The sequence below is a fragment of the Pseudomonas sp. B21-031 genome (assembly GCF_024748985.1).
Taxonomy (GTDB): Bacteria; Pseudomonadota; Gammaproteobacteria; order Pseudomonadales; family Pseudomonadaceae; genus Aquipseudomonas; species Aquipseudomonas kermanshahensis.
On record NZ_CP087181.1, the window covers coordinates 4,921,282 to 4,977,404 of the forward strand.

At 62.1% G+C, this 56,123-nt stretch carries 55 protein-coding genes and 1 other RNA gene (2 of these 56 only partly in view); 16 read left to right on the plus strand and 40 right to left on the minus strand.

Annotated elements, in window-relative coordinates:
• The 5 genes from groL to LOY53_RS21955 form a co-directional block, all read right to left on the minus strand.
• Positions 1-1,391, minus strand: partial view of a chaperonin GroEL gene (groL, locus tag LOY53_RS21935; protein WP_085273632.1) — the 5' portion only. 253 nt of this gene lie to the left of the window's left edge; 1,391 of the gene's 1,644 nt are visible here — the first part of the coding sequence; its start codon is at positions 1,389-1,391; its stop codon lies off the left edge, out of view.
• 48 nt (positions 1,392-1,439) lie between these two features.
• The gene (locus tag LOY53_RS21940) at positions 1,440-1,733 is read right to left on the minus strand and encodes a co-chaperone GroES (RefSeq protein ID WP_012274036.1); all 294 of its coding nucleotides are present in this window, start codon (positions 1,731-1,733) and stop codon (positions 1,440-1,442) included.
• A 246-nt stretch (positions 1,734-1,979) separates the two neighbouring features.
• Entirely contained in the window at positions 1,980-2,444 is a 465-nt protein-coding gene (locus tag LOY53_RS21945) for an FxsA family protein (RefSeq protein ID WP_027594037.1), read from the minus strand.
• A 64-nt stretch (positions 2,445-2,508) separates the two neighbouring features.
• Entirely contained in the window at positions 2,509-3,240 is a 732-nt protein-coding gene (locus tag LOY53_RS21950; protein WP_252825744.1) for a HugZ family protein, read from the minus strand.
• A gap of 75 nt (positions 3,241-3,315) precedes the next feature.
• Positions 3,316-4,326: a DUF481 domain-containing protein gene (locus LOY53_RS21955; RefSeq protein WP_027594035.1), complete on the minus strand. Its 1,011-nt coding sequence runs from the start codon at positions 4,324-4,326 to the stop codon at positions 3,316-3,318.
• Positions 4,327-4,479: 153 nt separating this feature from the next.
• Here LOY53_RS21955 and LOY53_RS21960 point away from each other — a divergent pair, with 153 nt between their 5' ends.
• Positions 4,480-4,833, plus strand: a complete 354-nt coding sequence (locus tag LOY53_RS21960) for an MGMT family protein (RefSeq protein WP_099430360.1) — start codon at positions 4,480-4,482, stop codon at positions 4,831-4,833.
• Between the two features lie 43 nt (positions 4,834-4,876).
• A complete protein-coding gene (locus tag LOY53_RS21965; protein WP_099455229.1) occupies positions 4,877-6,424 on the plus strand; it encodes an AmpG family muropeptide MFS transporter in 1,548 nt (515 codons plus the stop codon).
• Between the two features lie 147 nt (positions 6,425-6,571).
• Here the strand turns inward: LOY53_RS21965 and LOY53_RS21970 are convergent, their stop codons facing one another.
• The 3 genes from LOY53_RS21970 to LOY53_RS21980 form a co-directional block, all read right to left on the minus strand.
• On the minus strand, positions 6,572-7,816 hold the full coding sequence (locus LOY53_RS21970) for an MFS transporter (RefSeq protein WP_027594032.1): 1,245 nt from the start codon (positions 7,814-7,816) through the stop codon (positions 6,572-6,574).
• Positions 7,817-8,033: 217 nt separating this feature from the next.
• Positions 8,034-8,876, minus strand: a complete 843-nt coding sequence (locus LOY53_RS21975) for a mechanosensitive ion channel family protein (RefSeq protein WP_027594031.1) — start codon at positions 8,874-8,876, stop codon at positions 8,034-8,036.
• 114 nt (positions 8,877-8,990) lie between these two features.
• Positions 8,991-9,476, minus strand: a complete 486-nt coding sequence (locus LOY53_RS21980) for a YajQ family cyclic di-GMP-binding protein (RefSeq protein WP_027594030.1) — start codon at positions 9,474-9,476, stop codon at positions 8,991-8,993.
• A gap of 100 nt (positions 9,477-9,576) precedes the next feature.
• Between LOY53_RS21980 and LOY53_RS21985 the strand changes: the two genes are divergently transcribed.
• Genes LOY53_RS21985 through LOY53_RS21995 form a run of 3 tightly spaced genes read left to right on the plus strand, consistent with a single transcriptional unit; the run spans position 9,577 to position 13,132 of the window.
• Positions 9,577-10,494 (plus strand): putative 2-dehydropantoate 2-reductase, encoded by a 918-nt coding sequence (locus LOY53_RS21985; RefSeq protein ID WP_252825745.1) that lies wholly within the window; start codon positions 9,577-9,579, stop codon positions 10,492-10,494.
• A gap of 39 nt (positions 10,495-10,533) precedes the next feature.
• Entirely contained in the window at positions 10,534-12,564 is a 2,031-nt protein-coding gene (locus tag LOY53_RS21990) for an ATP-binding protein (RefSeq protein ID WP_252827455.1), read from the plus strand.
• 1 nt (position 12,565) lies between these two features.
• Positions 12,566-13,132, plus strand: coding sequence for a cob(I)yrinic acid a,c-diamide adenosyltransferase (locus LOY53_RS21995; RefSeq protein ID WP_252825746.1), 567 nt, complete (start codon positions 12,566-12,568; stop codon positions 13,130-13,132).
• A gap of 39 nt (positions 13,133-13,171) precedes the next feature.
• Here LOY53_RS21995 and LOY53_RS22000 read toward each other — a convergent pair whose 3' ends face one another.
• The 4 genes from LOY53_RS22000 to secA form a co-directional block, all read right to left on the minus strand.
• Positions 13,172-14,116, minus strand: a complete 945-nt coding sequence (locus tag LOY53_RS22000; protein WP_238209515.1) for a Nudix family hydrolase — start codon at positions 14,114-14,116, stop codon at positions 13,172-13,174.
• The gene (locus LOY53_RS22005; protein ID WP_085273641.1) at positions 14,113-14,745 is read right to left on the minus strand and encodes a glutathione S-transferase family protein; all 633 of its coding nucleotides are present in this window, start codon (positions 14,743-14,745) and stop codon (positions 14,113-14,115) included. The genes LOY53_RS22000 and LOY53_RS22005 overlap by 4 nt, the downstream gene beginning before the upstream one ends.
• A gap of 135 nt (positions 14,746-14,880) precedes the next feature.
• Complete coding sequence (gene argJ / locus LOY53_RS22010) at positions 14,881-16,098, minus strand: bifunctional glutamate N-acetyltransferase/amino-acid acetyltransferase ArgJ (RefSeq protein WP_258703287.1); 1,218 nt, start codon at positions 16,096-16,098, stop codon at positions 14,881-14,883.
• Between the two features lie 193 nt (positions 16,099-16,291).
• Positions 16,292-19,027: a preprotein translocase subunit SecA gene (gene secA, locus LOY53_RS22015; RefSeq protein ID WP_258703288.1), complete on the minus strand. Its 2,736-nt coding sequence runs from the start codon at positions 19,025-19,027 to the stop codon at positions 16,292-16,294.
• A 308-nt stretch (positions 19,028-19,335) separates the two neighbouring features.
• Here secA and LOY53_RS22020 point away from each other — a divergent pair, with 308 nt between their 5' ends.
• Positions 19,336-19,791 (plus strand): DUF721 domain-containing protein, encoded by a 456-nt coding sequence (locus LOY53_RS22020; protein ID WP_027594022.1) that lies wholly within the window; start codon positions 19,336-19,338, stop codon positions 19,789-19,791.
• Between the two features lie 52 nt (positions 19,792-19,843).
• Here LOY53_RS22020 and lpxC read toward each other — a convergent pair whose 3' ends face one another.
• The 18 genes from lpxC to rsmI form a co-directional block, all read right to left on the minus strand.
• Positions 19,844-20,755: a UDP-3-O-acyl-N-acetylglucosamine deacetylase gene (gene lpxC, locus LOY53_RS22025; protein WP_027594021.1), complete on the minus strand. Its 912-nt coding sequence runs from the start codon at positions 20,753-20,755 to the stop codon at positions 19,844-19,846.
• Positions 20,756-20,867: 112 nt separating this feature from the next.
• Entirely contained in the window at positions 20,868-22,064 is a 1,197-nt protein-coding gene (gene ftsZ / locus LOY53_RS22030) for a cell division protein FtsZ (RefSeq protein ID WP_003251871.1), read from the minus strand.
• Positions 22,065-22,119: 55 nt separating this feature from the next.
• Positions 22,120-23,382: a cell division protein FtsA gene (gene ftsA, locus LOY53_RS22035; protein WP_027594020.1), complete on the minus strand. Its 1,263-nt coding sequence runs from the start codon at positions 23,380-23,382 to the stop codon at positions 22,120-22,122.
• A 14-nt stretch (positions 23,383-23,396) separates the two neighbouring features.
• The gene (locus LOY53_RS22040) at positions 23,397-24,266 is read right to left on the minus strand and encodes a cell division protein FtsQ/DivIB (protein ID WP_027594019.1); all 870 of its coding nucleotides are present in this window, start codon (positions 24,264-24,266) and stop codon (positions 23,397-23,399) included.
• A 5-nt stretch (positions 24,267-24,271) separates the two neighbouring features.
• Positions 24,272-25,228 carry a D-alanine--D-alanine ligase gene (locus LOY53_RS22045; protein ID WP_099455237.1) on the minus strand — a complete coding sequence of 319 codons (957 nt, stop codon included), beginning with the start codon at positions 25,226-25,228 and terminating at the stop codon, positions 24,272-24,274.
• On the minus strand, positions 25,225-26,673 hold the full coding sequence (gene murC / locus LOY53_RS22050; RefSeq protein ID WP_027594017.1) for a UDP-N-acetylmuramate--L-alanine ligase: 1,449 nt from the start codon (positions 26,671-26,673) through the stop codon (positions 25,225-25,227). The genes LOY53_RS22045 and murC overlap by 4 nt, the downstream gene beginning before the upstream one ends.
• Complete coding sequence (gene murG / locus LOY53_RS22055) at positions 26,666-27,745, minus strand: undecaprenyldiphospho-muramoylpentapeptide beta-N-acetylglucosaminyltransferase (protein WP_099430365.1); 1,080 nt, start codon at positions 27,743-27,745, stop codon at positions 26,666-26,668. Before murG ends, murC begins: the two co-directional genes overlap by 8 nt.
• A complete protein-coding gene (ftsW, locus tag LOY53_RS22060; RefSeq protein WP_099430366.1) occupies positions 27,735-28,949 on the minus strand; it encodes a putative lipid II flippase FtsW in 1,215 nt (404 codons plus the stop codon). Before ftsW ends, murG begins: the two co-directional genes overlap by 11 nt.
• Positions 28,946-30,292 carry a UDP-N-acetylmuramoyl-L-alanine--D-glutamate ligase gene (gene murD, locus LOY53_RS22065; protein ID WP_252825749.1) on the minus strand — a complete coding sequence of 449 codons (1,347 nt, stop codon included), beginning with the start codon at positions 30,290-30,292 and terminating at the stop codon, positions 28,946-28,948. The genes ftsW and murD overlap by 4 nt, the downstream gene beginning before the upstream one ends.
• A 6-nt stretch (positions 30,293-30,298) precedes the next feature.
• Positions 30,299-31,381 (minus strand): phospho-N-acetylmuramoyl-pentapeptide-transferase, encoded by a 1,083-nt coding sequence (gene mraY, locus LOY53_RS22070; RefSeq protein ID WP_027594013.1) that lies wholly within the window; start codon positions 31,379-31,381, stop codon positions 30,299-30,301.
• Positions 31,381-32,748, minus strand: coding sequence for a UDP-N-acetylmuramoyl-tripeptide--D-alanyl-D-alanine ligase (gene murF / locus LOY53_RS22075; protein ID WP_252825750.1), 1,368 nt, complete (start codon positions 32,746-32,748; stop codon positions 31,381-31,383). Before murF ends, mraY begins: the two co-directional genes overlap by 1 nt.
• Entirely contained in the window at positions 32,741-34,231 is a 1,491-nt protein-coding gene (locus tag LOY53_RS22080; RefSeq protein WP_172961379.1) for a UDP-N-acetylmuramoyl-L-alanyl-D-glutamate--2,6-diaminopimelate ligase, read from the minus strand. Before LOY53_RS22080 ends, murF begins: the two co-directional genes overlap by 8 nt.
• A complete protein-coding gene (locus LOY53_RS22085) occupies positions 34,228-35,964 on the minus strand; it encodes a penicillin-binding protein 2 (protein ID WP_177323892.1) in 1,737 nt (578 codons plus the stop codon). Before LOY53_RS22085 ends, LOY53_RS22080 begins: the two co-directional genes overlap by 4 nt.
• A complete protein-coding gene (gene ftsL, locus LOY53_RS22090; protein ID WP_099430370.1) occupies positions 35,964-36,257 on the minus strand; it encodes a cell division protein FtsL in 294 nt (97 codons plus the stop codon). The genes LOY53_RS22085 and ftsL overlap by 1 nt, the downstream gene beginning before the upstream one ends.
• Positions 36,254-37,201: a 16S rRNA (cytosine(1402)-N(4))-methyltransferase RsmH gene (gene rsmH, locus LOY53_RS22095; protein WP_027594008.1), complete on the minus strand. Its 948-nt coding sequence runs from the start codon at positions 37,199-37,201 to the stop codon at positions 36,254-36,256. The genes ftsL and rsmH overlap by 4 nt, the downstream gene beginning before the upstream one ends.
• Positions 37,198-37,653, minus strand: a complete 456-nt coding sequence (gene mraZ / locus LOY53_RS22100; protein WP_004575120.1) for a division/cell wall cluster transcriptional repressor MraZ — start codon at positions 37,651-37,653, stop codon at positions 37,198-37,200. The genes rsmH and mraZ overlap by 4 nt, the downstream gene beginning before the upstream one ends.
• A 308-nt stretch (positions 37,654-37,961) precedes the next feature.
• An RNA gene (rnpB, locus tag LOY53_RS22105) (RNase P RNA component class A) lies at positions 37,962-38,335 on the minus strand.
• A 67-nt stretch (positions 38,336-38,402) separates the two neighbouring features.
• A complete protein-coding gene (gene rsmI / locus LOY53_RS22110) occupies positions 38,403-39,278 on the minus strand; it encodes a 16S rRNA (cytidine(1402)-2'-O)-methyltransferase (RefSeq protein WP_258703289.1) in 876 nt (291 codons plus the stop codon).
• A gap of 187 nt (positions 39,279-39,465) precedes the next feature.
• Between rsmI and LOY53_RS22115 the strand changes: the two genes are divergently transcribed.
• The 5 genes from LOY53_RS22115 (at position 39,466) to LOY53_RS22135 (ending at position 43,270) form a co-directional block, all read left to right on the plus strand.
• Positions 39,466-41,283 (plus strand): penicillin-binding protein activator, encoded by a 1,818-nt coding sequence (locus LOY53_RS22115; protein WP_252825752.1) that lies wholly within the window; start codon positions 39,466-39,468, stop codon positions 41,281-41,283.
• Positions 41,283-41,654, plus strand: a complete 372-nt coding sequence (locus LOY53_RS22120) for a YraN family protein (protein ID WP_252825753.1) — start codon at positions 41,283-41,285, stop codon at positions 41,652-41,654. Before LOY53_RS22115 ends, LOY53_RS22120 begins: the two co-directional genes overlap by 1 nt.
• Positions 41,655-41,740: 86 nt before the next feature.
• Complete coding sequence (locus LOY53_RS22125) at positions 41,741-42,334, plus strand: phosphoheptose isomerase (protein ID WP_012274070.1); 594 nt, start codon at positions 41,741-41,743, stop codon at positions 42,332-42,334.
• Positions 42,331-42,909, plus strand: a complete 579-nt coding sequence (locus tag LOY53_RS22130) for a BON domain-containing protein (protein WP_252825755.1) — start codon at positions 42,331-42,333, stop codon at positions 42,907-42,909. Before LOY53_RS22125 ends, LOY53_RS22130 begins: the two co-directional genes overlap by 4 nt.
• Positions 42,910-43,051: 142 nt before the next feature.
• Positions 43,052-43,270 carry a YgdI/YgdR family lipoprotein gene (locus tag LOY53_RS22135; RefSeq protein WP_099430372.1) on the plus strand — a complete coding sequence of 73 codons (219 nt, stop codon included), beginning with the start codon at positions 43,052-43,054 and terminating at the stop codon, positions 43,268-43,270.
• A gap of 51 nt (positions 43,271-43,321) precedes the next feature.
• On the opposite strand, the gene LOY53_RS22140 is transcribed toward LOY53_RS22135, so the two are convergent.
• The 7 genes from LOY53_RS22140 to rplM all read right to left on the minus strand — a co-directional run bounded on the left by LOY53_RS22140 (position 43,322) and on the right by rplM (position 48,186).
• On the minus strand, positions 43,322-43,753 hold the full coding sequence (locus LOY53_RS22140) for a ClpXP protease specificity-enhancing factor (RefSeq protein ID WP_027594002.1): 432 nt from the start codon (positions 43,751-43,753) through the stop codon (positions 43,322-43,324).
• Positions 43,754-43,763: 10 nt separating this feature from the next.
• Positions 43,764-44,387 (minus strand): glutathione S-transferase N-terminal domain-containing protein, encoded by a 624-nt coding sequence (locus LOY53_RS22145; RefSeq protein ID WP_252825756.1) that lies wholly within the window; start codon positions 44,385-44,387, stop codon positions 43,764-43,766.
• Positions 44,388-44,504: 117 nt separating this feature from the next.
• Positions 44,505-45,284: a cytochrome c1 gene (locus tag LOY53_RS22150; RefSeq protein WP_027594000.1), complete on the minus strand. Its 780-nt coding sequence runs from the start codon at positions 45,282-45,284 to the stop codon at positions 44,505-44,507.
• Positions 45,284-46,495 carry a cytochrome bc complex cytochrome b subunit gene (locus LOY53_RS22155; protein ID WP_027593999.1) on the minus strand — a complete coding sequence of 404 codons (1,212 nt, stop codon included), beginning with the start codon at positions 46,493-46,495 and terminating at the stop codon, positions 45,284-45,286. The genes LOY53_RS22150 and LOY53_RS22155 overlap by 1 nt, the downstream gene beginning before the upstream one ends.
• Positions 46,495-47,088 (minus strand): ubiquinol-cytochrome c reductase iron-sulfur subunit, encoded by a 594-nt coding sequence (gene petA / locus LOY53_RS22160; RefSeq protein WP_027593998.1) that lies wholly within the window; start codon positions 47,086-47,088, stop codon positions 46,495-46,497. Before petA ends, LOY53_RS22155 begins: the two co-directional genes overlap by 1 nt.
• Before the next feature lie 262 nt (positions 47,089-47,350).
• The gene (gene rpsI / locus LOY53_RS22165; RefSeq protein WP_009404633.1) at positions 47,351-47,743 is read right to left on the minus strand and encodes a 30S ribosomal protein S9; all 393 of its coding nucleotides are present in this window, start codon (positions 47,741-47,743) and stop codon (positions 47,351-47,353) included.
• 14 nt (positions 47,744-47,757) lie between these two features.
• Positions 47,758-48,186, minus strand: coding sequence for a 50S ribosomal protein L13 (gene rplM, locus LOY53_RS22170; protein WP_008097538.1), 429 nt, complete (start codon positions 48,184-48,186; stop codon positions 47,758-47,760).
• A gap of 257 nt (positions 48,187-48,443) precedes the next feature.
• Between rplM and LOY53_RS22175 the strand changes: the two genes are divergently transcribed.
• Together LOY53_RS22175 and LOY53_RS22180 are read left to right on the plus strand one after the other, a co-directional pair.
• Positions 48,444-49,484: an NADP(H)-dependent aldo-keto reductase gene (locus LOY53_RS22175; protein ID WP_252825758.1), complete on the plus strand. Its 1,041-nt coding sequence runs from the start codon at positions 48,444-48,446 to the stop codon at positions 49,482-49,484.
• Between the two features lie 213 nt (positions 49,485-49,697).
• A complete protein-coding gene (locus LOY53_RS22180) occupies positions 49,698-50,618 on the plus strand; it encodes a GlxA family transcriptional regulator (RefSeq protein ID WP_172960431.1) in 921 nt (306 codons plus the stop codon).
• 179 nt (positions 50,619-50,797) lie between these two features.
• On the opposite strand, the gene zapE is transcribed toward LOY53_RS22180, so the two are convergent.
• The 3 genes from zapE to LOY53_RS22195 form a co-directional block, all read right to left on the minus strand.
• Positions 50,798-51,892: a cell division protein ZapE gene (gene zapE / locus LOY53_RS22185; protein WP_027593995.1), complete on the minus strand. Its 1,095-nt coding sequence runs from the start codon at positions 51,890-51,892 to the stop codon at positions 50,798-50,800.
• A 109-nt stretch (positions 51,893-52,001) separates the two neighbouring features.
• Complete coding sequence (locus LOY53_RS22190) at positions 52,002-53,351, minus strand: tryptophan--tRNA ligase (protein WP_252825762.1); 1,350 nt, start codon at positions 53,349-53,351, stop codon at positions 52,002-52,004.
• 25 nt (positions 53,352-53,376) lie between these two features.
• Complete coding sequence (locus LOY53_RS22195) at positions 53,377-54,012, minus strand: alpha/beta hydrolase (RefSeq protein WP_252825764.1); 636 nt, start codon at positions 54,010-54,012, stop codon at positions 53,377-53,379.
• A 135-nt stretch (positions 54,013-54,147) separates the two neighbouring features.
• On the opposite strand from LOY53_RS22195, the gene LOY53_RS22200 reads away from it, so the two are divergent.
• The 3 genes from LOY53_RS22200 to LOY53_RS22210 all read left to right on the plus strand — a co-directional run.
• On the plus strand, positions 54,148-54,585 hold the full coding sequence (locus LOY53_RS22200; RefSeq protein ID WP_027593992.1) for a YhcB family protein: 438 nt from the start codon (positions 54,148-54,150) through the stop codon (positions 54,583-54,585).
• A 169-nt stretch (positions 54,586-54,754) separates the two neighbouring features.
• Positions 54,755-55,381 (plus strand): hypothetical protein, encoded by a 627-nt coding sequence (locus LOY53_RS22205; RefSeq protein ID WP_252825765.1) that lies wholly within the window; start codon positions 54,755-54,757, stop codon positions 55,379-55,381.
• 273 nt (positions 55,382-55,654) lie between these two features.
• Positions 55,655-56,123: the 5' portion of a hypothetical protein gene (locus LOY53_RS22210; protein ID WP_252825767.1), read on the plus strand. It continues 230 nt past the right edge of the window; only the first 469 of its 699 coding nucleotides appear in the window; it begins with the start codon at positions 55,655-55,657; its stop codon lies off the right edge, out of view.

The following is a 56,123-nucleotide window of genomic DNA, read 5'->3' on the forward strand; positions in this document are numbered from 1 at the left end:
ACGCTTGGCTCGTCGCCGGCGTTGGCAGTGATCTGACGCAGCGGGGCTTCAACAGCGCGACGCAGCAGTGCGATACCGACGTTCTGGTCTTCGTTGTCGCCTTTCAGGTCAACGATTGCGCTCAGGGCGCGAACCAGGGCAACACCACCGCCAGGCACCACGCCTTCTTCAACGGCTGCACGGGTAGCGTGCAGGGCGTCTTCAACGCGGGCTTTCTTCTCTTTCATTTCGACTTCGGTGCCAGCACCGACCTTGATCACGGCAACACCGCCAGCCAGTTTGGCCAGACGCTCTTGCAGCTTCTCACGGTCGTAGTCCGAGGAAGTCTCTTCGATCTGGGCACGGATCTGCTTGACGCGTGCTTCGATGTCACCGTCGACGCCAGCGCCGTCGATGATGGTGGTGTTTTCCTTGGACAGGATGACGCGCTTGGCGTTACCCAGGTGCTCCAGGGTAGCGGTTTCCAGGGACAGGCCGATCTCTTCGGAGATAACGGTACCGCCGGTCAGGACCGCGATGTCCTGCAGCATGGCCTTGCGGCGGTCGCCGAAGCCAGGTGCCTTGACCGCAGCAACCTTGACGATGCCGCGCATGTTATTGACGACCAGGGTAGCCAGCGCTTCGCCTTCAACGTCTTCAGCAACGATCAGCAGTGGGCGGCCGGCCTTGGCAACGGCTTCCAGCACTGGCAGCAGCTCACGGATGTTGGAGATCTTCTTGTCGACCAGCAGCAGCAGCGCGCCTTCCAGCTCGGCAACCATGGTGTCCGGCTTGTTGACGAAGTACGGCGACAGGTAGCCACGGTCGAATTGCATGCCTTCTACGACAGACAGTTCGTTTTCCAGGCCCGAGCCTTCTTCAACGGTGATCACGCCTTCTTTACCGACTTTTTCCATGGCTTCGGCGATGATTTCACCGATGGAGTTGTCGGAGTTGGCGGAGATGGTGCCTACCTGAGCAATGGCCTTGGAGTCGGCGCATGGCTTGGACAGGTTTTTCAGCTCGGCGACGACAGCGGCGGTGGCCTTGTCGATACCGCGCTTCAGGTCCATCGGGTTCATGCCGGCAGCGACGGCTTTCAGGCCTTCGTTGACGATGGCTTGAGCCAGAACGGTAGCGGTGGTGGTGCCGTCACCGGCTGCATCGTTGGCCTTGGAAGCGACTTCCTTGACCAATTGGGCGCCCATGTTTTCGAAGGCGTCTTTCAGCTCGATTTCTTTGGCAACGGAAACGCCGTCCTTGGTGATGGTCGGTGCGCCGAAGCTCTTGGCCAGGACCACGTTGCGGCCTTTCGGGCCCAGGGTCGCTTTTACTGCGTCAGCCAGAACGTTGACACCAACCAGCATTTTTTTACGGGCGGAATCGCCGAATTTTACGTCTTTAGCAGCCATGATCGTTTAATCCTTGGAATTCTTTGGAATAACGGGAAATCGGGGAAATCAGCCTTCGATAACGGCGAGAATTTCGTTCTCGGCCATTACCAGCAGGTCTTCGCCGTCGACTTTCACGGTGTTGCTGCCCGAGTAAGGGCCGAAAACCACTTTGTCACCCACTTTCACGGCCAGCGCGCGTACTTCGCCATTTTCCAGGATGCGGCCGGTGCCAACGGCGACAACTTCGCCGCGGTTTGGTTTTTCAGCGGCCGAACCCGGCAGGACGATACCGCCAGCGGTTTTCGATTCTTCTTCGCTGCGACGGATGACTACGCGGTCATGCAGAGGACGAAGCTTCATTGTCGATCTCTCCCAAATTGTGGTTTTCATCGGCCGGTATCGACACCGGCGGGTTGATGCGGTCCGGCGTTGCCGGGGGTGGCCCGCGCGGGGCGAACCACCTGAGTTATGTCTGGTGTCGCCACCAGAAACCTTGCGGTGACCCATACATGAGGCCGCCATAGGCAATTACAAGGCTTGATACGGAAAATTTTTCATCGGCGCTGAACGGAAAAAGAACAGGGGCCGCGATGCGGCCCCTGAATGTCACTTGTCGCGGCGCTCGTACTCGCCCTCGATCACGTTGGGGCGGTGGCCGGCATCACGCGGCGGCTGCGCCTGGAATGGATCATCCTGAAACGCCCGCTGGCGCATGGCCTGCTCTTCGGCACGCTGGCGCATCTTGCGCGCAGCCAGGTGACGGGTGAACGGCAACAGGCAGATCAGGCCCAGCACGTCGCTGATAAAACCTGGCAGCAGCAGCAAGCCGCCACCCACCGCCAGCATCATCCCCTGGAACATGTCCTCAGCGGGCAGTTCGCCGCGCTGCAGGCTTTCACGGGCACGCAGTGCGGTGGCCAGCCCGGCCACGCGCATCACCAGCACACCCAGTGCCGAGCCGGCGATGATCAGCAGCAGCGCTGGGAAAAACCCGATGGCCGCACTGACCTTGACGAAGACGAACAGCTCCAGCACAGGAAACAGCAGAAGCAACAGTAGAAAAGCACGCATCAAAGATTCCTCGACGGAAGAGACCTTCCAATAAGACCTCAGATGGATGCGACCGCTCCCAATTTCAACCCTCGACTTCAGCAGCAACCGGCCACTGGTCGGCGCGTGCCAGTAAAACCAACGCTTCGCGAACTTGTGTCGGCGTATTGCAAAGGCTTGGGAACGGCAGCCAGTAAATGCCCTGACCAATACGCAGGTGCATGCCTTCGCTGTCGACACCGACCATGAGCGCAGGGGCTGTGCGTGGCAGGTCGGTCAGTTCGACGTAATGGGCGATGGCATTGGCGTGATCACTGTTCATGTGTTCGATCATGCTCGCCTCGGCCTTGCCCGCGAACGGGTTGGCCAGGGTCACGTGATCAAGCCAGTGAATGGCGCCAAAGCCGCCGATGTAGCGGTGGCGTACCGGCTGCAGCACCCAGAAGTCGAAATCGTGGGCCTTGTGGTAGTTGGCCGCGTCGGGGAAGTACCGGTAGTAGCGCTCGGCAGCGGCCTCGATGGCGGTTTCATCCACCAGCTTGTGCGCTTCGGCCATCACCGTCAGGCGGCCGACCGCCTGCACATCCTCGGCCTCACGCTCACCGACCAGCAGCGAGCATTTAGGGTCTTTTTGCAGGTTGTGGGTGTGCTGGGCGATGCGGCTGATGAGGATCAGCGGGTTGCCCTGTGCATCCAGGCAATACGGCACCACGGAACCAAACGGGAAGCCGGGCATGGACTTCGAGTGGGTCGAGAGCACGCCGCGGTATTCCTTGAGCAGCAGTTCCCGGGCGGGGCGGATGGCATTGTTACTCACGAAGGGCGCTCCTGGCGGCGGACTGGATGGGTGACAAGATAAGCATTATCACCCGCCGCTGCCACTGTAGGCGCGTTACCAGGTCACGCCAAAGCCTGCCGTGTAGCGGGTCTTGTCCAGGTCGCTGTCACGCGTGCCGCTGATGATGTCCTTCTCGGCCTTGAGGTTGAGCGAGGCCCATTCGGTGACTTTGTAGCGCAGGCCAACCTCGGCATCCAGCGAGTAGTCGGCCACGTTGCCCAGCGGCTTGGCGACTTCGCCATTGGTGAACAGCTGCACGTTCTTGCCGATCAGGTAGCGGGTGTAGTCCCACTTGACCGCCGCGGCATAGAAGTTGTCCTTGGCGCCGTCCTGGTACTCGAAATCGGTACGGTTGATCAGCGAGCCCAGCGAGAACGCACCCAGCTCGTCGTCCCAGAACTGGTAGCCCGGGCCTGTACCCACGGTACGCTGGCGAGCCAGGTCCTCGATGTGGTCGCGCTTGTATTCCATGCGCCCCTGCCAGAACCACTTCTCGGTAATGAAGCGGTCGAGGGCGTACTCGGCACTCCAGTTATCGGTGGTGGTGACGTCGTCCTTGCTCTCGCGGTTGTATTCGCCCTCGGCGTTGTGCCGCCAGCGGCCATGACGTGCTGTGGTCTTGAAGCCCACGTCATAGTCGTCGGTGTCGTTCTCGGCACGCTTGTAGTCCAGGGCAACATCGACGTTGCCTTTCCAGACCAGGTCTTCGACCACCGGCTTGGGCTTCATGATCTGTTCGATACTGGCCAGGTCGACGGTCTTGGGCGCCTCGCCGTTGGCCAGGGTAACCTTGCCGTCTTCTGCAGCCTTCAGCGATTTGGCCCGCTCACCGCTGTAAGCGTCTTGCTTGACCAGCAGTTCCTGGTCGCTTTCCAGGGTCTTGACGGCTTTCCAGTCCAGCGCGATAGACCCGCCATAGGGGGTCTCCAGCAGCAGCTTGCCACCGTCGAAGACTTTGATCTTGCCACTGAGACGGTCACCGTTTTTCATCCACACGGTGTCGGCAACCGCAGGCGCGGCGCACAGGGAAGCGGCTAGCAGGCACAACAAGGATCTAGAATACATAAGCGGACTACGGGTTCGATTAGACGAAAAAAGCCGGGCATTATCCAGATACCGACAACCAGAGCAAGGACAGACCGGGAGCCTGCCATTGAGTTCAACACTCATTTACCGCCACCATTGGTCCGGTTTCATCCTCAGGCCACGGGGGCACTGATGTCCGAGGCATACGCGCACGCATTGGAAACGCCAGAGGCCCGACGAACGGCCCTGTATTCGGTACTCGGGCAAGTGCCCGAAGGCAAGGTGGTCAGCTACGGCCAACTTGCCGAGCTGGCGGGCCTTGGCCGCGCGGCACGTTGGGTTGGGCGCACCCTCGGGCAGTTACCACCCGATACTCGCCTGCCCTGGCATCGGGTGCTGGGCGCTGGCGGGCGGCTGAGCCTGGCTTTAGGCACGCCCTCAGGCGACGAACAACGGGCACGGCTGCGCGCAGAAGGCGTAAATGTGACCAATAATCGTGTGGATATGACGCGCCATGGCTGGCGCCCGATGGAGCACAGCGGTTAGAGTGCGCGCTTTGTATTCGCAAACTTGAGGCAGATGTTGGCCCATGCCCCGTAAAACCTGGCGCGCTGCGCTCGCTGCCTATGCCAGCCCGTCAACCCTGGTACTTCTGCTGCTCGGCTTTGCCGCCGGCCTGCCCTACATGCTGGTGTTCTCGACCCTTTCGGTATGGTTACGCGAAGCTGGCGTGGCCCGCGAGACCATTGGTTACGCAAGCCTGATCGGCCTGGCCTATGCCTTCAAATGGGTCTGGTCGCCGCTGCTCGACCAATGGCGCCTGCCCTTGCTCGGCGGCCTGGGGCGTCGCCGTTCGTGGCTGTTGCTGTCGCAGGCGCTGGTGGTGATCGGACTGGTCGGCATGAGCCTGTGCGACCCACAGCAGCACCTGTCGTGGCTGATCGCCCTGGCGGTTCTGGTTGCCTTCGCCTCGGCCACCCAAGACATCGCTGTCGATGCCTATCGCCTGGAGATTGCCGATGACCAGCGCCAGGCCGCCCTGGCTGCCAGCTACATGGCGGGTTACCGGGTAGCAGCCCTGCTGGCCACCGCCGGTGCGCTGTTCTTCGCCGAATGGTTTGGCTCCACCGGTTTCAGCTACCTGCACAAGGCCTGGGCCGGCACCTACATCATGTTCGCCCTGTTGATGCTGCCAGCGCTGTTCACCACCCTGGTCATGCGTGAACCTCCAGTGCCGCTGCGTACCCAGCTGTCGGCGGCGCGTTACGGCCTGGTGCACCAGTTGGCGTCGGTGTTCGTGCTGATCGTGCTGCTGGTGTCGGTGCCTGCCAGCTTCACCCAGCTGTTCAATACCGACTGGGCCAGCGTGTTCTTCGGTGACGCGACGCCCCTTGACCTACTGCTCGAAGACCGCGCCTTCCTGCGCCTGATCCTGTACGCGATGCTGACCTGGGCGTGCCTGTCGACCATGGGCCGTCGTGGCCTTGCCCCGGTGCTTACCCCGGTCAACGACTTCATTGCCCGTTACCGCTGGCAAGCGCTGCTGCTACTTGGGCTGATTGCCACCTATCGCATGTCGGACACAGTGATGGGCGTGATGGCCAACGTGTTCTACATCGACATGGGCTTCACCAAGGACCAGATCGCCAGCGTCAGCAAGATCTTCGGCCTGATCATGACCTTGGTCGGCGCCGGCGTCGGCGGCCTGTTGATCGTGCGCTTCGGCATCATGCCGATCCTGTTCATCGGTGGCGCGGCCTCGGCGGCGACCAACATCCTGTTCCTGATGCTGGCCGACATGGGCCCGAACCTGGACATGCTGGTGGTCACCATCTCGCTGGACAACTTCAGCTCCGGCATGGCCACCTCGGCGTTCGTCGCCTACCTGTCGAGCCTGACCAACCTGAAGTTCTCGGCCACCCAGTACGCGCTGCTGAGCTCGATCATGCTGTTGCTGCCACGGCTGATTGGCGGCTATTCGGGGGTTATGGTGGAGAAGTTCGGTTACCACGACTTCTTCCTGATCACCGCCCTGCTGGGCGTGCCAACGTTGATTCTGATCGCCCTGCAGTGGCGTCAGGAGGCCGGGCGCGGCAAGCCCGTGCCCGAGGAGAACCCAGCGGCCGAACGGCCCTGAACCCCACTATTTAGATGTTTCACTGTAGGAGCAGCCTTGTGCTGCGAAGAGGCCGGTAACAGCAGCGAAGATTCACTGTTCTGTCACCGGCCTCTTCGCAGCACAAGGCTGCTCCTACAGGGATTGCGCATGGCCGGCGCCGGCAAGCTACTGAGCCACCGCCCCTTCCCCAGGGCGACCACCCACCACGAACCACAACGGCCAAAGCGCCAGCGCACCCGCCACACTGGCTGCCAAGGCAAAGTGCAGCAGGCTGGCACCTGCCCCGATCATCGCCAGCAGCGCCCCACCCAGGCCCAGCAAGGCGATGGTGATCATCCCCAGCATGGCCGAGACCAGCCCCTTGCTCTGCTCGCTGGAGAACAGCGTCATGCGGTACAGCACGGCGTTGGCCACACCCAACCCCAGCGCGTACAGCGACATGCCAGCGACCACGCTGGTCACCGTCGGCCAGTACCAAGTCGCCAGCACCATCAACGACAGGCCAGCCAGGTAGGGCCACAGTGCGCCACGCACCAGGGCTGGCAGCGGGTAACGGTCGGCAATGCGGTTGATGATCAAGTTGCCCATGATCAGCCCGCCGAACACCGGCAATTGCCACAAGGCATATTCCATCGTACTCAGCCCCTCGTCATGGATGAGCAGCACCGGCGACAGGCCAATCCAGCCAATCAAAGGCAAGCCGACCAGGCCAAGGGCTGCGCTGCCGGCGACAAACCGCCGGTTGGCCAGCAACTGGCCGTAGCCGGACAACAGTGGCAGCAGGTGAATTGGGGTGAACGGCAGCCGCGAACCATCGCGCCGCTCCACACCGAGTGTTTCCGGCATCAAGCGGTACAGCAGCACCCACGCCAGCACCGCCCCGATGGCGAAGGCCACGAACAGCCAACGCCAGTCCAGCCATTGCAGCAACAAGGTCCCCACCAGCGGGCCGAGCAGCGGCGACAGCAGGGCAATGTTGGCCAGCAGGGCCATCATGCGCACCGCGTCTGCTTCGCTGAACGCCTCGTTCAGGGCCGGGTAGCTGACCGTGACCACAAAGCCCAGGCCGATGCCCTGCAACAGGCGCAGCAGGTTGAACAGGCCGATGTCATGGACCCAGAAGGTCGCCAGGCACGCCACGCCGAAAAACACACACCCTCCCAACAGCAGCGGGCGACGGCCATAGCGGTCGGCCAGGGGGCCGATCAGCCACTGCAGGACCACGCCACCGAGCAGGTACAGGTTCAGGGCATGGGGGATGTACTCGGGGCTGGCGTTCAGGTCGCCGACCACCACGGGCATGGCCGGCATGACCGCGTCGCTGGCCAGGTAAGTGAGCAATTCGAACAAGGCCAGGGTGAGGCCAAACAGCAAGGCTCGAAGGGGGGTGATGTACAGCAGTGGTTTCATGGTGAGCTTCGGGTAGAGGCAGGTGGGGTCAGGCTATATGCCAGAAGTGGCGGGGTTTAGCTGTGAACAAGTGTAATGAGGTGGAAAAGCCGGGGCCGCTGCGCGCCCCATCGCCGGCAAGCCGGCTCCCACAAAGTTAGATGACAACCTGAACCTGTAGGAGCCGGCTTGCCGGCGATGGGGCGCGCAGCGGCCCCGGCTTATTTGAACAGCAGTGTTACTGGGTAGCCGTCTCCTGCACCACACGAATCACTCGCTGCGGAAACGGAATGTCGATGCCCTCGGCCTTCAACCGGTCACGGGCATGCTCGTTGAGCATGAACATCACATCCCAATAGTCGGACGTCTTGGTCCAGATACGCAGCGACACGGTGATCGAACTGTCGCCCAGCGTCGAAATCACCGCCTGCGGTGCCGGGTCGGCCAGCACACGCGGGTCCTGCGCCAGTTCCAGCAGCACGTTGCGCGCCTTTTGCAGGTCGGCCTCGTAATCCACGCCTACGTCGAACACCACTTTGCGGGTCGGCTGGCGGTTGGTGTTGGTGATGATGCCGTTGGACAGGCTGCCGTTAGGCATGATCACCGTCTTGTTGTCACCGGTGCGCAGCACGGTGTGGAAGATCTGGATGCTGTCCACGGTGCCGCTGACACCCTGCGCTTCGATCCAGTCTCCGATGCGAAATGGGCGGAACATCAAGATCAGCACACCGCCGGCAAAGTTCGCCAGGCTACCCTGCAGCGCCAGGCCAATGGCCAGGCCGGCAGCACCAATAGCGGCAACGAAGGAGGTGGTCTCGATGCCGATCATCGACGCCACGCTGACGAACAGCAGGATCTTCAGGATGATATTGGCCAGGGTGCTGATGAACCCCTGCAATGCCAGGTCGGCATTGCGCAGGCCGACCAGCTTGCCCAGGCGCGCGCTGACCTTGTTGATGACCCACCAGCCGATGGCCAGGGTCAGCAACGCCAGGCACACGCGGCTGCCGTACTCCATGATCAACGGGACCCAGGCTTGGGATTGGCGGACCAGCTGATCGACTTCAGCGTTCAAATCCATGTTCATCTCCTGATGCCGAACGGCATGTGCACGGTAAAACTGGCCGCGGGCATTTCCGCGGCCACGGCCCCCATGGACATCATTACGCCATCGAGGTTCCTGGTGACGCTTCGATCAATCGCGGAAGTTGTTGAACTGCAGCGGCATGTCGAATTCCTTGGCGCGCAGGGCAGCGATCGCTTCTTGCAGGTCGTCGCGCTTCTTGCCGGTGACACGCACCTGCTCACCCTGGATGGAAGCCTGGACCTTGAGCTTGGCATCCTTGATGTGGGCGACGATCTTCTTCGCCAGCTCTTTGTCGATGCCTTCGCGGAACTTGGCTTCCTGTTTCATTTCTTTGCCGGACGCATAGGCATCCTTGGTTTCCAAGCATTTGACATCGATCTTGCGCTTGACCAGCGCACCGCGCAGGATCTCGATCATTGCCTCGAGCTGGAATTCGGCCTCGGCGGTCAGCAGCACGGTCTGTTCCTTGTCCTTGAACTCGAAGCTGCCCTTGCCCTTGAGGTCAAAACGGCGATCGAGTTCCTTGACGGCGTTGTCTACAGCGTTCTGCACTTCGTGCTTGTCCAGTTCCGATACCACGTCGAACGAAGGCATGGGTATTCTCCAAAAATAAAAGCGCGCTCGGCCTGAAGATGGAGCACGCTGAGTTAGATGGTTAAAATGCGGGCTCATTATAACGGGTTGCGAAACGCATATGAGCAGCACCTGGCATATTCTCGGCGCGGGTAGCCTGGGCAGCCTGTGGGCTTGCCGCCTGGCGCGCGCCGGCAAGGCGGTACGTTTGATCCTGCGCGACGAGCAGCGGCTGCAGGCCTATCAACGTGTGGGCGGCCTGACCTTGCTCGAGCAGGACACCTCCAGGCATTACGCGATCCCCGCCGAAACGGCTGACGCCCATGGCCCTATTCACCGCCTGCTGGTGGCCTGCAAGGCGTATGACGCGGCGCCGGCCATCAAGCGCCTGGCACCGCGGCTGGCCGAAGGCGCAGAGCTGGTGCTGCTGCAGAACGGCCTGGGCAGCCAGGACGAGGTCGCCGACCAGGTGCCCCATGCCCGTTGCATCTTCGCCTCCAGCACCGAAGGGGCGTTCCGCGAGGGCGATTGGCAGGTGCGCTTCGCCGGCCATGGCTTCAACTGGCTGGGTGACCCACTCAAACCCGGGATCCCGGCGTGGTTCGATGACCTGCACGACGCCGGCATCCCGGCCGAATGGACCGTGGATATCCTCACCCGGCTGTGGCGCAAGCTGGCGCTCAATTGCGCCATCAACCCGCTGACCGTACTGCATGAGTGTCGCAATGGCGGCCTGCTGGAGCACCTGGCCGAAGTGACCGCCCTGTGCGACGAGCTGGCTGAGCTGCTGCGCCGCTGTGGCCAACCCCAGGCTGCCGAGGACCTGGACGAAGAAGTGCAACGGGTGATCCTCGCCACTGCCGCCAACTACTCTTCCATGTACCAGGACGTGCGCGCGGGCCGACGTACCGAGGTCCATTACCTGCTCGGCCATGTGTGTCGCGCTGCCGAGCGGCATGGCGTGGCGTTGCCGGAACTGGAACGCCTGCACCAGCGACTGGTCGATAACCTGCAGGCACGCGGCTTGCCCAGCGCCTGACGCTGGCCCTTTCAACCGGATACGGACACTGCCTTGCCCATGACCCTGCGCCAACGCCTGGAAAACCTCCCGGTCGGGCAAAAGCTGCTGGCGGCCCTGCTGGTGCTGCTGGTGACCATTCTGCTGGTGGCCAACCTGACCTTCATCAGCGCCGCCTACTGGATCACCCAGGAGAGCATGGCGCCCCAGGCGCTGCAGACCATCGGCCGGCTGATCGCCAACCCACAGCTGTCGGCACGTGCCGGCGACAGCGCAGACAGTGCCAATGCACTGCTCAAGGAGCTGGACAGCTACATGCCACTGCGCGCCGCCGCCGTCTATGGCGGTGATGGCCGCATGCTGGCGCAGCTGCAGCACGGCGAACCGCTGGCGTTGCCCAAGCGCTTTCGCAACATCGACGGCTGGCGCCTGATGGAATTTCGCAGCACGCAGTTGATTCGCATACCCCGCGACGCCAACCCACCTGCCCACTTGCTGCTGGTGGCCAGCAGCGAACTGCCGACCGCCTTCTACACGGGTACGCTCAGCGCCAGCCTGGGCATCCTGGTGTTCAGCATCCTGCTGTGGATCGTCGTTGCGCGGCAGATCAAGCGCCTGATCACACAGCCGATCAACCAGCTCGAAGAGCTCAGCCGCCAGGTCACCCGCGAAGAAAGCTACGCCCTGCGTGCCCGCCGCGGCAACGATGACGAAATCGGCAGCCTCGCCGAAGCGTTCAACACCATGCTCTCGCGCATCGAGGCCCGCGAGCAGCAGCTCAAGCGCACCCGCGACGAATTCCAGACCGCCTATGACCAGGCCCAGGGCCTGGCCGAAGAAACCCGCCACACCAACCGCAAGCTGGAGCTGGAAGTTCAGGTGCGCAGCAAAATCGAGAAAAAACTCACAGGCTTCCAGAACTACCTCAACAGCATCATCGACTCCATGCCCTCGGCGCTGATCGCCCTCGACGAGCAGCTCTACGTCACCCAGTGGAACCACGAGGCCACGGTGCTCTCCGGAACGCCCCTGGACGAAGCGCTGAACCAGCCGATCTTCATCGCCTTCGAGCCGCTCAAACCGTTTTTACCGCAGCTCAAGGAAACCGTAGAGAAACACCGGGTGGCGAAAATCGAGCGGGTGACCTGGCCCAAAGGCGAGGACCTGCGCCACTACGCCCTGACGTTCTATCCGCTGATGGGCGGCGGCGGCCGCGGGGTGGTGATCCGCATCGACGACATTACCCAGCGCCTGTCACTGGAAGAAATGATGGTGCAATCGGAAAAGATGCTCTCGGTGGGCGGCCTGGCCGCGGGCATGGCGCACGAGATCAACAACCCGCTGGGGGCGATTCTGCATAACGTGCAGAATATCCGTCGGCGCCTGTCCCCGGAGTTGCCGCGCAACCAGGAGCAGGCCGAAGAGCTGGGCATCGACCTGCCCACCGTCAACCGTTACCTCGAAAGCCGCGAAGTGCCGCAACTGCTCGACGGCATTCAACAGGCCGGCGCCCGGGCGGCCAAAATCGTCACCCACATGCTCAGTTTCAGCCGCCGCAGCAACCGCCAGTTGGCACCTTGCGACCTGCCAGCGCTGATCGACCAGGCTGTGGAAATCGCCAGCAACGACTTCGACCTCACCATTGGCTTTGACTTCAAGGGCCAGGCCATTGTCCGCCAGTTCGACCCTAACCTTGGGCCAGTGCCCTGTACCGCCAACGAGCTGGAACAAGTGCTGCTCAACCTGCTAAAAAATGCCGCCCAGGCCATCCACCTGCGCCCGCAACCCAGCGAGCCCGGGCGCATCACCCTGCGCACTCGGCTCAACCCGCCCTGGGCCGAAATTCAGGTTGAGGACAACGGCGTGGGCATGCCTGAAGCGGTGCGCAAGCGCACCTTCGAGCCGTTCTTCACCACCAAGGAGATCGGCCAGGGCACAGGCCTTGGCCTTTCGGTTTCGTATTTCATCATCACCAACAACCACAAGGGGCAGATGGAGGTGCAGTCCACGCCCGGCCAGGGCACCTGCTTCACCTTGCGCCTGCCCCTCGGCCAGCCGGCAGCGACGGCACCAAACACCACGGAGGCATGACATGGGCTACCGCCTGTCGAAGATCTACACCCGCACTGGCGACAAAGGCGAAACCGGCCTGGGCGACGGCCGCCGGGTGCCCAAGGACCACCCGCGTATCGAGGCCATCGGCGAGGTGGATAGCCTCAACAGCCAGTTAGGGGTGCTGCTCGCCGGCCTGGCTGAGCAGGGGCTGGACGAAGTGAGCGAAGTGCTTGCGCCCTGTCAGCACCGCTTGTTCGACCTCGGCGGCGAGCTGGCAATGCCCAGTTACCAGGCGTTGAACCTGGCCGAGGTGGAGCGGCTGGAAGCAGCAATCGACGTGTGGAACGAAGAGCTAGGGCCGTTGAAGAATTTCATCCTGCCCAGTGGTTCGGCGTTGGTGGCGCAGACGCATGTGTGCCGGTGCCTGGCGCGCAGTGCGGAGCGGCGGTGTCAGCAGTTGAATGCGCTGGAGACGCTGGAGGGTGCTGGGTTGGCGTATATCAACCGGCTGTCGGATCTGTTGTTTGTGGCGGCGCGGATCATTGGGCGGCGGCAGGGGGTTGCCGAGGTGCTGTGGCAGCCTGCGCCGAAGCCTGAATGCTGAGAGTGCTGGGGCTGCTACGCAGCCCCAATCACAAGCGACTCAGAGCTCAGGCCAGAACGCCCGAATCCCGGCCACACCCTGCGCGCCCGCCTCCCAAGCCCGCTCACGATCACCCGGCCCTACCCCACCCAGCAAGAACACTGGCCGGCTGAAACCTGCAATCGCCCGCTGCGCCGCTTCCCACCCCAAAGGCACCGCTTCAGGATGCGTCTGGGTCGCCTGCACCGGCGACAAGGTGACAAAATCGACCCCCATCTGCTCGGCCAATGCCAGCTCTTCGGCACTGTGGCAGGACGCCGCCAACCAGCGGTGCTCAGGGAACGGTCGCCCCTTGGCGGCATACTTGCGCAACTGCGCAGCCGTCAGGTGCCAACCAGCCGACGGGAAGTCACCCAGCCACTCCAGCGGCCCTTTGAGCATCAATTGGGCCTTGCCACCGCACAGGCCGACCGCATCCACCGCCACATCGCGATACTTGGGGTCGTACATGTCCGGCGCTCGCAGCTGGATCAGCCGGGTGCCGTTGGCCACGGCCTTCTGGATGCCCTTGAGCATCTGCGGCACTTCCAGGCCCTCCGGCGTGATCAGGTACTGATCCGGCAGCCGTGCAGCGGCGACAATCGGCCTGTTCGCGGCAGGGAAGTCGTACTGCGCGAGGTCGCGCGGCGCCACCCACTCCAAAGGCTGGCCCTCGGCGCCATGGGGTTCACCGGTGAACGCTTCGACAACGCGAACGTCCAGCAGCACCTGTTTGTCCGGGTAGTCATGGCTGACCTTGATCAGCGCCCGCGACCGGGTCACGTCGATACCCAATTCCTCGCGCAGCTCACGGGCCAGCGCCGCTTCGACGCTTTCGCCCTCTTCCACCTTGCCACCCGGGAACTCCCAAAGGCCGCCCTGGTGCTGGGTATCTGCCCGCCGCGCAATCAGAATGCGGCCATCGGCACCGCGGATCACCGCTGCTGCTACATGAATGCGTTTCACCCTTCGCGCTCCGCCAGGCCAGCCTGCTGCCAGGCTTTGAACGCCGGCCACTGGTAAATAGTCTCGATGTAAGCCGCCGCCTCTGCCGGGACTTCGACGCGGTAGCTGCGCAAGCGCACGGCCACCGGGGCGAAGTAGGCATCGACCAGGGTCGGCTTGCCGAACAGGAACGGGCCCGTGTCCTTGGCGACCAGGCGGCATTCGGACCACAGCGCGACGATACGGTCGATGTCGATCTGCACCTCCAGCGGCACAGACTCCAGGGCCTGGTCACGGGACAGGTCGAACGGCATCGCCCCGCGCAGGGCGAAGAAGCCGCTGTGCATCTGCGCGCAGGCCGAACGGGCTTGGGCACGGGCGGCCACGTCGGCAGGCCACAGCTGCGCTTCAGGGTGGCGTTCGTTGAGGTATTCGGCGATGGCCAGGGAGTCGGCGATCACGCCATGCTCGGTCTTGAGCAGCGGCACTTTGCCGGTGGCGGAGTAGGCGAGAAGGCGCTGACGGGTGTCGGGCTGGTTGAGTTTGATCAGGGTTTCTTCGTAGGGAACGCCGGCCAGCTCGAGGGCCAGGGCGCCGCGTAGCGACCAGGAAGAATACAGCTTGTCGCCGATGATCAGGTGATAGCTCATGGTTCGGCTCCATTTGTCGGTGTTTGGGGCTGCTTCGCAGCCCTTCGCGACGCAAGGTCGCTCCTACAGGTACAGCGCAGACCGGTGTAGGAGCGGCCTTGTGCCGCGAAGGGCCGCAAAGCGGCCCCAATTGAATCACGTGCGGTATTCGGCGTTGATCTTCACGTACTCGTGGGACAGGTCGGTGGTCCAGATGGTTTCGCTGCACGCACCACGGCCCAGTTCGATGCGGATGGTGATCTCTTCCTGGGCCATGACCGCAGAGCCTTGCGCCTCGGTGTAGCTCGGGCTGCGCCCGCCTTGGCTGGCAATGCAGACGTTGTCCAGGTACACATCGATCAGGCTGACATCCAGCTCCGGCACGCCCGCACGGCCGACGGCGGCCAGGATGCGGCCCCAGTTGGGGTCAGAGGCGAACAGTGCGGTCTTGATCAGCGGCGAGTGAGCGACGGCGTAACCGACGTCCAGGCATTCCTGGTGATTACCACCCCCGTTGACCTGCACCGTGACGAACTTGGTAGCGCCTTCGCCATCACGGACGATGGCCTGGGCCACCTCCATGCACACGTCGAACACCGCCTTTTTCAGGGCTTCGAACAGCGCGCCGCTGGCTTCGGTGACTTCTGGCAGGTTGGCCTTGCCGGTGGCGATCAGCATGCAGCAGTCGTTGGTCGAGGTGTCGCCATCGATGGTGATGCGGTTGAACGACTTGTTGGCGCCGTCGAGCATCAGGTCCTTGAGCACTTTGGGTGCGACCTTGGCGTCAGTGGCGATGTAGCCGAGCATGGTGGCCATGTTCGGGCGGATCATGCCGGCGCCTTTGCTGATGCCGGTCACGGTCACGGTCACACCATCGTGCTCGAACTGGCGGCTGGCACCCTTGGGCAGGGTGTCGGTGGTCATGATGCCGGTGGCGGCTTCAGCCCAGTTGTTTTCCGACAGGTTGTCCAGGGCAGCCTGCAGGGCGCCTTCGATCTTCTCGACCGGCAGCGGCTCGCCGATTACACCGGTGGAGAACGGCAGTACCGACTCGGCCGGCACGCCGGTCAGCTCAGCGAGCTTGGCGCAGGTGCGCTCGGCAGCGGCCAGGCCCGGAGCACCGGTACCGGCGTTGGCGTTGCCGGTGTTGGTCAGCAGGTAACGCACAGCGCCCTGAACACGCTGCTTGGAGAGGATCACCGGTGCTGCGCAGAAGGCGTTGAGGGTGAACACGCCAGCAACGCTGGAGCCTTCGGCACAGCGCATGACCACCACATCCTTGCGCCCAGGGCGCTTGATGCCGGCAGAAGCGATGCCGAGTTCAAAACCCGGAACCGGGTGCAGGGTGGGCAAAGGACCAAGACCAACAGCCATTAGAGCGCTCCTAGAAAAACGGTGAAATGATGATGGAAGAGCGGGGCCGCTTCGCGACCCATTCGCGGCACAAGGCCGCTCCCACAGGGCCTGCGCAGCCTTCTGAGCCGGTGCGGTCCCTGTGGGAGCGGCCTTGTGCCGCGAATGGGCCGCACAGCGGCCCCGTTTGTCACGTTACTGCGACTGGGTCAGATCACTCGATCTGCCCGTGGCAATGCTTGAACTTCTTGCCCGAACCGCACCAGCATGGCTCGTTACGGCCCAGCTTCTGGTCGTTGCGCACCGGTGCTGCGGCCACGGCCACTTCGGCGCCCTCCTCGTTCAGCGCTTCGCTTTCAAGGCCTGGCGCGGCAGCATGCTGGAACTGCATGCGGCTGGCCAGCTCTTCGGCTTCGCGGCGCAGGCGGGCTTCCTCTTCGATCGGGTCTTCGCGGCGTACCTGAACGTGCGACAGCACGCGGATGGTGTCGCGCTTGATTGACTCGAGCAGCTCCTGGAACAAGGTGAACGACTCGCGCTTGTACTCCTGCTTCGGGTTCTTCTGCGCATAACCGCGCAGGTGAATGCCGTGGCGCAGGTGGTCCATGGTCGACAGGTGGTCTTTCCACAGGTCGTCCAGCACGCGCAGCAGAATCTGCTTCTCGAAGGTGCGCAGGGCGTCGATGCCGGCCTGGTCTTCCTTCTCGGTGTAGGCGCTGGTGATCTCGCTCAGCAGCTTCTCGCGCAGGGTTTCTTCGTAGAGGTGGTCGTCCTCGTCGAGCCATTGCTGGATCGGCAGCTTCATGGCGAAATCGCTCGCCAGCGAGGCTTCCAGGCCGGCCACGTCCCACTGCTCGGGCAGCGATTGCGGCGGAATGTGCTGGCTGATGATAGCGTCCAGCACTTCCTTGCGGAACTCGGCGATGGTGTCGCCAATGTTCTCGGCCGCCAGCAGGCTGTTGCGCATGTGGTAGATCACCTTGCGCTGCTCGTTGGCCACGTCATCGTATTCAAGCAACTGCTTACGGATGTCGAAGTTACGGCCTTCGACCTTGCGCTGGGCTTTTTCGATGGCGTTGGTGACCATGCGATGCTCGATCGCCTCGCCAGACTGCATACCCAGCGCCTTCATGAAGTTCTTCACCCGGTCAGAGGCGAAGATGCGCATCAGGCTGTCTTCGAGCGACAGGTAGAAGCGGCTGGAGCCCGGGTCACCCTGACGGCCGGAACGACCACGCAGCTGGTTGTCGATACGGCGCGATTCGTGACGCTCGGAAGCGATCACGTGCAGGCCACCCGACTCGATCACCTGCTGGTGACGCTTCTGCCAGTCGGCCTTGATCTGAGCGATCTGCTCAGGGGTCGGGTTGTCCAGGACGGCCACTTCGGCCTCCCAGTTACCGCCCAGCAGAATGTCGGTACCACGGCCGGCCATGTTGGTGGCGATGGTCAACGCGCCTGGCGCACCGGCCTGGGCGATGATCTCGGCTTCCTTCTCGTGGTACTTGGCGTTGAGGACCTTGTGCTCGATACCTTCCTTCAGCAGAAGGTTGGACATGTGCTCGGAGGTCTCGATGGTGGCGGTACCCACCAGCACCGGACGGCCCTGGGTCATGCTCTCTTTGATGTCGGCAATGATCGCGGCGTATTTCTCGTCGGCGGTCAGGTACACCAGGTCGTTGAAGTCCTTACGCGCCAGCGGCTTGTTCGGCGGGATCACCATCACGTTCAGGCCGTAGATCGACTGGAACTCGAACGCTTCGGTGTCGGCGGTACCGGTCATGCCGGACAGCTTGGTGTAAAGACGGAAGTAGTTCTGGAAGGTGGTCGACGCCAGGGTCTGGCTCTCGGCCTGAATGTTCAGGTTCTCTTTGGCCTCGATGGCCTGGTGCAGGCCTTCGGACAGGCGACGGCCAGGCATGGTACGGCCGGTGTGCTCGTCGATCAGCAGGACTTGGCCGTCCTGGACGATGTACTCGACGTTGCGGTGGAACAGTTTGTGCGCGCGCAGGCCGGCGTAGACGTGGGTCAGCAGGCCCAGGTTGTGCGCCGAGTAGAGGCTCTCGCCTTCGGCCAGCAGGCCAGCCTGGGTGAGCATCTCTTCGATGAACTGGTGACCGGCTTCGTTGAGCTCGACCTGGCGGCTCTTCTCATCGATGGTGAAGTGGCCTTCCTGGGTGACCTGGCCTTCGACTTCTTCGATGTGCTGGGTCAGGCGCGGGATCAGGCGGTTGATCTCGATGTACAGCTTGGAGCTGTCCTCGGCCTGGCCAGAGATGATCAGCGGGGTACGGGCTTCGTCGATGAGGATCGAGTCGACTTCGTCGATCACCGAGAAGTTGAGTTCACGCTGGAACTTCTCTTCCTGGCTGAACGCCATGTTGTCGCGCAGGTAGTCGAAACCGAATTCGTTGTTGGTGCCGTAGGTGATGTCGGAGGCGTAGGCAGCGCGCTTTTCTTCCGGCGGCTGGAAGGCCGAGACGATGCCCACGGACAGGCCGAGGAATTCGTACAGCGGGCGCATCCAGTTGGCGTCACGGCGGGCCAGGTAGTCGTTGACGGTGACCACGTGCACGCCTTTGCCGGACAATGCGTTGAGGTAGACGGCCAGGGTACCGACCAAGGTCTTGCCTTCACCGGTGCGCATTTCTGCGATCATGCCCTCGTGCAGGGTCATGCCGCCGATCAGCTGCACGTCGAAGTGGCGCATGCCCATGACGCGCTTGCCGGCCTCACGGGCGACGGCGAAGGCTTCGGGCAGCAATTGGTCCAGTGTCTCGCCTTTGGCCAAGCGCTCCTTGAACTCTGCGGTCTTGCCCCGCAGTTGCTCATCGGAGAGGGCCACCATCTTCTCTTCGAAGGCATTGACGATAGTCACCGTCTTGAGCATGCGTTTGACTTCACGCTCATTCTTGCTTCCAAAAAGTTTCTTTAACAAAGGCGCAAACATATCGGCAGGATCTTCCACACGTAGGGATGGAGGGCGGCCCCATGAGTCGCCCGTGCAGCCCTGAGGCCGCATGCGAACGAGCATTCTACCCGGAAACGATGGTGAGGAAAGTGGTGGATTTCCACGATGCTGATACAGCGTTTTGGCAGGGGCGTTTCTTAGATAGGGTCATTTTCCCTGAGTTCAAGGCTCAGCAAGATGAAACGTATCGAGAATGAGTCTTACCTTGTGTGGTCTGTACCGGCGAAGAGGCCGGTGCAGGCAACAGAGGTGTTAAACTGCCGCTCTTGTAACCTCCTGCGACCACCATGGCCTACAAACCCTCCCCTGCCCAGCTACCGTCCGCCCTGCTGCGCCAGGTGCGCCCGCTGCGCCTGCTGCTGAACCAGGCCGAACGCCTGGAACACCTGCAGCGCTTGCTGGAAAGCCAACTGCAACCGGCTGCCCGCGAACACTGCCACGTGGCATCGTGGCGTGATGGCGTATTGTTGCTGGTGGTTACCGACGGCCATTGGGCTACTCGCTTGCGCTATCAGCAAAAGCGCCTCATGCGCGAATTGCAGGCCATGGAAGCGTTCGGCAACCTGCGGCGTATCTTGTACAAGGTGCAACCGCCATTGGTGCCTGCCAAGCGTGGCGGGCATGCTGCGGCGCTGTCGAGCAATGCCGCCGAAAGCCTTCGCGATACCGCCGAGGGGATTGCCGACCCGAAATTGCGCGCTGCCCTGGAACGCCTTGCCAGCCACGCCCGGGATAAAGGCTGAAATAAAAAAGGCCACCCGAAGGTGGCCTTAATGAACTAGAGAGTGTTCGAACTTACACGGCCGCAACAGGGCGCATGTACGAGATCGGTGCCGTGCTGGCATCTTCGAAAGTGACCACTTCCCAGGCATCGGTTTCAGCAATGAGCTTGCGCAACAGTTGGTTGTTCAGCGCGTGCCCGGACTTGTAGCCCTTGAACTCGCCGATCAGGCTGTTGCCCAGCAGGTAGAGGTCACCGATGGCGTCGAGAATCTTGTGCTTCACGAATTCGTCTTCATAGCGAAGGCCGTCTTCGTTCAACACGCCTGTCTCGTCTACCACGATGGCGTTTTCCACACTGCCGCCCAACGCAAGGTTATGCTTGCGCAGGTACTCGATGTCCCGCATGAAACCGAAGGTGCGGGCACGGCTGACTTCTTTCACGAACGACGTGCTGGAAAAATCGACACTGGCGCTCTGGGTCCGGCCGCTGACGACCGGGTGATCGAAGTCGATCTCGAAGCTCACCTTGAACCCGTCGAAAGGCAGGAAGGTAGCGCGCTTGTCGCCCTCCTCCACTGTCACTTCGCGCAGGATGCGGATGAACTTCTTGGCTGCGTCCTGTTCTTCCAGGCCGGCAGACTGAATCAGGAATACAAAGGGTCCGGCGCTGCCATCCATGATCGGCACTTCCGAGGCGGAGAGCTCGACGTAGGCGTTATCGATGCCCAGGCCCGCCATGGCGGAGAGCAGGTGCTCGACCGTATCGACCTTGACGTCACCGTTGACCAACGTCGTCGACATGGTTGTCTCGCCAACGTTGGCCGCACGCGCTGCGATTTCGACCACAGGGTCGAGATCAGCGCGGCGGAAGACGATGCCGGTGTCAACAGGTGCAGGCTTGAGGGTCAGGTATACCTTCTCCCCGGAGTGCAGACCGACACCTGTGGCACGGATGGTATTCTTCAGGGTGCGTTGTTTAATCATGGCATTGGCCGCTTCAGCGCAAATTGCGAACAGGTATCAACAAAGGCTGGGGATGATAACAGACCCGACCTTTGCTGAATACCAATCACCTTTATACCCCTGATAAATTCCATTAATCAGCCTGACGACGCAGGAAAGCCGGGATATCAAGGTAGTCCAGGTCATCCTGAGGGTTGAGTTTAGCTGCCGCGGCGGCGCCTGCATGGGCCTGGTTGCGCATTACAGTCGGGCGCTCCAGGTCACGGTAGTTGACCGCAGGCTGCTCCTGGCGAACCGGTGCCGGGTTGGAAGCCTCGTACGCCTGTTGAGCGGTCTGCAGGGTGTTGTCCACCACTTTGACCGGCTTCTCGATGCGTGCGCCCAGGCCAGTGGCGACCACGGTGACGTGCAGCTCATCGCGCATGTCTGGGTCGATCACGGTGCCGACCTTGACCATCGCGTGGTCAGAGGCGAAGGCTTCGATGATGCTACCTACGTCGGAGTACTCACCCAGCGACAGGTCAGGGCCGGCGGTGATGTTCACCAGGATGCCGCGGGCGCCCTGCAGGTTGACGTCTTCGAGCAACGGGTTGCGGATCGCCGCCTCAGTGGCTTCACGCGCACGGTTCGGGCCGCTGGCGCAGCCAGTACCCATCATCGCCATGCCCATCTCACCCATCACGGTACGCACGTCGGCGAAGTCGACGTTGATCATGCCAGGGCGCTTGATGATGTCAGAGATACCGCGCACGGCACCGGCGAGCACGTCGTCAGCCTTGGCAAAGGCGGACAGCAGGCTGGCATCCTTGCCCAGGATGGTCAGCAGCTTCTCGTTGGGGATGGTGATCAGCGAGTCGACGCTCTCGGCCAGCATACGGATGCCTTCATCGGCGATCTGCATACGTTTGCGACCTTCGAACGGGAACGGGCGGGTCACCACGGCGACGGTGAGGATGCCCATTTCCTTCGCCACTTCGGCGATGATCGGGGCTGCACCGGTACCGGTACCGCCACCCATGCCGGTGGTGATGAACACCATGTTGGTGCCCTGCAGCACCTCGGCGATGCGCTCACGGTCTTCCAGCGCGGCCTGACGGCCGACTTCTGGATTGGCACCTGCACCCAGGCCTTTGGTCACGCCAGTGCCCAATTGCAGGATGGTGCGCGCGCCGATGTTTTTCAGCGCCTGAGCATCCGTGTTGGCGCAGATGAATTCCACGCCTTCGATGCTGCTCTTGACCATGTGGTTGACGGCGTTGCCGCCACCACCGCCAACGCCGATCACTTTAATGACCGGACTTTGCGGGACGTTGTCTACGAGCTCGAACATTTTCCCTCTCCTTACAGTTCTCTAGTTGTTGCGCCTACCACTACTGCTTTGAAACTTAGAAATTGCCCTGGACCCACCGCTTGAAGCGCTCAAGCACTGGGGCCTTCGGTTCATCGCCATAGCTGTTGCTGCTGCTGTTGCTGTTACCGGTCAGGACCATGTCCTCGGACTGCTTCAGCAGGCCGTAGGTGAGCAGGCCCACACCGGTGGAATAGATCGGGTTGCGCACCACGTCGCTCAGCCCCCGAACGCTGTGCGGTACGCCCAGGCGTACCGGCATGTGGAAGATTTCCTCGGCCAGTTCAACGGCGCCTTCCATCTTCGCGGTGCCGCCGGTCAGGACGATGCCGGCCGGTACCAGGTCTTCGTAGCCGCTACGGCGCAGTTCGGCCTGGATCAGGGTGAACAGTTCGTCGTAACGCGGCTCCACCACCTCAGCCAGGGCCTGGCGCGACAGCTCGCGCGGTGGGCGATCACCCACGCTCGGCACCTTGATGGTTTCGCCGGCGCCGGCCAGCTTGGCCAGGGCGCAGGCGTAGCGGATCTTGATTTCTTCGGCGTACTGGGTCGGGGTCCGCAGGGCCATGGCGATGTCGTTGGTCACCTGGTCGCCAGCAATCGGGATGACCGCGGTGTGGCGGATCGCGCCTTCGGTGAAGATGGCGATGTCGGTGGTACCGCCACCGATGTCAACCAGGCACACGCCGAGCTCTTTTTCGTCGTCGGTCAGCACCGAGTAGGCCGAAGCCAGCTGCTCGAGGATGATGTCGTCGATTTCCAGGCCGCAGCGGCGTACGCACTTCTCGATGTTCTGCGCCGCATTGACCGCACAGGTGACCACGTGGACCTTGGCTTCAAGACGCACGCCGGACATGCCCAGCGGCTCGCGCACGCCTTCCTGGTTGTCGATCACGTAGTCCTGCGGCAGGGTGTGCAGCACACGCTGATCGGCCGGGATGGCCACGGCCTGGGCGGCGTCGAGCACGCGCTCGAGGTCGGCAACGCTGACCTCACGGTCGCGAATGGCGACAATGCCGTGGGAGTTCAGGCTGCGGATATGGTTGCCCGCCACGCCGACGAAGGCCGAGTGGATGCGACAGCCCGCCATCAGCTGCGCTTCTTCCACCGCGCGCTGGATCGACTGCACGGTCGACTCGATATTCACCACCACGCCCTTCTTCAGGCCGCGGGACGGATGGGTACCGATCCCGACGATCTCCAGGGTGCCGTCTTCGCCCACTTCGCCGACCAGCGCCACCACCTTGGAGGTGCCAATGTCCAGCCCGACGATCATTTTGCCGCTATGCGCGTTTGCCATGGTCCTGCCTCTCTCTAATTCTTCGCAACGGCGGGTTGGGCCGTCGTCGGTGCAATCGGTTCCCGCCAACCAACGGCAAGTCCGTTGGCGTATCGCAGATCGATGCGGGCGATGTTGGTGATCTGCTCTTTAAGCGTCTTGTCGTAAATGGCAATGAAACGGCGCATCTTCTCCACCAGATGGTCGCGCCCCAGCAGCAGTTCGATGCCTGGCCCGGTGCTGCCCGCACCGGTGGTCAGGAACCAGCTGCCTCGCTCGCGCAGTTCCAGGCGAGCGATGGAAAAGCCCATGGGGCGCAGCATCTGGCTCAATACCTGATACTGCTGCATGACTTGTTGCTGAGCACGCTGCGGCCCGAACAGCTGCGGCAGGTGCTCATAGTTGGCCAGCTCACGCGGGGTAAAGGCCTGGCCCTGGTTATTGAGCAAGGCTTCGTCACCCCAGCGTGCCACTGGCAGCTGTTCTTCCAGGCGGATCACCACCTCGTCCGGCCACACGCGCCGGACCTCAGCGTGGGCGATCCATGGCATCTGCTCGAGCTCTGCACGCATCGCCGGCAGGTCGACACTGAAGAAGCTCGCTGCCATGAACGGGGCGATCCGCTGCTGCACCGCCTGCTGGCTGATGTAGCTGAGGTCGCCCTGCACCGCGATCTTGGTGATCGGCCGGTCGGCGTAGGGCATCAGGCGAATGGCGCCTTCATAGGCGCCGAAGCCTGCTGCCACCAGCAGCACCGGCCAAAGCAGGCGCTTGAGTCCACTGAAGTTGGCCTTGGGCAGGCGCGCCGACATGGGCTCTTTGGCCACCATTCGACTGGCACCGCGCGGCACCGGCTTGTTACGGCCGGTGGCGGGTTGCTGATGACGTAACATCGCGCCTTGCATGGCTGTTAACCTCGCGTCTCGACGCTGGCGGCCAGGATTGCCAGCACCAGTTGCTGGAAGTCCAGGCCGGCCGCGCGGGCCGCCATGGGCACCAGGCTATGATCAGTCATGCCGGGTGCGGTGTTGACTTCGAGCAGCCAGAACCGGCCCTGCTCGTCCTGCATCACATCCAACCGCCCCCAGCCTTCGATGCCAATGGCATCGCAGGCGCGCGCGGTCAGGTCGATGAGTTCCTGTTCCTTGACGCTGTCCAGGCCGCACGGGATGCGGTACTGGGTATCGTTGGCGATGTACTTGGCGTCGTAGTCGTAGAACACGTGTGGCGTACCCAGGGCGATCGGCGGCAGCACCTGGCCGCGCAAGACCGCGATGGTGAACTCCGGCCCGTGGATCCACTGCTCCACCAGTACCTGGGAATCGTATTTGGCGGCGTCCTGCCAGGCGGCGACCAGTTCCTGCTCGCTGTTCACCTTGGCCATGCCGATGCTAGAGCCTTCATGGGCGGGTTTGACGATAAGCGGGAAGCCCAGTTCCGTACTGGCCTTCAAACAATCGCTTTCGCTGGCCAATACCGCGTGGCGCGGGGTCGGAATGCCCAGGCTCTGCCACACCTGTTTGGTGCGCAGTTTGTCCATGGCCAGGGCCGACGCGAGGATGCCGCTGCCGGTGTAAGGGATGCCCAGGCACTCGAGCAGGCCTTGCATGCTGCCGTCTTCACCGCCACGGCCGTGGAGGATGATGAAGGCGCGGTCGATCTTCTCGCGTTGCAGGCGGTCGAGCAGGTCGTCGCCCACATCGATGGCAACCACGTCGACACCGGCGCGGGTCAAGGCGTCGATCACGGCGGCGCCGGACTTGAGCGAGACTTCACGCTCGGCACTCTTGCCGCCGTACAGCACAGCGACGCGGCCGAACGCCTTGACGTCCAGGGTCGAGTGCAGCTTGTCGTAGGCGCTGGTCATTTCGACTTCTCCTGCTTGGCGCCAGCGAACAGCGGGCTTTTCATCAATTGCGGGGCCAGGCCACCGACATCACCGGCACCCTGGCACAGCAGGATGTCGCCGGCACGCAGCAGCGGCTGGACCAGTGGCGCAAGCTCGGCGCCACGTTCGATGTAGATCGGGTCGAGCTTGCCGCGCTGGCGGATGCTGTGGCACAGCTGACGGCTGTCCGCACCCGGGATCGGCTCTTCACCGGCCGGATAGACTTCCATCAGCAGCAGCACGTTGGCGTCGCCCAGCACTTGTACGAAGTCGTCGTACAGGTCGCGGGTGCGGCTGTAACGGTGCGGCTGGTAGACAATCACCAGGCGGCGGCTTGGCCAGCCCCCGCGCACGGCCTTGATCACTGCAGCCACTTCAGTCGGGTGGTGACCGTAATCGTCGACCAGCATCACGCTGCCGCCGTCGACCGGCAGCTCGCCATAGACCTGGAAGCGTCGGCCGACGCCCTGGAAGCCGGACAGCCCCTGGACAATAGCCTCGTCGCTGATGCCTTCGTCAGAGGCGATGGCAATGGTTGCCAGGGCGTTGAGCACGTTGTGGTTGCCGGGCATGTTCACCGACACCTCCAGCGGCTCGCAGTCGCGGCGCAGCACGGTGAAGTGCGTCTGCATGCCCTGTTGGCGCACATTGATGGCGCGGATGTCGGCCTCTTCGCTGAAGCCGTAGGTGACCGTCGGGCGTTTGACCTGCGGCAGGATCTCGCGCACCACCGGGTCGTCCAGGCACATCACTGCCAGCCCATAGAACGGCAGGTTGTGCAGGAACTCGACGAAGGTTTTCTTCAGTTTGTTGAAGTCACCCTCGTAGGTGGCCATGTGGTCGGCGTCGATGTTGGTGACCACGGCGACCATCGGTTGCAGGTGCAGGAAGCTGGCGTCGCTCTCATCCGCTTCGGCGATCAGGTAGCGGCTGGTGCCCAGCTGGGCATTGGTGCCCGCTGCGGTCAGGCGCCCGCCGATGACGAACGTCGGGTCCAGGCCGCCAGCGGCGAACACCGAGGCCAGCAGGCTGGTGGTGGTGGTCTTGCCGTGCGTGCCGGCAACGGCCACGCCATGGCGGTAGCGCATCAGCTCGGCGAGCATCTCGGCACGCGGCACCACGGGAATACGACGTTCCAGGGCAGTGGCGACTTCCGGGTTGGCCGGGTTGATGGCGCTGGACACGACCAGTACATCGGCGTTGGCAGCGTTTTCGGCACGGTGGCCAACGAAGATCTCTGCGCCGAACGACTCCAGCCGCTCGGTAACCGGCGAGGCCTTGAGGTCGGAACCGGACACTTCATAGCCCAGGTTCAGCAGCACTTCGGCGATGCCGCACATGCCCACGCCGCCGATACCGACGAAGTGGATGCGACGGATGCGGCCCATTTTTGGCTGCGGCATGGCTTTCTGGCTTTCAACCATGGGCCACCTCCAGGCAGATGTCGACCACGGTGCTGGTTGCGGCAGGTTTGGCCAGGCGCCGTGCGGTGCCAGCCATGGTGTTGAGTTTCTCGGGTTGCATCAGCACCTCGTTCAGGCGTTCAGCGAGCTGCGCTGCGCCAGTTGTCGCTTGTGGCATCAGGAAGGCAGCGCCTTCCCGAGCCAGATAGTGGGCGTTGTGGGTCTGGTGATCGTCGATCGCATGGGGCAACGGCACCAGCATCGAAGGCAGGCCCGCCGCCGCGAGTTCGCTGACGGTCAGGGCACCGGCCCGGCACACCACGATGTCGGCCCAGCCATAGGCTTGGGCCATGTCCTTGATGAAAGGCTCTACCTGAGCCTCGACGCCCGCCTCGTGATAACGCTCGGCGGTGATCGGCGCGTGTTGCTTGCCAGCCTGGTGGAACACCTCTGGCCGCAGTGTTGCAGGCACTTCAGACAGGGCCTTAGGCAACAATTTGTTCAATGGTTCCGCACCCAAGCTGCCCCCGAGCACAAGCAGGCGTGCACGGCGTTCGGCCAAGGGTGCGCGTTGCGCGTCCATGAACAGCTCCGGGCGCACCGGGTTGCCGGTGGTGCGGCGTTTGCCGCTGGCCGCGAAGGTGTTTGGGAAAGCTTCGCAGACGCGTGCCGAGAGTGGCACCAGCAACCGATTGGCGGTACCCGCGCGCGCGTTCTGTTCGTGAATGACCAGCGGCACACCGCACAGCCGCGCGGCCACACCGCCCGGCCCGGTCACGTAGCCGCCAAAGCCCAGCACGCACACAGGCTTGAGTTGACGAATGATGCGCCGTGCCTGCAGCACCGCCTTGACCAGGGTGAACGGCGCCTTGAGCAGCGACAGCTTGCCCTTGCCGCGCAGGCCGCTGACCTGGATGAGGTGCAACGGCAGACCGGCCTGGGGCACCAGTTCGTTCTCGATGCCTTTCGGCGTGCCCAGCCAGTGCACGCTGTAACCCCGTGCCTGGAATTCACGGGCGCAGGCCAGGGCCGGGAACACGTGGCCCCCGGTACCGCCTGCCATGATCAGTACGTTCTTGCCGTCAGCGGCCATGACTGGGCTCCTCGGCAAAATCGCTTTCGTTGAATTCGTGTTCCTCGCTGCCCAAGTGCGTGCGGCTCTCCCACTCGATACGCAGCAGCAAGCCCACGCAGGCGCAACAGATCACCAGCGAGCTGCCCCCGTAACTGAGGAACGGCAAGGTCAGGCCCTTGGTCGGCAGCAGGCCGACGTTCACGCCGATATTGATCAGGAACTGGCCGATCCACAGGAAGGCCAGGCCGAATGCCATGTAGGCGGCGAAGAACTGCTTGGCCTTTTCGGCCCACAGGCCGATGTACAAGGCGCGCACGGTGACGAAAACGAACAGCGCGATGGTGACCAGCGAGCCGACCACGCCGAGCTCTTCGGCCAGCACCGAGAACACGAAGTCGGTGTGCGCCTCGGGCAGGTAGAACTGCTTCTGCACGCTGTTGCCCAGGCCAACGCCCAGCCACTCACCGCGGCCGAAAGCGATCAAGGCCTGGGTCAACTGGTAGCCCGAGCCGAACTGGTCGGACCAGGGGTCGGTAAAGGTGATCAAACGTGCCATCCGGTACGGCTGCGCCTGCACCAGGACAAACACCGCGACCACCGCCAGCACCACCATCAAACTGAAGCGGAACAACCCCACCCCGCCGAGGAACAACATGGCCGCCGCAGCGCCCATCATCACCACGGTGGCACCGAAGTCCGGCTCCATCAGCAGCAGGCCAGCCATTGGCAGCAGCACGATGAACGGCTTGAAGAAGCCCATCCAGCTTTCGCGCACCTCGGTCTGCCGGCGCACGAGGTAGCCGGCCAGGTAGATGACCACGAAGACCTTGGCGATCTCCGAAGGCTGCACGTTGAAGAAGCTGAAACCGATCCAGCGCATGGAACCGTTCACTTCCCGGCCAATACCCGGCACCAGCACCAGCACCAGCAGGCCGAAGGCACCCAGCAGCATCATGAAGCCCATCCGCTGCCAGGTGGCGATCGGCACCAGCATGGTAGCGCCGCAGGCGACCAGGCCGATGACCACGTACACCAGGTGACGGAACATGTGGTAAAGCGGGTTGCCCGACTGCACTGCGGCCACTTCCGAGGACGCCGAGGTGATCATCACCAAGCCCAGGCCCAGCAATGCCAGGCAGCCGGCAAGCATGGCGAAGTCGAGGTCGATGCCACGGCCGCTGATCAGCGGCGACGGGTACGGCTTGAAGATGCCGAAGATCATGCCAGCCCTCCCGCCGCTTGGGCGAACAGGCGCCCGCGCTCTTCAAAGTTCTTGAACATGTCGAGGCTGGCGCAGGCCGGCGACAACAGCACGGCATCACCAGACTGAGCCAGGGCGGCGCACTGTTCGACGGCCTCTTCCAGGGTCTTGACCCGCACGTGCGGTACACCTTCGCCCAACGCTTCGGCGAGGCGCTCGGCATCACGGCCCAGCAGCACCACCGCACGGCAGAAGCGCGCCACCGGCTCACGCAGCGCAGCAAAGTCAGCACCTTTGCCGTCACCGCCGGCAATCAGCACCAGCTTGCCAGCGATATCCGCGCCCAGGCCTTCGATCGCCGCCAGCGCAGCACCGACGTTGGTGGCCTTGGAGTCGTCGTACCAATTGACACCATTGCGCTCGCGCACCCACTGGCAACGATGGGCCAGGCCGCCAAACTCGCGCAGGGCGTCGAGCATCGGTGCAAACGGCAAGCCAGCGGCATGGCCGAGGGCCAGGGCTGCGAGGGCGTTGCTGTGGTTGTGAGAACCGCGAATTTTCAGTTCGCGCACGGGCATCAGGTTCTGGAATTCGAACGCCAGGTACTTCTCGCCGTCCACCTCACGCAGGCCGAACGCTTTGAAGTCCGGTTGGTTCAGGCCAAAGCTCCAGCACGGCCGGCCTTCCACCGGCAATGGCCGGCTCAGCGCGTCCTGGCGGTTCACCACCACCTGATGAGCGCCCCGGAAGATACGGTGCTTGGCCAGGTGATAAGCCGGCAGGCCGCTGTAGCGGTCCATGTGGTCTTCGCTGATGTTCAGCACGGTGGCGACTTCGGCGTTGAGCTGGTCCGTGGTTTCCAGCTGGAAGCTGGACAGCTCCAGCACATACAGCTCCACCTCATCGCTCAACAGGTCCAGGGCTGGCGTGCCGAGGTTACCGCCCACGGCCACGCGCTTGCCCGCCTTGGCGGCCATTTCGCCGACCAGGGTGGTCACTGTGCTTTTTGCGTTGGAGCCGCTGATGGCGATGATCGGCGCTTTGGCATGCCGGGCGAACAGCTCGATGTCGCCCGACAGGGCCACACCCCGTGCCGCAGCCTGTTGCAGCGCCGGGGTGGACAAGGCCAGGCCCGGGCTCACGTACAGTTCGTTGGCGCGGCACAGGAAGTCCACGTCCAACTCGCCACAGCGCACTTCCACCTGCGGGTAATCACGGCGCAGGGTGTCCAGTTCCGGCGGTTGCTCGCGGGTGTCGGCGACCGCAAAGGCAATGCCCCGGCTCGCCAGGAAGCGAACCAGGGACATGCCGCTCTTGCCGAGGCCGACAACGATGCGGAATTGGTCGGAAGCGATCAGTGACACGCTCATCTACCTCAGTTTCAGGGTTGCAAGGCCGACCAGCACCAGAATCACGGTGATGATCCAGAAACGGACGATCACCCGTGGCTCAGGCCAGCCCTTGAGTTCAAAGTGGTGGTGGATCGGCGCCATGCGGAACACACGCTTGCCGGTCAACTTGAAGGAAGCGACCTGGATCACCACCGACAGGGTCTCCACCACGAAGATGCCGCCCATGATGAACAGGACGATTTCCTGGCGAACGATCACCGCGATGGTGCCCAGCGCGGCGCCCAGCGCCAGCGCGCCGACGTCACCCATGAAAACTTGCGCCGGGTAAGTGTTGAACCACAGGAAGCCCAGGCCGGCGCCGATCAATGCGCCGCAGAACACGATCAGTTCCCCCGAACCCGGCACATACGGGATCAGCAGGTACTCGGCGAATTTCACGTTACCCGACAGGTAGCAGAAGATGCCCAATGCACCGCCCACCATAACCGTTGGCATGATGGCCAGGCCGTCAAGGCCATCGGTGAGGTTGACCGCGTTGCTGGAGCCGACGATGACGAAATACGTCAGAACGATGAAGCCAACGCCCAGCGGGATGGTGACATCCTTGATGAACGGCAGGATCAGTGTGGTTTCGACGCTGGTCGGGGCGGTCTTGTAAAGGAAGACTGCAGCAGCCAGGCCAAACACCGACTGCCAGAAGTACTTCCAGCGGCTTGGCAAGCCACGGGAGTTCTTTTCGATCACCTTGCGGTAGTCGTCGACCCAGCCGATGGCGCCAAACGCCAGGGTGACGATCAGCACGACCCACACGTAGCGGTTGGACAGGTCAGCCCACAGCAGGGTGCTGACGGCGATAGCCGACAGGATCAGCGCGCCGCCCATGGTGGGGGTGCCGGATTTGGACAAGTGCGATTGCGGGCCGTCGTTACGGACAGCCTGACCGATCTGGCGGATCTGCAGGGTACGGATCATCCACGGGCCCAGCCACAGCGCCAGTGACAACGCGGTCAGTACACCGAGGATCCCGCGCAGGGACAGGTACTGGAAGACCGCGAAGCCTTTATGGAACTGTTGCAGATACTCAGCCAACAGCAGCAGCATTAATGTTTCTCCCCGCTTGAACCACACAAAGCCGCCACGACGTTTTCCATCGCAGCGCTACGCGAGCCCTTGATCAAGATTGTGGTGTCGCTGGCATTTTCGGCGCTAACCGCGTCGATCAGCTCAGCTTGAGTAGCGAAATGACGGCCATTGGCGCCGAACGCCTTGACCGCGTGTGTCATGTTGGTACCCACTGCGTACAGGGCGTCGACCTTGCCACGTGCGTAGTCACCCACCTGACGGTGGCCTTCTTCCGCCCATTGGCCCAATTCGCCGATATCCCCGAGCACCAGGACGGTGCGTCCGGAAAAGCCGGCGAGTATATCAATGGCCGCGCACATGGAGGTGGGATTTGCGTTGTAACTGTCGTCGATCACGCGCACACCGTTCGGCGCGATCTGCGCCACGGTGCGGCCCTTGACCGGTTGCACGGCGTTCAGCCCAACGGCGATGCCGCTCAGGCTCAGACCGACGGCATGGGCAGCGGCGGCGGCAGCCAGCGCATTGCTGACGTTGTGCTCGCCCAGCACGTTGAGTTGCACGTCTACGGTTTCACCGGCGCCATGCAGCTTGAACGACGGGCAACCACGCGCATCACGACCAATGTCAGTGGCATGGAAATCGGCGTTAGCGTCATTGCGGGCGAAGCTGATGACCGTGTGCGCCCCGGCACGTGCCTTCCAGATGCCAAAGGCCTTGTCGTCCAGGTTGAGGATGGCCGTGCCGCCCTCGCCCAGGCCTTCGAGGATCTCGCCCTTGGCTTCGACGATTTTCTCAGGGCCGCCGAACTCACCCACGTGGGCGGTGCCGGCGTTATTGATGATGACCACCTGGGGCTGGGTCAGGCCGACGGTGTAGCGGATTTCACCGATGCGCGAAGCACCGAGCTCGATCACCGCCGCGCTGTGCTCTGGGGCAATTTCCAGCAGGGTCAACGGGGCACCGAGGTCGTTGTTCAGGTTGCCGCGTGTGGCATGCACCAGGCCACGGGTGCGCAGGATGCTGGCCAGCATTTCCTTGACCGTGGTCTTGCCGCTGGAGCCGGTGATGGCTACGACAGGCTTGTCGAACGCAGCGCGGTTCAGCGCCCCGAGCTGGCCCAGGGCCAGACGGCAGTCGGCGACCAGTAACTGCGGCAGGTCGACATCGGCAACTTCGCGCTCGACCAGCGCGGCAACGGCGCCCTTGGCTTTTACATCGGCCAGGTAATCATGGCCATCGAAGCGTGGCCCCGCCAGTGCGACGAACAGCTGCCCGGCAGTGACGCTGCGGCTGTCGATGCTGACGCCGTCGAAGCTGGCGTCGGCGCTGACCAGGCGAGCACTCAGTGCTGTGGTCAGCTGGCTGAGTGTCATGGCTTTAAGCATGTGGAGCCTCCCAGGCTGCAAGTGCCTTCTCGGCTTCGACCAGATCGGAGAAATCGTGGCGCTCGCCGCGAATCTCCTGGTAATCCTCGTGCCCCTTGCCGGCCAGGACGATGACGTCATCGGCTGCGGCAGTGGCGATCAGGTGGGCGATGGCTTCGCCGCGGCCAGCGACGAATTCGACGCTGTCTGGCGTGGCAAAACCAGGACGGATATCGTCGAAGATCCGCAGCGGGTCTTCACTGCGCGGGTTGTCATCGGTAACCAGCACACGATCGGCCAGGCGTTCAGCCACGCCGGCCATCAGCGGGCGCTTGCCTCGGTCACGGTCGCCACCGCAGCCGAACAGGCACAGCAGCTTGCCGTGCGCATGTGGGCGCAGGGCCTCGAGTACTTTTTCCAGGGCATCCGGGGTGTGGGCGTAATCGACCACCACCAGCGGTTTGTTGCCGCCACCCAAGCGCTGCATGCGGCCAACCGGCCCTTGCAACTGCGGGGTGACCTTGAGAATTTCGTCCAGCGAATAATCCAAGGCCAGCAGCGTGGCAACGGCCGCGAGCATGTTGCTCAGGTTGAAGCGGCCAAGCAGCTGGCTGCGCAAAGTACGCTCGCCCTGGGCGGTCACGAGGATTGCGCGCACGCCATCGTCATCGAAGGTGGCTTCACGGCAATACAGCGACGCTTCCGGGTTTTCCAGGCTGTAGCTGAGCAACCGGGTCTCGATATGATCGGCACTCGGACGGCGGGCATACGCCAACGCCAGGCGGCGGCCAAAATCGTCGTCCAGGTTGACCACCTGGCAGCGCAGGCTGCGCCAGGCGAACAGCTTGGCCTTGGCAGCTTCATAGGCCTCCATGCTGCCGTGGTAATCCAGATGATCACGGGACAGGTTGGTCATGACCGCGATATCGAATTCCAGCGCGGCGACACGCCCCTGCTCCAGGGCATGCGAGGACACCTCCATCGCTACAGCCTTGGCACCGCCCTTTTTCAGGTCGTAGAGCGTCGACTGCACCGCGATCGGGTCCGGCGTGGTCAGGCGGCCGCTCTGCAGCTCACCGTAGAAGCCGGTACCCAGGGTGCCGATCAGGCCACAACGCTGGCCCAGCACGTCAAGCGCCTGCGCCACCAACTGAGTGACACTGGTCTTGCCGTTGGTGCCGGTAACGCCAACCAGGTTCAACTGGCGGCTCGGTTCGCCATAGAAGCGACCGGCGATATCCGACAGCTGAGCGATCAGGCCCTTGACCGGAATCAGCGGCACGTCGGTGATCGGCAGCACGGTAGCGCCCTGCTCTTCGTAGGCAACGGCGGCAGCGCCACGGGCCAAGGCGTCGGCAATATGGTCGCGGCCATCAACCTTGGCACCCGGGACGGCCAGGAACAGGTCACCCGGACGCACGGCGCGGCTGTCCAGGGTCAGCTCACGAATCAGCGGATCGCGGCTGGCGTGGGCGAAAAGCTTGCTCAATGGCATTGTCATCATCCACGCCCTCCCTTGGCGGTAGCTGCAGTGACTTGTGGTTGTGCGGTGGGTGGCGGCGGCAGGTTGTCTGGCGGCACGTTCATCAAACGCAGGGTGCCCGACATGACCTTGCTGAACACAGGCGCCGAAACCAGACCACCGAAGTAGCCGCCCTTGCTCGGTTCATCGATGACCACGACGATGGCGTAACGCGGATCGCTCATCGGGCCGAAGCCTGCGAACAGCGAGCGGTAGGCGTTTTCGGTGTAACCCTTGGAACCGACGGTCGCTTTACGCGCCGTACCGGACTTGCCACCCACGTGATAGAACGGCACCTGCGCACGGAATACCCCGCGCGGAGCCTCGATCACCTGCTGCAGCATGCCTTGGACGGTTTCGGCGGTTTCTTTCGGAATCGCCTGAACGGCTTCGGGCGCCTTGTCCACCTTGAGGATCGACAGCGGCACCATCTTGCCGTCGTTGGCCAGCGCCGCGTAGGCATGCACCAGCTGCAGGGCGGTCACCGACACGCCATAGCCATAGGACAGGGTCGCGGTCTCGGCCTTGCGCCACTCACGGTGGTTAGGCAGGTTGCCCACCCGCTCGCCCGGGAAGCCCAGGCCGGTGTATTGCCCCAGGCCGACCTGGGACATGACCCGGTAGATGGCCTCGCCGCCGATGTCGAAAGCAATCTTGCTCATGCCGACGTTGGAGGAGTTGATCAGGATGCCGGTCAGGTCGAGGATCGGGCCCTCGCTGCGGGAAACGTCCTTGATGGTGTAGCGGCCGATCTGCAGGCTGCCCGGGTAAACCTCGACCTTGTCGGTGGTTTTCCAGCGCCCGCTCTGCAGCGCCGCACTCATGGAGATCGGCTTGACGGTCGAACCTGGCTCGAACACGTCGATGATCGCCCGGTTACGCATCGCGGCAGGGAACATGCTGCGGCGGTTGTTTGGGTTGTAGGTCGGCTGGTTGACCATGGCCAGGACCTCACCGGTCTTGACGTCCATGATCACCAGGCTGCCGGCCTTGGCTTCCTGTTCGGCAATGGCGTTGCGCAGTTCACGGGTGGCCAGGTATTGCAGGCGCAGGTCTATCGACAACGCCAAGGTCTTACCGGCCTTGGCGTTTTTGGTGACCTGGATGTCCTTGATCAGCCGGCCGCGCCGGTCCTTGATCACCTGTCGCTTGCCCGGCACGCCGGCCAGCCATTCGTCGTAGGCCAGCTCTACCCCTTCACGCCCGTGGTCATCGAGGTCGGTAAAGCCGACCATGTGCGCGGTGACATCACCGGCCGGGTAGAAGCGGCGGAATTCTTCCAGGCCATACACGCCCGGCACTTTCAGGTCGAGCACCTGCTGGCCCTGCTCCGGGGTCAGCCCGCGGACCAGGTAGATGAATTCCTTGTTGGCCTGTTGGGTCAGGCGCTCGGTCAACTGCTGGGCGTTTTGCCCCAATGCAGCCGCCAGTTGCGGCCAACGGTCCTTGGCAGCCTGCATTTCCTTGGGGTTAGCCCACAGGGTGGTGACCGGCGTACTGACCGCCAGCGGCTCGCCGTTGCGGTCGGTGATCAGGCCACGGTGCGCAGGAATCGGAATATGCCGCAGGCTGCGGGCGTCACCCTGGCCCTTGAGGAAGTCACGGTCGACGACCTGCAGGTCGATGATGCGCCAGCAGATGGCACCCACCATCAGCGCCAGCAAACCGATCACTACCCGGAAGCGCCAGGGGTAGAGTGCGCCTTCGAGCTTCATCATGGCGCCACCATCCGCACTTCGTCAGCCGCAGGGACGCGCATTTTCAATTGCTCGGAAGCGAGGCTCTCGATACGGCTGTGGGCGGTCCAGGTGCTTTGCTCAAGGATCAAGCGCCCCCACTCGGCCTGGGCCTTGTCACGCTCGTTCAATTCGCCGTACAGGGTATTGAGCAACTGACGGTTCCAGTGGGCGCTGTAGGACACGGCGATGGCCGAAACCAGGACACCGACGAACAGCAGAAGCATCAGGAAGCTTCCGCCTGGCAATGGCTTGGCAAACAGCCTGCTCACCGCAGCTTCTCCGCCACCCGCATCACGGCGCTGCGCGACCGCGGGTTGGCCTTGAGCTCAGCCTCGGACGCGAACTGCGCCTTGCCGATGAGCTTGATTTTCGGTTCGAAGACCTTGTGCTGTACCGGCAGGTTGCGCGGCAGGTTGTCTGCCTCGCCCTTGACCAGCTTGCGCATGAACAATTTGACGATGCGGTCTTCGAGCGAGTGGAAGCTGATGACCGCCAGGCGACCACCGATTTCCAGCGCATCAAGCGCGGCCTCAAGCCCAGCCTCAAGGTCACCCAACTCGTTGTTGACGTGGATGCGCAGGCCTTGGAAGGCGCGGGTGGCCGGGTTCTTGCCCTTTTCCCACGCCGGGTTGGCGACCTTGAGCACTTCGGCCAGGTCGGCAGTACGGGTGAAGGGCTGCTTTTCGCGGCGTTCAACGACCGCGCGCGCCATGCGCCCGGCAAAACGCTCCTCGCCGTACTCTTTGAATACGCGGGCAATTTCTTCCACGGGTGCGGTAGCGATGAACTCGGCCGCACTGATGCCCTGGTCAGGGTTCATGCGCATGTCCAGCGGGCCATCATTGAGGAAACTGAAGCCGCGTTCAGGATCATCCAGCTGTGGCGAGGAAACGCCCAGGTCAAGCAGGATACCGCTGACCTTGCCAGCCAGACCACGTTCGGCCACCTCGGCGCCCAACTCGGCAAAGCTGCGCTGCACAATGACAAAGCGGCCGTCTTCGGCCGCCAGCGCTTGCCCTGTGGCAATCGCCTGTGGATCTTTGTCGAAGCCCAGCAGCCGCCCTTGCGGCCCGAGTTTACTGAGGATCAGACGGCTGTGTCCGCCACGGCCAAAGGTGCCGTCCAGATAGCAACCGTCGGCGCGCAGGGCCAATGCCTCGACAGCTTCGTCGAGCAGGACGGTAATGTGGTTGAAGCCGCTATCTATGGTCACAGGATCAGGTCACGCAATTCGTCGGGCATGGCGCCCGGTTGTTGAATAGCTGCAAGGTCGGCTGCCGAAACCGCGTTCCAGGCATCCTCATCCCACAGCTGGAATTTGTTCAGTTGCCCCACCAGCATCGCCTTCTTGTCGAGCTTGGCGTACTCACGCAGGCGGGGCGGTACCAAGAAACGCCCACTGCCATCGAGCTCCAGGTCAACCGCATTACCGATCAGCAAACGCTGCAGGCGGCGGTTTTCCTCACGCAACGACGGCAAGGCACGCAACTTGGCTTCTATCTGTTCCCACTCATCAAGCGGGTAGACACACAAGCAGGGGTCTACAGCATCGATGGTCACGATCAGCTGACCATTGCAACGCGAATCGAGCTCGTCGCGGTACCGGCTCGGCATGGCGAGACGGCCTTTGGCATCGAGGCTGACGGCGTTGGCTCCGCGGAACACGGCTGCGATTCCCCACAATGGTAGCTTTTTTGTGCCAGAAAACCCACTTCATCCCACTTTCTGCCACTTGCGCACACTATAGGAATCCGCCCGCTGCACCGTCAAGGCACGTTCATAAGGAAAAGCCTTACAGGACCGAGATTTAGCGCGATAAAGGAATGCGGAAAGAGTTCAGGCGGGAAAAAAACACGAGAAAAATCAAACCCACGCAAGCGTATGGAGTTCGAAGTTAAAGTGATTTATTAAGAGTAAGATTTTTTCGGTATTACCAGAGCGCGCCTGCTATCGATTCAAGCAGGGAGGGAGAGGTGGAGAGTCGATCTGTAAGCCGGGTTTTGTCGAGGACAGTCATTCCTCTACGACGGCCATCACTGGACGCCTCTAGCAACCTACCCGGTTCCGACGCGGGCCACGCCTAATGGAACCCTATTTGGTCTTGCTCCGAGTGGGGTTTACCTAGCCACGAACTGTTGCCAGTCGCGCGGTGCGCTCTTACCGCACCTTTTCACCCTTACCGGCACCGAAGTGCTTAGGCGGTTATTTTCTGTGGCACTTTCCGTAGGCTCACGCCTCCCAGGCATTACCTGGCACTCTGCCCTATGGAGCCCGGACTTTCCTCCCCCTGCCGTTTCGCAACAAAAGCTGCGGAACAAAAGCAGGCAGCGACTGTCCAATCGACTCTCCGCTGACAAGGTTAACGGCAGCCGCGCTCAAGAACAAGCGATACCGTAAACTATATCAAATTGCCACTACTGTGCTTTCTGCTTTTCCAGGGCAAGTTGATACAACAGGTTCTTGCGTACACCGGTTATTTCCGCCGCAAGTGCCGCCGCCCGCTTGAGCGGCAACTCCGCTAACAGCAAGTCCAGCACACGCTGCGCCTCGACACTGATGGCCTGCTCGCCCTCAGGCGCACTCCAGCCCCCCACCAATACAACGCACTCACCGCGCTGCTGATTGCTATCGGCCGCGACAAAAGCACGCAGTTCGGCCAAGGGCAGGCCCTTGAGGGTTTCGAAGGTTTTGGTCAGCTCGCGCGCCAACAGCGCCGGGCGCTCGCCACCGAACACCGCCTCCATGTCTTCGAGGCACTCGAGGATGCGGTGAGGGGCCTCATAGAAGATCAACGTACGCGGCTCTTCCTTTACCTGCTCCAGGCGTGCTCGACGCCCCGCCGTCTTCGCCGGCAAAAAGCCTTCGAAGATAAAACGGTCGGAGGGCAGGCCCGCCGCAGAGAGCGCGGCGATCAGCGCGCACGCACCGGGCACCGGCACCACGTTCACACCCGCCGCCCGCGCCTGGCGCACCAAGTGGTAGCCAGGGTCGGAAATCAACGGCGTACCGGCGTCGGACACCAGCGCCACGTTGTCGCCGGCCAACAGCTTGGTCAGGAAACGCCCACCTTCGTCACGTTCATTGTGCTCATGGCAGGCCGCCAGCGGTGTGTCGATACCGAAATGCTGCAGCAGGCGGATCGAGTGGCGCGTGTCCTCGGCCGCGATCAGGGCGACATCCGCCAGCACCTTCAGCGCCCTGGCGCTCATGTCGTCGAGGTTGCCGATGGGCGTTGCGACCACATACAGCGTCCCCACGGTGGATTTCGAAGCCCCTGCCACATCAGTCACTGCGCACACCTGTCTTTCGGATCAAAGGCGCCATTGTAGCCCGAGCGCCCGCAACAGGGCGCAAAGAACTTCGCAGGCGTTCACCGGCCAGCCGCCTATAGTGAAGGATCAGCATCAGCAACATCGCGCCCCGGCCAGTGCTTGGGTACAATTGCCGGCCAACTTGATCGAGTAACAGGACCTTTACATGATCGCTTGCCTGCGGCTGCTCTCAGCCCTCTGCCTCGCTACCCTGCTGGCAGCCTGCGCCAGCTCGCCCTCATCCAGCCTGGGCGAACTGCCGCGTACTCCGGACGCCAGTATCGAGCAACTGCTCGAAAAGGCCGCCTCCAGCAAGTCCGCGGAAGACGCCGCCCTGCTGCGCCTGAGCGCCGCGGACCTGGCGTACAAGCAGAAGGACTACCCGCGCGCCGCACGCATTCTCGAGCAGGTCCCGATGGACACGCTCAAGCCCGCCCAGCAAGTGTTCGCCAGCACCCTTGGCGCCGAGCTGGCAATGAGCCGCAACCAGCCCAAAGCGGCGCTGAGCGCGCTGTCGCACCCCAGCTTGCAGCGCGTTGGCGAACTGCCGGTAGAACAGCAAGCACGCACCTACAGCGTCCACGCGGCCGCCCTTGAAGCCGATGGCCAGTCGCTGGCAGCGGCACAACAGCGCATCCTGCTCGCCCCGCTGCTCAGCGGCCAGGCCGCCAGCACCAACAATGACGCCATCTGGGCACTGGTTGCCGCATTGCCGGCAGAGCAGTTGCAGCAGCCCGCCACCGACCCGGTCCTGGCCGGCTGGACCAGCCTGGCCCTGGCGGTGAAAACCGCCGGCACCCTGGAGCAACAGCAAGCCGCTATCGATGCCTGGCGCAAACAGCACCCGGACCACCCGGCCGCCCAGCAACTGCCGGTGGCGCTGGTCAAGCTCAAGGAGCTGGCCAGCCAGCCATTGACCAAAATTGCCCTGCTGCTGCCCCAGGAAGGGCCTTTGGCGGGTGTCGCCCGCGCGCTGCGCGATGGCTTCATGGCCGCTCACTTCCAGGCCCAGCAGTCGGGCCAACCGGCGCCAGCCGTGCAGGTGTTCGACAGCTCGCGGATCACCTCGCTGGACGACTTCTACCGCCAAGCCCAGGCCGCTGGCGTGCAACTTGTAGTCGGCCCGCTGGAAAAGCCCCTGGTGAAGAAGCTCGCTGCTAATCAGCAGTTGCCAATCACCACGCTGGCACTGAACTACGCAGACGCCGGCCAAACAGCCCCGCCGCAACTCTTCCAGTTCGGCCTCGCCGCTGAAGACGAAGCCCGCGAAGTCTCGCGCCGCGCCCGCGCCGACGGCAAGGTACGTGCCGTTGCCCTGGTACCAAGCGGTGAGTGGGGCGACCGCGTGCTCGCCGCCTTCCGCAAAGACTGGGAAAGCAACGGCGGCACCCTGCTCGCCGCCGAGCGCATCGCTCAACCGGTCGCCCTGGCCCAGCAAATTGCCGACCTGTTCCAACTGCGTCAAAGCGAAGGCCGCGCCAAGAGCCTGCAAAGCACGGTAGGCGGCAACATCGCCGCGCAGCCATCGCGCCGCCAGGACATCGACTTCATCTTCCTCGCCTCGACGCCGCAGCAAGCCCAGCAGATCAAGCCGACGCTGAACTTCCAGTACGCGGGCGACGTGCCGGTCTATGCCACCTCGAACCTGTACAGCGCCAGCGGTGACGTCAACCAGTACAACGACATGAACGGCATTCGTTTCTGCGAAACACCGTGGCTGCTCGACACCAGCAACAGCCTGCGCCAGCAAGTGGTCCAACAATGGCCCCAAGCAGCCGGCAGCCTCGGCCGCCTGTACGCCATGGGTGTGGATGCCTACAGCCTGGCACCCCGCCTGGGCCAGCTGAAAGCCTTGCCGGATAACCGCATCCAGGGCCTGTCCGGCAGCCTGAGCATGAACGCCAACCAGCGCATCGAACGCCAACTGCCATGGGCCGAGTTCGCAGGCGGCCAGGTCAAGCGCCTGCCAGACACCGCCCGCTGATGCCCGACGCATCGCCTACCCAGGCCGGCCAGACAGCCGAAAACCAAGCCCTTGCGTTCCTTCAAGGGCAAGGTTTGCAGCTGCTGACACGCAATTGGCGATGCAAAGGCGGTGAGCTTGATCTGGTCATGCTCGACGCCGATACAGTAGTATTCGTCGAAGTCCGCTACCGGCTGCACGCGAGCTTCGGTGGCGCCCTCGGCAGTATCGACGGGCGCAAGCAGAAACGGCTGGTGCTGGCTGCCAGCCTTTTCCTGCAGAAGGAATGCCGCTGGGCCACACACCCCTGCCGCTTCGACGTTGTCGCCCTGCAGGGCAGCCACCACGCAGGCAGACCGCTTCAATGGCTGAAAAACGCCTTCGAATGCTGAACCCACTTCGTATTTTTTGCTCTATGTTTCGCGGGCTGGTCGTTGATGCGCGCAGCAAAGGCCACCGCCCCACTTAAGGTCACCAGATGGACATGCAATCCCGAATTCGCCGGCTGTTCCAAGCCAGCATCGATACCAAGCAACAGGCAATGGACATCCTGGCACCGCACATCGAGCAGGCCAGCCTGGTCATGGTCAATGCGCTTCTCAACGAGGGCAAGATGCTCGCCTGCGGCAACGGCGGCTCGGCCGGCGATGCCCAGCACTTCTCGTCAGAGCTGCTCAACCGCTTCGAGCGCGAGCGCCCGAGCCTGCCAGCCATCGCATTGACAACCGACAGCTCGACGCTGACCTCGATTGCCAATGACTACAGCTACAACGAAGTCTTTTCCAAACAGATTCGCGCCCTGGGCCAGCCCGGCGATGTGTTGCTGGCGATTTCCACCAGCGGCAACTCGGCCAACGTGATTCAAGCGATCCAGGCCGCACATGATCGCGAAATGATTGTCGTAGCATTGACTGGACGTGACGGTGGCGGCATGGCCTCGCTGCTGCTGCCCGAGGACGTGGAAATCCGCGTGCCCTCGACAGTCACCGCGCGTATCCAGGAAGTCCACCTGCTGGCGATCCACTGCCTGTGCGACCTGATCGACAGCCAACTGTTCGGGAGTGAAGAATGACCCCTATGCGCCTTGGCCTGATGGCCCTGACCCTGTGCCTGAGCGTTACCGGCTGCAGCTCGGTGCTGACCTCCACCCGCAATTCGCCAATCGAGGACGATCGCGGCACACGCACCATCGGCAGCAAGATCGATGACTCGCTGATCGAAACCAAGGCTGCGGTGAATATTTCCAAAGCCAGCCCAGACCTGGACAAGGGCTCGCACATCGTTGTCAGCAGCTACAACGGTATTGTCCTGCTCGCTGGCCAAACCCCGCGCGCCGACCTCAAGACCCTGGCCGAGCAGACTGCAGGCCAAGTGCAGCGGGTGAAGAAGGTGCACAACGAACTGCAGGTAATGCAGCCGTCCTCCATCCTCGCGCGCAACAACGACGCCTGGCTGACCACCAAAATCAAGACCCAGATGCTGACCGATAACGCCGTGCCAAGCTCGCGCATCAAGGTGATTACCGAAAACGGTATCGTCTACCTGCTCGGCCTGGTGACCCAGCAAGAGGCCAACGCCGCCACCGGCGTGGTCCAGAGCGTGTCGGGCGTGCAGAAGATCGTCAAGCTGTTCGAGTACATCGACTGATTCATTGGCCTGTTCCGATCTCATCGCCGGCAAGCCGGCTCTCGCAGGGTTCGTGGTTTACCTGTGGGAGCCGGCTTGCCGGCGATGAGGTGCGTACAGGCCACCACAAAGCTTTACCCTTCAGAAATTCAGGAAACACCGCATGAAGAAGCTCCTGCTGCCCGCCCTGCTGATTGGCACCTTCGCTACCCTGGCCGGCTGCTCCACCCCCAGCCTGATCACCCTGAACGACGGCCGCGAGTTCCAGGCCGTCGACGCGCCGCGCTACGAGAAGGCCACCGGCTTCTACGAGTTCCAGCAACTCGACGGCAAACGCACCCGCATCAACAAAGACCAGGTGCGCACCATCAGCGACCTGTAATCGCAGGTGCAGCGCAAATAAAAAGGCGATCCGGTTGGATCGCCTTTTTTGTTACTTGACCACTTTGAGGCTCGGCCGGCCCGTCGGACGCGGCGGCTGGCCACCCCCTTCAGGTGGGCCGTCATCATCCGGCTCGACGTCGTCGTCTTCCAGTTCATCGCCTTCCAGCAACGACGGCTCCAGCTCAAAGACCATGCCCTGCCCGTTCTCACGGGCGTAGATACCGAGGATCGCACCAATCGGCACGAACAACGTGTGGGCGACGCCGCCGAAGCGGCCTTCGAAGCTCACCGCATCGTTATCCATGTGCAGGCTGCGCACGGCGCTCGGCGAGATATTCAGGACAATCTGACCATCACTGGCAAAACCTTGCGGCACCTGGACTGCCGGGAATTCGGCATTGACCAGCATGTGGGGCGTGCAATCGTTGTCGACGATCCACTCGTACAGTGCTCGAACCAGATAGGGGCGACTGGAGTTCATCAACAGCTCCTTAAAGCTTGCGCATTTCACGTTCTACGGAGGACAGGCTCGCCACGAAAGGCTCGCGGGCGAACTGTCGCTCCATGTAATCCAGCAGCGGCTTGGCTTGCCGCGGCAATTCGATACCCATGACCGGCAAACGCCAGAGTATGGGCAATAGACAACAATCGACCAGGCTTTGCTCATCACTCATGAAGCAGGCGAACTCACCAAACAACGGCGAGACACCGGTCAAGCTCTCACGTAACGCCTTGCGCGCCTCGGCCCGGGCAGCGTCAGTGCTGCGCACGTCGAGCACGGTGTCCGCCAGGGCACACCAGTCGCGCTGGATGCGGTGCATGAGCAGGCGGCTGTTGCCACGCGCCACAGGGTACACCGGCATCAACGGTGGATGCGGGTAACGCTCTTCGAGGTATTCCATCACCACGGTCGACTCATACAACGCCAGGTCGCGGTCGACCAAGGTCGGCACGCTCCCATAGGGGTTCACCTCAACCAGCTTGGGCGGCAGACGACCAGGATCGACGTCGACGATGTGCACGCTGATGCCTTTTTCGGCAAGAACGAGGCGTACCCGATGAGAATAGTGATCAGCGGGATCGGAATAGCAGGCTAACCTGTTGGTTGCGCCCATGTAGCGCCTCCTCGCACGAGATGCTCGTAAAACTCTAAATGAAAACGCGCCCGGGGCACCCTGGCAAATCTGCTAGGGCCCCCCGGGCGCGTTCAACTACCAGAAATTACTGCGTGATCAGTGCACGTCCTTCCAGTATTCACGCTTGAGCAAATAGGCGAATACGAAGAAGAAAGCCAGGTACAGCAACACATAGGTACCAATGCGCTGGCTTTCCAGTTTGACCGGGTTGGCCGAATAGGCCAGGAAGGTCACCAGGTTCTTGACCTTCTCGTCGAACTGCTCGGTCGTCAGGGTACCGGAATTCGGCGTGATGGTCAGCTGGTCGCACGCTTCATGGGTCAATGGGCTGCCCGTCAGCGGGTCAAACTGCTTCTTGCCATCGACCACGCTCTGCACCTGCTTGCAGCCAACCACCTGGTTGCCCTGCAGGCCGACCAGCACGTTGGGCATGCCAACGTTAGGGAACACCTTGTTGTTCACCCCATAAGGACGCGACTTGTCCTCATAGAAGCTGCGCAGGTAGGTGTACAGCCAATCGGTACCCCGCACCCGGGCGACCAGGGTCAGGTCGGGTGGGGCGGCGCCGAACCAGGTCTTGGCATCGCTTGGCTTCATGCCGATGTTCATGTGGTCACCAATCTTGGCACCGGTGAACACCAGCTTTTCAAGCATCAGCTCGTGGGGGATGCCCAGGTCATCGGCGACCCGCTCGTAGCGCTGGAACTTGGCACTGTGGCAACCCATGCAATAGTTGGCAAAGGTACGCGCACCATCCTGCATGGCCGCTTTGTCGGTCAGGTCGATGTCGACCTTGTCCAGCTCCAGGCCGTGTTCCGCAGCGAAGGAAAAGGCAGGCATCACTGCCAGCAAAAATACTGCAATCAACTTTTTCATCAGCCAGTCACCCTTTCCGGAACCGGTTTGGTCTTCTCGAGCCTTGTGTAGAACGGCATCAGCAGGAAGTAGGCGAAGTACAGCACCGTGCACACCTGCGACAGCAAGGTGCGCCCTGGTGTCGGTGCCAGCACGCCCAATATGCCGAGGATGACGAAGGCCACGCAGAACACCAGCAGGAAGAGCTTGCTGATCCAGCCTTTGTAACGCATGGAGCGCACCGGACTGCGGTCGAGCCAAGGCAACACGAACAGCACGGCGATGGCGGCACCCATGGCGATCACACCCATGAGCTTGTCAGGCACCGCACGCAAGATCGCGTAGAACGGCGTGAAGTACCACACCGGTGCAATGTGCTCAGGCGTCTTGAAGGCGTTCGCCTGCTCGAAGTTCGGTTTCTCCAGGAAGTAACCGCCCATTTCCGGGAAGAAGAACACCACGGCGCAGAACACGAAGAGGAACACGACCACGCCGACAATGTCCTTGACGGTGTAGTACGGGTGGAACGGAATGCCGTCCAGCGGGATACCGTTTTCATCCTTTTTCTTCTTGATGTCGACGCCATCGGGGTTGTTCGAACCCACTTCATGCAAGGCCAGGATGTGCAGCACCACCAGGCCCAGGATCACGATCGGTAGGGCTACCACATGCAGGGCGAAGAAGCGGTTCAGGGTAATACCGGAAATCAGGTAGTCACCACGAATCCATTGGGTGAGGTCGTCGCCGATCACCGGAATCGCACCGAACAGCGAGATGATCACCTGGGCACCCCAGTACGACATCTGCCCCCAAGGCAGCAGGTAACCCATGAAGGCCTCTGCCATCAGCGCCAGATAGATCAGCATGCCGAACAGCCAGACCAGCTCACGTGGCTTCTGGTAGGAGCCGTAGAGCAGCCCGCGGAACATGTGCAGGTAGACCACGATGAAGAACGCCGACGCACCGGTGGAATGCAGGTAGCGCAGGATCCAGCCGTATTCCACGTCACGCATGATGTACTCGACCGAGGCGAAGGCCTCTTCCGCCGAGGGCGTGAAGCTCATGGTCAGCCACACACCGGTGACGATCTGGTTGACCAGCACCAGCAACGCCAGGGAGCCGAAGAAATACAGGAAGTTGAAGTTCTTGGGCGCGTAATACTTGCTCAGGTGGTCTTCCCACATCTTGGTGGCGGGGAAGCGCGCATCAATCCAGTCCATGAACTTGCTCATCATGCGTTCTCCTGATCGACGCCGATGACAATGATGTCGTCCGACTCATACGAGTGCGGCGGCACTGGCAGGTTGAGGGGCGCCGGCTGCGACTTGTAGACACGGCCAGCCAGGTCGTAGTGGGACCCGTGGCACGGGCAGAAATAGCCCCCTACCCACTTTGGCCCCAGGTCGGCGGGCGCCACTTCAGGGCGGAACGTCGGCGAGCAGCCCAGGTGGGTGCACAGGCCTACGAGAATGAGTATTTCCGGCTTGATCGAGCGCACCTGCGGGTCGACGTAGGTGGGTTGCACCGAGGCCTTCGACTCGGGGTCGGACAGGTCTGCGGTAATTTTCTTGAGGTTCCCGAGGATCTCCTCCGTTCGCCGTACGATGAACACAGGCTGGCCACGCCACTCGGCCACCATCTGCTGCCCGGCCTCGACCTTGGCGATATTCACCTTCACCGGTGCACCCGCGGCTTTCGCCTTGGCACTGGGAAACCATGACCCCACGAACGGTACCGCAGCCCCCACTGCCCCCGCCGCCCCGACCACAGAGGTCGCGGCTACGAGGAAGCGGCGCCGGCCTGCGTTGACGCCGTCATTGCTCATTCAGTCCTCTCCCATCAGCTTGCTTGGCCTGTTGGATCAGGCCTGTACTTAGGTAATGTCTGTGGCACTAAAAATTGGCCGCCATGGTAAGAAACAAATCCACACACTGACAAGGTGATTACCCAGTTGCGGGCTACAACCCTCGCTTTGCTTGATCTGCGTCTATGCGGTAAGCCGTCACGGACATGCTGACAGGTTAGTTCAAGACATAAAAAAAGCCCGGTTCCAAAGGAACCGGGCTTTTTCGACTGCCGAAGCGAAATTAACGCTTGGAGTACTGAGGACGCTTACGCGCTTTACGCAGACCCACTTTCTTACGCTCAACTTCACGAGCGTCGCGGGTGACGTAGCCAGCACGACGCAGAGCGCCACGCAGGGTTTCGTCGTATTCCATCAGAGCGCGGGTGATACCGTGACGGATCGCACCGGCTTGACCGCTGACACCACCACCAGCAACGGTGACGTAGATGTCGAACTTCTCAACGGTCTCGGTCAGTTCCAGCGGCTGGCGAACAACCATGCGAGCGGTTTCGCGGCCGAAGAACACGTCCAGAGAACGGTTGTTGATGGAAATGTTACCAGTACCCGGACGCAGGAAAACGCGAGCGGTTGCGGTCTTGCGACGGCCAGTGCCGTAATTTTGAGTCGCCGACATAATGAACTATCCCGTTAGATCTTCAGTTCTTGAGGCTGCTGAGCAGTGTGTGGGTGAGCAGCACCCGCGTACACTTTCAGCTTACGGTACATGTCGCGACCCAGCGGGTTCTTCGGCAGCATGCCTTTGACCGCGGTTTCGATAACACGCTCAGGGGCCTTGGCGATCAACTTCTCGAAGTTGATTTCCTTGATACCGCCTGGGAAGCCGGAGTGGGAGTAGTACATTTTGTCGGAAGACTTGGCGCCAGTTACACGGATTTGCTCGGCGTTGATGACGACGATGTAGTCGCCGGTGTCAACGTGAGGGGTGTATTCTGGTTTGTGTTTGCCACGCAGACGGCTAGCGATTTCGGTAGCCAGACGACCCAGGGTCTGGCCAGCGGCGTCGACTACGAACCACTCGCGCTTTACTGTTTCCGGTTTAGCAGTAAAAGTTTTCATTCTCTAAAGCCTCAGAGGCCGCCCAGCGAAAAATAGACGGCGAATCTTACTGGATAGTGCACAGCTTGCCAAGGGCAAGCGCGCAGCCGAACACAGACGCTTTTGGGGGCTCGGGTCGGGCACGCCAATGTTCGACGGGGTTCTTCCTGCGTGGTGGTGCATCACTTCCGCCACACGGAGAGGTGCCGAATTATCCAGATTGCGCGAAAAATTTCAACCTGCTTTTATGGGCTTCTTTACCAAGGAGAGTTTTCCCGATGGAATACCGCCAGCTCGGCCGTACCGATCTCAACGTCAGCGCCCTGTGCCTGGGCACCATGACCTGGGGCGAACAGAACGTTCAGGACGAGGCCTTCAAGCAGATTGCAATGGCCAAGGCCGCCGGGGTCAACTTCATCGACACCGCCGAAATGTACCCGGTGCCACCGCGCCCAGAGACCTATGCCGCCACCGAGCGCATCATCGGCAATTGGTTCCGCGAGCAGGGTGATCGCGACGACTGGATCCTGGCCAGCAAGGTCGCAGGCCCCGGCAACGGCATCAGCCACATCCGTGATGGCCAGCTCAAGCACAACCGCCAGCACATCGTCGCGGCGCTGGAAGAAAGCCTGAAGCGCCTGCAAACCGACCGCATCGACCTGTACCAGCTGCACTGGCCGGAGCGCAGCACCAACTTCTTCGGCAAGCTGGGCTATCAGCACCTGCCACAGGACCACTTCACCCCACTGGAAGAGACCCTCGAAGTGCTCGACGAGCAGGTGCGCGCGGGCAAAATCCGCCACATCGGCCTGTCCAACGAAACGCCGTGGGGCACCATGAAGTTCCTGCAGTTGGCAGAAGCCCGCGGCTGGCCGCGCGCGGTGTCGATCCAGAACCCGTACAACCTGCTCAACCGCAGTTTCGAGGTGGGCCTGGCGGAAATCGCGATCCGTGAGCAATGCGGGCTGCTGGCTTATTCGCCACTGGCCTTTGGCATGCTGTCGGGCAAATACGAGAACGGCGCCCGGCCAGAAAAAGGCCGCCTGACGCTGTTCAGCCGCTTCGCCCGCTACTCCAACCCGCAGACCGTGGCAGCCTGCAGCCGTTATGTGCAACTGGCCCAGGCACATGGGCTGGACCCGGCGCAAATGGCCCTGGCGTTCGTCACACGCCAGCCGTTCGTGACCAGCAACATTATCGGTGCGACTAGCGTCGAACAGCTCGAGAGCAACCTGGCGAGCCTGGACCTGAAGCTAAGCGATGAGCTGCTGGCGGCGATCGAGGCGATCCATCAGGACCAGCCCAACCCGGCGCCCTGAACCGAGTGCAGCGCTGTCCCTTTCGCGGGTGAACTCGCGAAAGGGACCGTGCAATTCTGCGGGGTAGACACAATCGCCAAAAAATAAGACGATCCAGCCGGTGATTGACCACTCTACCCTATAAGAACAATGACAATGATGTTTACCCAACCCTCCGCGTCGCTGCGGCGCGTCAGCATCCTGGCCATTGACAAGGTGTTCGCTTCGACCTTGATGCAAGCCAAGGATTTCTTCCACCTCGCCAGCCTGCGGTACAGCAAGCAGTTGGGCCTGGGCCTGCAGCCCATGTTCGAAATTGGCCTGGTGAGCCCGGACGGCCAGCCCGTGGACAGCTTCAGCAATGTCCAGCTGCCGGTCGACGGCGGCCTGAACGATGCCGATATCATCATCCTCCCAGCGTTCTGGGACGACTTCGACAACCTCATGCAGCGTTATCCACAGGTGTTGCCGTGGCTGCGCGAGCAACATGCCCGTGGCGCCGTGCTGTGCGCTGAAGCCTCTGGCGTATTTTGGCTGGCCGAGTCCGGCCTGCTCGACGGCAAGGAGGCGACGACCTACTGGCGTTTCTTCGCCAATTTTGCCGAGCGTTTTCCGAAAATCCGCCTGAACCAGGACAAGCACCTGACGGATGCCGACAATATCTATTGCGCGGGCGGCGCCACGTCGGCCTGTGACCTGTATATCTACCTGATCGAGCGCTTCTGCGGTGCCAACGTGGCCCGCGCCGTGGCCCGCGACATCCTTTACGAAGTGCAGCGCAACTACACCCCGGGGCGCATGGGTTTTGGTGGGCAGAAACTGCACCAGGACTTGATCATCCTGCAGATCCAGCATTGGCTGGAAGAGCACTTCGCCGACAAGTTCCGCTTCGAGGACGTGGCCCGCAACCACGGCATGAGCATTCGCAACTTCATGCGGCGCTTCCAGGGCGCGACGGGCGACAAGCCGCTGCATTACCTGCAACGGCTACGGATCGAGACCGCCAAGGGCTTGTTGTCGAGCACCCGCAAGAGCATCAAGACCATCAGCTACGAAGTGGGCTACGACGACGCCAGCTTCTTTGCCCGGTTGTTCCGCCAGCACACGGAGTTGTCGCCGAACCAGTATCGGCAGCAGTTCATGCAAGAGGCTTGAAGCCTAGGGGGCCGCTTCGCGCCCCATCGCCGGCAAGCCGGCTCCTACAGGGACCGCGCGGAACTTGTGGGAGCAGCCCTTTGGACCGAGTTGTCGAGCAGAGAACAAAGTTCGTAAGCGAGTTGCTGACCCTGTGGGAGCTGGCTTGCCAGCGATGGGCCGCAAAGCGGCCCCAGTATTCAAGGCTTGTGCGCGCGCGACAGGAACTCGTGCGACTGCATCTCCAGCAACCGGCTCAAGGTCCGCTGGAATTCAAAGCTCAGACGGCCACCGGTGTACAGGTCCTTCAACTCCACCTCAGCCGAAATGATCAGCTTGACGTTGCGGTCGTAGAATTCATCGACCATGTTGATGAACCGGCGGGCGATGTCATCGGTGGCAACGCCCATCTGCTCGACATTGCTCAGCAACACGGCATGGAAGATCTTGCCCAGCTCGATGTAGTCGTTCTGGCTACGCGGCCCGTCGCACAGGGCGCGGAAGTCGAACCAGGCGACGTCATCGCAGGTGCGCAAGGCGTTGATCGGGCGGTTCTCGATCATCAGCACGTCGTTCTCGACAGCCTGGGTGCACTCAGGGGTCAGCGCCTTGAAGCTGGCACGCATGCTCTGGTGTGCGGCGTCATTGAGCGGGAAGTGGAACAGTTCGGCCTGCTCCAGGTGACGCAAGCGATAGTCCACGCCACTGTCGACGTTCACCACGTCGGTGTACTGCTTGATCATGGCGATGGCGGGCAGGAAGCGCGCACGCTGCAGGCCGTCCTTGTAGAGGCCGTCCGGCACGATGTTGGACGTCGCCACCAAGGACACACCGTTCTTGAACAGCTCCTCCATCAAAGTGCCGAGGATCATCGCATCGGTAATGTCGGAAACGAAGAACTCGTCGAAGCAGATGACTTTGGCTTCGTCGCTGAAGCGCTTGGCGATGAGGGTCAGCGGGTTTTTCTCGCCCTTGAGGGTTTTCATTTCCTCGTGCACGCGCTTCATGAAGCGGTGGAAGTGCGTCCGCATCTTCTGCTTGAACGGCAGCGCTTCGTAGAAGGTGTCGACCAGGTAGGTCTTGCCACGCCCTACCCCACCCCAGAAGTACAGGCCCTTGACCGGCGTCTGCTCTTTCTTGCCGAACAGCTTGCCGAACACGCCCGGCTTGTTGTTCTGCGCGTGCACCAGGTCGTCGTACAGGCGCTGCAAGTGACGCACCGCAGTCTCCTGCGCCGCATCATGGAAGAAGTCGGGACGTTTCAGATCTGCTTGGTATCGTTCTAGGGGCGTCATGATTTCGTTAGCGAGGCAACAAAAAACGGGCCGTCACTGTAGCGACAGGCCCGCTTAATGGCAATCAGTCTGTAGGAGCGGGTCTGCCCGCTCCTACAGTCAAACTGTCTCAGTCCTGCTGTGGCGCCAGGGCCTCGTGCAGGCTTTGAACAGCCGCATCACGGGCTTCGGCCGTGTCGAACTGCGGCCCTTCAGCCACTTGCTCGCCATTCAGCCACAGGCTGAAGCTCAGCCCTTCAGCACGCACATCGGCTTCGCCACCTTGCTGCAGTTGCTTGCTTACGGCGCCAGCACTCTTGCCGTCGGCGAAGCTGCGCGACAGCAGCAGTTGCTCGCCGTCGGCGGCCAGCAGGCGGAAGCGGAAGCTGCCATCCTCGTCACGGAAGCTGACGAAACGCGCGCTCTTGGCGGCCTTTTTCTTCACTTCGGTGTTGGCCTGCACGCTGCTGCGGAACGAACGCAGGCCCACGGCCTCGCGCAGCTGCTCGAGGAACGGCGTGGCGATCTTGCGGGCCTTGGCGGCGCCGGCCAACAGGATGTCTTCCAGGTCCGATGGGCGCGAGATCAGTTGATGGTAGTGATCGCGCTTCTCTGCCAGTTGCCCATCCAGCAGCTGGAACAGACGCTGCTTGGCGTCGCCCCAACCCAGGCCCTGCAGCAGCTCTTCGCGGAAGCCGGCGCATTGCTCCGGCGTCGAGAAGGCCTGGTACAGGGTGAACAGGTGCGAAGTGTCCGGGTCTTTCGCTTCGCCTGGCGCGCGCGAGTCGGTCACGATGCGCGAAATGGCGTCTTTCATGTCCTTGGCACTGGTGAACAGTGGGATGGTGTTGTCGTAGCTCTTGGACATCTTGCGCCCGTCCAGGCCCGGCAACGTCGCCACGCTCTCTTCGATCACCGCCTCCGGCAGGGCGAAGAAGTCTTTGCCCTGGCCGAACAGGTGGTTGAAGCGCTGGCCAATGTCACGCGCCATTTCCACGTGCTGGATCTGGTCACGGCCGACCGGCACCTTGTGGGCGTTGAACATCAGGATGTCGGCGGCCATCAGCACCGGGTAGCTGAACAGCCCCATGGTCACGCCGGCGTCCGGGTCTTCACCGTTCTCGACGTTCTTGTCCACCGAGGCCTTGTAGGCATGGGCACGGTTGAGCAGGCCCTTTGCAGCAACGCAGGTCAGCAACCAGGTCAGCTCGGGGATCTCGGGGATGTCGGACTGACGGTAGAAGGTCACCTTGTCCGGATCGAGGCCACCGGCCAGCCAGGTGGCAGCGATTTCCAGGCGCGAGCGCTGGATGCGCAGCGGGTCGTCGCACTTGATCAGGGCGTGGTAGTCGGCCAGGAAGTAGAACGAATCGGCACCGGGTTGCTGGCTGGCGCGGATCGCCGGGCGAATGGCGCCGGCGTAGTTGCCCAGGTGCGGGGTGCCGGTGGTGGTGATACCGGTAAGGATGCGCGTGGTCATGGGTGTTCGCTTATTCAGGCTTGGCTCAATTCGAAAGGCGCGGCAGCAGCAGATCCTTCAGATCGGTCAGCTTGCCATGGAAGAAGTGTCCGCATTCTGCCACTTTCAGCAGCTCATGGGGGCGCGACAGGGTGTCAGACCATTCGTAGACCAACTGCGGATCGACGACCTCGTCGCTGTTGGGCTGCACCAGGGTGATCGGGCAGCGCTGCGGCAACGGGAATTCGTCTGTCAGGCGCATCACCGCCGGGGCAATCATGAACAGCTGTTGCAACTCAACGCCAGCGCTTTCCAGGCGCCCTGCCAGGCTGGTCGCGACGAAACCACCGAACGAGAAGCCCATCAGCACCACCGGCAGCTCAGGGTGCTTCGCGCGCAACCAGGCAGCCGCCGCCTCGGCATCGGCCACCTCGCCCGCGCCCATGTCATGGCTGCCGGCGCTTTGCCCGACACCCCGGTAGTTGAAGCGCAGGGTCACGTAACCGGCGTCACGCGCGGTGCGTTGCAACGTCGAAACCACCTTGTTGAGCATGGTGCCGCCCTGAACCGGGTTGGGGTGGCAGATCAGCACCACGCCGCGGGCATCGGCCACGTCCAGGTACAAGGCTTCCAACTGGCCACAAGGGCCATCGATGAACAAGGGGGTTTCGCGGACAAGCAAGGCACTACTCCGTGACCTCGGGAAGGGTCGATTCGTCTAGGTGAGGAATTCTGTTCTGATTTGCGATCGCTCGCGGTATACAGCGCAGGTCTGAGCCGTTAACGTAAAGCAAAGCCGTTTATAGAGGAAGGACTCGTGGAACTCTCGCTCCTTGTTTGGTTGTTGCCGACCCTGGCCCTGGTCATCGGCGTGGTGGTTGGTTTCGTCGTAGCCCGCCTGCTGCCCAATGCCGCGCCGAGCAGCACGCAACGTCAACTGGATGACATCCAGCAGCGTTTCGACAGCTACCAGAACGAAGTGGTCACCCACTTCAATAGCACCGCCGTACTGGTCAAGAAACTCACCCAGAGCTACCAGGATGTCCAGGACCACCTCGCCGATGGCGCCAACACCCTGGCCCTCGACGACGTCACCCGCCAGCGCCTGCTGGCCGCCCTGCACTCCGAAGCGGCCCAAGGCCCACGCGACCGCCTGACCCCGCCGAAGGACACCGCCGAAGTGCCACGCGATTACGCGCCAAAAACGCCGAACTCGCCGGGTATGCTCGATGAGAGCTACGGGCTCAAGCGTTGAGCTGATGCACTGAAAAAGGCCTCGAAAGAGGCCTTTTGTTTTCTGAAGGGTGGAGAAAGGTTAAGCAAGGCAACAGAATCACCCAACGTGCTCAGAGCGTATTTCCAAGTGCCTGTCATCCAAGTATTACCGGACCCTGCATAAGCCCATCCAACCCAGGAGAACGCTTATGCTGACTCACCGACAACGCTCGTTCATTGCCACTGCCGAGGCCGTGGACGGTAGCTTGAACTTTCTCGACGAGTTGCTCGGCAAGCCTGCCGAATTCGTGACACCTTCAGTCACTATCCCAGCTAGAACTGAAAACATCGCGCCAGGCAGATTTGCATCTATATATGTCGACTTTCCACCCGAAGTGATACCTGGCAAGAAACAAGACAAGTCGAATTACTTGGGCCACCTACCAAGCGTCGTCGACGTCACGCCTTTGCAACTGTACTTTCGCTGCGTAGATGATGGCTATCGGCTGTTTGTTCGCTCCTCCGTTCGCTACAAGCACGCGCTTTATATTCATGAGGAACATTGCGTGTGCGCGTTGACCTCGCCATTCAATGGCGTCTATCCAACGCTGTTCGACTTGCTGGATACCAACGACACCCCAATCGACTTCGACGACCTTGAGGACGAGACTATCGTGCGCCTTACCCCGGCTGGCAAGCGTGCGCCACTCATGCTGCGCTCGTTCAATGATAATCCTTTCATTTATATTTCCACGCAGGGCCAGCAACCTCTGGAACTGCGCCTGAATATTCTGGAAAGAAACGCCGCCTACCTCAACGACCCTGATGAAGTCTGATCTCCAGGCTAGTGGCCCTGACACGGTAAGCCAACGTCAGGGCCTGTACAGCCGCTTCAAGGAGGCGCTGGAAAATCTGCTGGAGGCGTTCGCAGTGCTTCAGGTGAGGTCTTGAGCCGTGCGTCGCTGAATGGCCAGTAGTTTTGCCCATCACGTTTCCTTACCGGTTTCTAGCAACAGGTTGATCTGACATGCTCAGCACGCATTTCCAAGTGCCTATCGGCCAGGTATTACCTGACCCTGCATAAGCCTATCCAAACCAGGAGAACTCTTATGCTGACTCACCGACAACGCTCGTTCATCGCCACCGTCGAGGCCGTGAACGGTAGCTTCAATTTCCTTGATGAACTGCTGGGCAGACCAGCCGAGATCGGCGGCACTTCTACCTCCACCCCGCAAAAACCAACGATGGCTGGCATTGCCCACGCGGGATGGGCCGGCCGCTTTTTCCGCCACACCGTGATAACCACCCGTGGAAACCGAGGAAGCCGGGAACCTATCTATGTGCAGAATCCCACGCCAGTTGTAAAACCGGTTGAACCCAGCAAGCGCGATGAATCGAATTACCTTGGCTATGTTGCTGAGGCAGTCGATGTCGCGCCGCTGCACCTTTACTTTCGCAGCGTGGAAAAGGGCTACCGGTTGTTCGTTCGGTCTTCCGTTCGCTACGCACGCGCACTTTACATCCATAAGGAAAATTGCGTATGCGCCTTACCCTCTCCCTTCGATAATGCCTACCCAA

What these genes read in the sequence shown, in the direction of transcription:
- LOY53_RS21940 (WP_012274036.1), bottom strand. Translation starts at nt 1,733, where the DNA reads ATGAAGCTTCGTCCTCTGCATGACCGCGTAGTCATCCGTCGCAGCGAA.
- LOY53_RS21945 (WP_027594037.1), bottom strand. Translation starts at nt 2,444, where the DNA reads ATGCGTGCTTTTCTACTGTTGCTTCTGCTGTTTCCTGTGCTGGAGCTG.
- LOY53_RS21955 (WP_027594035.1), bottom strand. Translation starts at nt 4,326, where the DNA reads ATGTATTCTAGATCCTTGTTGTGCCTGCTAGCCGCTTCCCTGTGCGCC.
- LOY53_RS21960 (WP_099430360.1), top strand. Translation starts at nt 4,480, where the DNA reads ATGTCCGAGGCATACGCGCACGCATTGGAAACGCCAGAGGCCCGACGA.
- LOY53_RS21965 (WP_099455229.1), top strand. Translation starts at nt 4,877, where the DNA reads ATGCCCCGTAAAACCTGGCGCGCTGCGCTCGCTGCCTATGCCAGCCCG.
- LOY53_RS21970 (WP_027594032.1), bottom strand. Translation starts at nt 7,816, where the DNA reads ATGAAACCACTGCTGTACATCACCCCCCTTCGAGCCTTGCTGTTTGGC.
- LOY53_RS21975 (WP_027594031.1), bottom strand. Translation starts at nt 8,876, where the DNA reads ATGGATTTGAACGCTGAAGTCGATCAGCTGGTCCGCCAATCCCAAGCC.
- LOY53_RS21980 (WP_027594030.1), bottom strand. Translation starts at nt 9,476, where the DNA reads ATGCCTTCGTTCGACGTGGTATCGGAACTGGACAAGCACGAAGTGCAG.
- LOY53_RS21985 (WP_252825745.1), top strand. Translation starts at nt 9,577, where the DNA reads ATGAGCAGCACCTGGCATATTCTCGGCGCGGGTAGCCTGGGCAGCCTG.
- LOY53_RS21990 (WP_252827455.1), top strand. Translation starts at nt 10,534, where the DNA reads ATGACCCTGCGCCAACGCCTGGAAAACCTCCCGGTCGGGCAAAAGCTG.
- LOY53_RS21995 (WP_252825746.1), top strand. Translation starts at nt 12,566, where the DNA reads ATGGGCTACCGCCTGTCGAAGATCTACACCCGCACTGGCGACAAAGGC.
- LOY53_RS22005 (WP_085273641.1), bottom strand. Translation starts at nt 14,745, where the DNA reads ATGAGCTATCACCTGATCATCGGCGACAAGCTGTATTCTTCCTGGTCG.
- argJ (WP_258703287.1), bottom strand. Translation starts at nt 16,098, where the DNA reads ATGGCTGTTGGTCTTGGTCCTTTGCCCACCCTGCACCCGGTTCCGGGT.
- secA (WP_258703288.1), bottom strand. Translation starts at nt 19,027, where the DNA reads ATGTTTGCGCCTTTGTTAAAGAAACTTTTTGGAAGCAAGAATGAGCGT.
- LOY53_RS22020 (WP_027594022.1), top strand. Translation starts at nt 19,336, where the DNA reads ATGGCCTACAAACCCTCCCCTGCCCAGCTACCGTCCGCCCTGCTGCGC.
- lpxC (WP_027594021.1), bottom strand. Translation starts at nt 20,755, where the DNA reads ATGATTAAACAACGCACCCTGAAGAATACCATCCGTGCCACAGGTGTC.
- ftsZ (WP_003251871.1), bottom strand. Translation starts at nt 22,064, where the DNA reads ATGTTCGAGCTCGTAGACAACGTCCCGCAAAGTCCGGTCATTAAAGTG.
- ftsA (WP_027594020.1), bottom strand. Translation starts at nt 23,382, where the DNA reads ATGGCAAACGCGCATAGCGGCAAAATGATCGTCGGGCTGGACATTGGC.
- LOY53_RS22040 (WP_027594019.1), bottom strand. Translation starts at nt 24,266, where the DNA reads ATGCAAGGCGCGATGTTACGTCATCAGCAACCCGCCACCGGCCGTAAC.
- LOY53_RS22045 (WP_099455237.1), bottom strand. Translation starts at nt 25,228, where the DNA reads ATGACCAGCGCCTACGACAAGCTGCACTCGACCCTGGACGTCAAGGCG.
- murC (WP_027594017.1), bottom strand. Translation starts at nt 26,673, where the DNA reads ATGGTTGAAAGCCAGAAAGCCATGCCGCAGCCAAAAATGGGCCGCATC.
- murG (WP_099430365.1), bottom strand. Translation starts at nt 27,745, where the DNA reads ATGGCCGCTGACGGCAAGAACGTACTGATCATGGCAGGCGGTACCGGG.
- ftsW (WP_099430366.1), bottom strand. Translation starts at nt 28,949, where the DNA reads ATGATCTTCGGCATCTTCAAGCCGTACCCGTCGCCGCTGATCAGCGGC.
- mraY (WP_027594013.1), bottom strand. Translation starts at nt 31,381, where the DNA reads ATGCTGCTGCTGTTGGCTGAGTATCTGCAACAGTTCCATAAAGGCTTC.
- murF (WP_252825750.1), bottom strand. Translation starts at nt 32,748, where the DNA reads ATGCTTAAAGCCATGACACTCAGCCAGCTGACCACAGCACTGAGTGCT.
- LOY53_RS22080 (WP_172961379.1), bottom strand. Translation starts at nt 34,231, where the DNA reads ATGATGACAATGCCATTGAGCAAGCTTTTCGCCCACGCCAGCCGCGAT.
- LOY53_RS22085 (WP_177323892.1), bottom strand. Translation starts at nt 35,964, where the DNA reads ATGAAGCTCGAAGGCGCACTCTACCCCTGGCGCTTCCGGGTAGTGATC.
- LOY53_RS22115 (WP_252825752.1), top strand. Translation starts at nt 39,466, where the DNA reads ATGATCGCTTGCCTGCGGCTGCTCTCAGCCCTCTGCCTCGCTACCCTG.
- LOY53_RS22120 (WP_252825753.1), top strand. Translation starts at nt 41,283, where the DNA reads ATGCCCGACGCATCGCCTACCCAGGCCGGCCAGACAGCCGAAAACCAA.
- LOY53_RS22125 (WP_012274070.1), top strand. Translation starts at nt 41,741, where the DNA reads ATGGACATGCAATCCCGAATTCGCCGGCTGTTCCAAGCCAGCATCGAT.
- LOY53_RS22130 (WP_252825755.1), top strand. Translation starts at nt 42,331, where the DNA reads ATGACCCCTATGCGCCTTGGCCTGATGGCCCTGACCCTGTGCCTGAGC.
- LOY53_RS22135 (WP_099430372.1), top strand. Translation starts at nt 43,052, where the DNA reads ATGAAGAAGCTCCTGCTGCCCGCCCTGCTGATTGGCACCTTCGCTACC.
- LOY53_RS22140 (WP_027594002.1), bottom strand. Translation starts at nt 43,753, where the DNA reads ATGAACTCCAGTCGCCCCTATCTGGTTCGAGCACTGTACGAGTGGATC.
- LOY53_RS22145 (WP_252825756.1), bottom strand. Translation starts at nt 44,387, where the DNA reads ATGGGCGCAACCAACAGGTTAGCCTGCTATTCCGATCCCGCTGATCAC.
- LOY53_RS22150 (WP_027594000.1), bottom strand. Translation starts at nt 45,284, where the DNA reads ATGAAAAAGTTGATTGCAGTATTTTTGCTGGCAGTGATGCCTGCCTTT.
- LOY53_RS22155 (WP_027593999.1), bottom strand. Translation starts at nt 46,495, where the DNA reads ATGAGCAAGTTCATGGACTGGATTGATGCGCGCTTCCCCGCCACCAAG.
- petA (WP_027593998.1), bottom strand. Translation starts at nt 47,088, where the DNA reads ATGAGCAATGACGGCGTCAACGCAGGCCGGCGCCGCTTCCTCGTAGCC.
- rpsI (WP_009404633.1), bottom strand. Translation starts at nt 47,743, where the DNA reads ATGTCGGCGACTCAAAATTACGGCACTGGCCGTCGCAAGACCGCAACC.
- rplM (WP_008097538.1), bottom strand. Translation starts at nt 48,186, where the DNA reads ATGAAAACTTTTACTGCTAAACCGGAAACAGTAAAGCGCGAGTGGTTC.
- LOY53_RS22175 (WP_252825758.1), top strand. Translation starts at nt 48,444, where the DNA reads ATGGAATACCGCCAGCTCGGCCGTACCGATCTCAACGTCAGCGCCCTG.
- LOY53_RS22180 (WP_172960431.1), top strand. Translation starts at nt 49,698, where the DNA reads ATGCAAGCCAAGGATTTCTTCCACCTCGCCAGCCTGCGGTACAGCAAG.
- zapE (WP_027593995.1), bottom strand. Translation starts at nt 51,892, where the DNA reads ATGACGCCCCTAGAACGATACCAAGCAGATCTGAAACGTCCCGACTTC.
- LOY53_RS22190 (WP_252825762.1), bottom strand. Translation starts at nt 53,351, where the DNA reads ATGACCACGCGCATCCTTACCGGTATCACCACCACCGGCACCCCGCAC.
- LOY53_RS22205 (WP_252825765.1), top strand. Translation starts at nt 54,755, where the DNA reads ATGCTGACTCACCGACAACGCTCGTTCATTGCCACTGCCGAGGCCGTG.